The following is a 57,671-nucleotide window of genomic DNA, read 5'->3' on the forward strand; positions in this document are numbered from 1 at the left end:
GAACGAACCAATAAAAACTTAGTTGCATATGGGCATGGAATATTGACCTATACTCTAACTACTTTCGTTTAGATCAATAGGGGGATTTTGATGCCAGAGCAGAACATTGGTCAGATACTTCAAGCGTTCAATAGTATCGAATCAAAGATTCAAGATCAGAACCAAATGTTAAAAGAGCTGTCCGCTAAAGTGAACGCTCTTGAACAACAAAACAAGCACCTGGTTCAGATGGTGCACCAGCTTCAGTCACCATCTAGTCATGAACCATTGGATGTCCACAATCACGAATTTGAAGATAAAGTCACCCAGCAACTTCGTTCCATTGAAGATCAATCGAAAAAAACCATGGAAATGATAAAAGCGAATGGCGGGGCGAAAAAACGCGCCTGGCCATAAACAGCAAAGCCTACATTACGGTAGGCTTTGTTATTCGGTGCTCGCTATGACTAAAGCTTTGTCGCAATACAGCGTTCAAACAGGTGTCGGGATTCGTCCTCTTCAATATTCAGCTTGAATTGTTGAGTGAGTACTTGATGAAGTTTATTCGCAGTATCCATTACCTGCTCCGTCTGTTGGGTAGCCGAGCGAGTATGTAAAGTTTCGTTGGTCAGAACACAAACCTCATTCGCCGATTTTTGGCTCACAACCAAGTTATTTACAAACACCGCATCCGGATGCTGGTGTGAATAAAAGTGCCCGACTTGGCAATCAGCTTCACTGTAGTTTGCCAAATCAAAACGATAGAGAACAAAAAGCCCGCCTTCCTTTTCAACCACCAGCTCAAACTCTCGATTTTCGATTTCACGTATGAAATAACGATCCAACCCAGACCGTTGCCACACTTCGCCAAATTCAATCGCGGTTATTGGACAGGCAGCGCCAAAGCCAACATCGACTAGGTAGCTTTTTTGGTTGAGTTCAACCACAGTAAAACGATGCGTCCTGGGCGCTGAACGATCTTGATTGTTTAAAACTCGCGCCACAACCAAGCGAGTGGAGTAACCAAGCGATCTCAAGAACTCAAAAGCAATCTTATTGTGTTCAAAGCAGTAACCGCCCATCCCTTGGTTCACCACTTTTTCTAGCAGCTCCTCCAGTTCAAGAGGCATGGTTTTCCCAAGCACTGAATAAACGCTATTAAAACTGAAAGACGCTATGTGCCGAGTAATAAACTGGTTCAAAAATGCCAAATTCGGCTGCTCTGGTGGCACCAGTTGCAGCTCAGCAAGGTAATCATCAAATAATATCGACATCGCCGTTCCTTTATTACGAGTTATCAGTAACCGTCCACTGCATCTCAATCAACTGATGCTCACCAACAACTTCCACCTCTTTAACAAACTCAAAGCCGAGGTTTTGGTAATAAGCACGTAAGTGTTGATGAGCATGAATTTCCACAGTTTTAGCATCTACATTTTTGGCATGGTTCATCAGCGCCTTGACGAGTCGAGTGGCAATTCCCACCCCACGAAACTCTGGCATTACCGCCACACGCGCGAGCACAGCATGACCTTCACTATTCACGGTTAATCGCGCGGTAGCCACGGGAGTATTCTGCTTCACTACCAGGGCATGCGTTGACACCTCGTCTAGGCCATCGAGATCGAGGTGCGGCGGAATATTTTGCTCCACAGTAAACACGTTGTAGCGAATGGTTTGCGCCATATCGATGAGTTTGATGTCTTGCCCTATCGTTATGTCCAAATCACGTCCTCATTAATATCAAATTGGTTTCCCAGTGGTCGCTACTGGAAAAGAAGCATCATGCAATTTTTTCTAACGATTTCAAAGTGCAATCACATCATACGTGAGCGTTGTTGAAAGGTGTTTATCACCATATCCGTACATAGAATACGAATCTATATAACGCCAATAACGCGTTTTGCTGATGATTCTTACTAAGAAGGCGATAAAGAACCTAGTAACAACATAGGCTAAATGAAACGTCAAACCACGGATTTGGAAAAGCGAATGGCTTTATCCGAGACAGAAAGTAAAGAATATAGATAGGAGGTAATAAGGCAGTTCGCTAGTTCATACTATCGATTTAATGGCAATAGATAGGTGTTCAGAAACAGCGTAGAATTCCTGAACACCTCGCTCTTTTAGTGACTTAGTAGCCAACCAAATATCGACTCTTTTTGCTGCCTTTAAAAATGCGTTTCGTCAACAGCGCTAGAGAAACAGAGGCTAAAACAATAACGATTAGAGTAAATAGATAAAGAAAAATATTGTTTTCTGCACCAAAATCTTGAAGGTGGTGTGTTCTTCTATCAATTTTAAACAAAATCATTAATAACCAAGGATGTATAAAGTAAATAGCAAAACTGGTTTCAGAAATAACAGTAAGAAGCGGAATATCAAAGGTATATTTCTCTAAAATACCATATAGAAAGCAGATAACAAAAATCATCTGTATGTATTGTAAGTCAATACCGTTGTACTCAAAAAATGGCTTACCGTAGTTGCCTACATGGCCTAAATAGACTTGTATGAATGACATCGCAACGGATAGCAATAAGAACATCAAAAAGTTCTTTTTGAGGAACTCGGTAATGACACGGTTATGAATCGAAAATAATATTCCCATTAAGTAAACCGGAGTGAAATACACTAAGGAGTGAATCGCATTCGTTCCGGCTACCGGTCTTTGAACAATCACAGCAATAACCGATAAAATAACGACTAATCCTATTTGAAACTTTAGATTCTGTTTTATAAACTTCATGTGCAATGGTGCGGACGCAAACAGGAGCAACCCAAAAGGGATATACCAATACGCTATTAGGAATCGCCCCGTTAAATAATACTTAAACACCGTCATCCAGTCTGAGTCGCTTGGCGAAAAAGGAATCCCATCCCGGTACATGTGAGCTGAATCTCTCATCAATTCAAGCGGTGTAAAATATTCAACTTTAAAGGCATAAAGGTAGGCAATCGCAACGGTCGCCAATATAAGGTAAGGAATACCAATATTTTGGAATTTATTTTTAACAAACTTTTTGTAATTAAACTTCTTATAAAAAACATGATGAAACATAAAACCAGAAATAAAAACAAAAAGAGAGGAACCTCCTGTAATTAAATTTCTTATCGTTGCACTAAATAAATCATTACTAGTAAACCCCGAACTGTATACATGACCAGCTACGATAGCAATGATTGCAATTCCTCTAAAATTGCCAATTGACTTCAAAAACATCTAACACTACCTAAAATAAAAACCTCCACCGATATAATTGAATACTATCAGATATATATGGCATAGGAATGTAACAGAATCTACAGTGTAGCAGGATAGATGTCTCGCAATTAGGAATGGTTGAAGAAAAACGATATTCCTTTTTTCAAAAATAAATCAGTATAATCATTTACCATAAAATACTATTAGTTGTTTATATCATCATTGGCATATCGACAAATATATCAATTTAACCTACAGAATAATTGAGTGTTTCAACTTAACAACAATTCACATTTGTATCTCATTGACTGTTACCCTCCTCCATTATTGGCTTGTTGAAATCTGAGTACTCTAGTTCAACAAGCCTTATTTTATCGAGTGATGTTTGCTTTTTTATCGTCTAGTCACGCTCACCCATTACCAAGGAATCACACCGCCGGTGGTTAAAAACAGACCTGTTGGGCCGTCAGATCCTTCTAAAGCCGTTTTAACCGCAATCACGGCCCCCTCCTCTACACTACCCGGCGCTTGCTCGCCGCCAAGATCCGTCGCGATCCAGCCCGGGCTCACCGAATTCACACGAAATCCTTCATCACGCAATTCTTTTGCTAGTAATACCGTGAACATATTCAGTGCTGATTTTGAAGCATTGTAAGCCAGCGGCGTGGTACCATGAAACGGCCATGAAGGGTCGCCATGCATGGTCATGGAGCCAAGACCTGTCGATACATTTACAATCGAACGATGGCTGCCTTTTCTCAACAATGGCAGCATAGTTTGAGTCAGCATAATGGTTCCAAATACATTGGTTTCAAACGTTTCTCGTAGCGCTTGATGAGTGACGTTCGACGCATTGCCATAACCCACAATAACGCCTGCGTTATTGATTAAACCGTCTAAGTGACCACTTTGTTGCTCAATGAGCTCAACTGCAGCCTGATGACTCTTCGCATCGTTAAGATCTAAGTAAACCAACCGCGCATCCCCTCGCTCTTTTAGCTCTTGGGTCACCTTTTTACCCGCTTCCAAGTTACGAGCGCCAAGATAAACGGTATGCCCTTGCTCGACGAGCTCCAAAGCAATTTGTTTACCAATTCCTTTATTGGCCCCTGACACTAGATAGATGTGTTTGCTCATCGTATACACTCCTCTTCATTGCACTTTCTCGGTTTATTGCGATGAATGAGCAGTGTAGCCAGAGAGATTATTTATGATAATAGTGATAATATGGATACATTATTCGATAGGAGCCAATAATGGAATTACCCCCAATCCAAGAGCTTCATGCCTTTCAACAAGTGGCCAAACATCTCAGCTTTTCAAAAGCAGCGGAAGCGCTGAGCATTTCACCATCAACGCTAAGCCATCTGATTCGTTCGCTTGAAGAACGCTTACAGACGCGCCTGTTTAACCGCACAACTCGTAGTGTATCGTTGACCGAATCAGGTCAGAGATTTTTTACTCAAGTAAATCAAGTACTCAATCACCTCAAAGGCGCGATCAATAATTTGAGTGCCGAAAAAGACCAACCACAAGGCTTGGTTCGACTTAGCGTCAACGAAGTGGTAGCTGGTTTTGTTCTTGATAAATTGAATGCCGACTTTGCGGCCCAATATCCTGACATCGAATTGGATATCTCGGTCGACAATCACCTCATTGATATTGTGTCAGAAGGATTTGATGCAGGTATTCGCCTGAAAAACACCATCCCTCAAGATATGATCGCGGTATCAATGATGACAAACTTTAGGTTTGTCACTGTCGCGTCCAAGCACTATGTCCAAACCTACGGCGAGCCAAAAACGCCTCAAGATTTGTTACGCCATAACTGTCTCGGCTACAAATTTCAAAGTGGACGACGCTATGAATGGGAGTATAAAAACGGTAATGACATTCAAACGCTTCGTACGCGAGGCTCTATAACCACGAATAGCCCGGCTATACTTTTAAAGGCCGTAAACGATAACTTGGGTATCGCCATGATTGCTGAGCCCCTTATCCGACATGAGCTTGAATCTCAGCAGTTAGTCAGATTGCTGGAACCATGGACTATCGACTGGCCTGATTTGTACGTCTATTTTCCCAAAAATCGCAACATGCCCACCGCACTAAGAGCTGTGATTGATGCATTGAAAGCGTAATTTGCTCGCTGTTTGTCTTTTCCTCTTTGTGAGAGAGAAAGCGCAGCACAATACGCTTAACTCCGCTCATTCACAGTACATCCAGAGACACTTTGACCCGCTCAAGTGATACCATAGTGCGAAACGACTTCACGTTCGGGTTGTGATGAAATAACTCATCGCACAAAATTTGAAAACGCTCCATGTCAGGCACCAATAGCACGAGCATAAAGTCGGCTTCTCCTGTGACGTAGTAACACTGCTGAACCTCGGGGCCGGAGAAGCTTTCTTTAAGCAGCTTCATATCCTCAGCTTGCGTCTTATCAACCTGAACCTCCACCAAAATCGTGATGACCTTATCCAATTTATTAGGCGCAAGCACAGCAACATGGGCCTCTATATAGCCATCGTCTTTCAGCTTTTGGATTCTTCTTTGTACCGAGGCGGTCGACAAGTGAACTTGCTCGGCTAACTCGCGCAAAGGCACCTGACAATTTTTTTGTAGCCTTTCCAGTAGCGCATAATCGTATTTATCCAGTGGCATAGTCCAAACCTGTGAGAAAATTTCTCACCAACGCTATGAAATATGCGCACCTTTATCAAGCATCATGAAATAAAATATCGACACATTCACTCATTCATCACCGATTTATGTCGACTCAAACCAATACTTCACTTGGCGTGATTCTCAATGTCATCGCCTCTGCTCTCTTTGCTTTAATGTTTGCCTACAGTGCCTTACTGCACGATCTGGGCGGAGATGAAATCTACGGCTGGCGAATCAGTTTAACCTTCCCACTGCTCACCGTATTCATTTTGATCAATGGCTATTGGTCTCAAGTTACACGTATATTTGAGCGTATGATGTGCACACCGAGTTTTATATTCACTCGCGTCATTTCTTCGCTATTGTTGGGCTTTCAACTGTGGCTATTTATGTGGGCACCAAACAATGGCTATGGTCTTGCCGTGTCGCTAGGCTACTTTATGATGCCGATCACCATGGTGGTGGTAGGATGGTTTGCGTTCAAAGACAGAATGTCCAGATTTCAAAAGCTTGCTTGTGCTTTTGCGATCATTGGGGTGATCAACCAACTGGCGGTTTCACAAACGTTGACTTGGCCAACGCTGGCGGTCTGCCTTGGCTACCCCATTTACTTTTGGTTACGTCATAAAACCGATACCAATCATATTGGAGGTATGTGGTTCGACATGCTACTCAGTCTACCTGTGAGTTTGTATTTTATCTTCGATAACGGCTTTGTGGTTCATCGGTTGAGCATCAATTTCAACCTCATCTGGTTGGTTCTTGGTTTGGGATTAATCAGTGCACTCGCGCTCGGCTTTCAATCGCTCTCGGCGCCGCATCTTAATTTGAGCTTATTCGGTCTACTGATTTACGTTGAGCCAGTGCTGTTACTACTGGTTGCTCTATTACTTGGAGAAAGTATTATGCCCAGTGAATGGCCAACCTACATTGCAATCTGGTTGGCCGTAATGGTGTTATGTCTTGAAGGTGCTGTGAGCTTAAAACGCCAGCAACGATAATACGACGATTAGAGATTCAAGACGTCGCCAATCGAGCCTTGTCACTAAACGTCTTAAGGACATCAAGCGGTTCGTTTTCTGTTAAGAACGTAAGCAGTTCAATCATATTTGCAAACTTCGCGTCTGCACTCGCAAACGTCTTCGCCTCACAATGAGGTGAAACTAAAAACGTCGTCATATTGGCGGCTTTGCTCGCCGTTAAACCAGTCACGCTGTCTTCAATAACCAAGCACGCTTGTGGAGAGAGGTTAAGCTTCTTTGCTGCAGACAGGTAAACATCAGGCGCGGGCTTACCCTGTTTTTCATCCTCAGCACTGCACACGAGGTCAAATTTATCCCACAACTTAAGTTGGTCAAAAACGGCTTTTATCACCACATGATTGGAAGAGGTAGCTAATGCTATTTTCAGATTGAGCTGTTTAACGTAGTCAAGCGTTTGAACAACACCAGGCATGGCTTGACCAACCCTCGCGATAAGCTGACATAACTTGGTTAAAATCCGTTGCTCTAATTCAGCGGCACTGACGGACAACGCATAAGATTGGCACCAAATGCGCGCAATTTCATCAACTCGCTTTCCCATGGTCAACTGCTCGCAATCAGCCCTTGTCACCGCGATGCCATAAGATGCCAGTGACGCCATCTGAGCGTCTTGCCACAAGGGCTCGGAATCAATGATTACGCCATCCATATCAAAAATAACCGCTTTTTTACTCATACTTACCTCAAAAATAACATGTGGCGCTCAATGTGAGCGCCACACAAAACTAGGCAACCCTGGTGTTGCTAGTATCAATGACAGAGCTTTCAAATCCAGGTTGCTCGACTTTAATTAAATAGGTGAAGAAAAATGCCAGTACATACAGCGTGGTATAAGCGATAACCACGCCTATGGTGCTGAAATACGGCAAAATAATCACAGCAATAGCGGGCGCTAAGAAGTTAGAAAGCCCTGCTGAAAGGTTGTAAACAGAAATAGCTGCGCCCTTATGGTTGGGCTCTAAGGCAGGAAAGACTGCCGCCATCGGTACAAATGCCGCGACAAAAATCCCCAATGAAATGGCCGGGATCAGCGCCATATAAAAATTGTTACCGAAGTGCTGAGGAATGTAGTAAAACGCGAGACTTGATAGCGCCATGCCCACACAGCCAAACCAACGCACCACTCTCATCCAACCTAGTTTTTCTCCCATAATGCCCCAGAAGACATTGGAGAAGATGGTCGTAAAGAAGAACACCGCCCATACTTGCAGCCAGTCGGAAGTGGTAAAGCCAAGATCATCAACAAACATCATCGGCATGATTACCGCAAACCCAAACAAAGACAGCGTATTGATGATGCGAACGAAACTCGAATACAATACGTTTTTATTGGTAAACAGTAACGTGACAGCGCGGCTTAACTCGGTCAATTTCTCTTTATTACTCAAATTATGCATATGCGTTGGCGTTTTAACTTTTCGTAGCGCAACCATCGCGATGATTCCACCGACCAAACAAAAAACCAGTGACAACCAAAGCGTACCAAACTCACCGATCCACGGAATGGTAAAGCTAGGAATATAGCTGCCAGCAACACCGATGCCGATTGAATAGACGGTCCAAAACCAGCCAAGGGCCGAACTCACACCATCACTGCGTACGTTGTGGACAATGACGACAATGAATGAGTAGAGAAACAGAGGATAGGCAAAACCACGAATACCATAAAACAGCAGAATCAAAGCATAGTTGGAATGGCCTAATCCGAAGGTTAAAAACAGCACGTGGAAAACACACCACACCAAAAAACCGATTTTCATGGTTTTCTGTGGGGTAATAATTTCGGCAACGACACCAGAGATCCAAGCCGCCAACGCCGCAGCTAACCCGTATAACGTAAAGGCCATCGACGACTGAGCAGGCGTAAACCCTAGTTCCGTGATGTAGTGAGAAAGAAAAGCGAGTTCAAAGCCATCACCAGTCATAAAAATGGCGATCGCGACATAACCCCAGATGAGATTGAGTGGCAATCCAAGCCACTGTTTGCTTACGTTATCCATATATTCCTCGATTGTAGGGTAAAGGAATCCTGTACCTCACGAAGGAGGCACAGTCCGTTGTTATTGGGATGTTATTGATTTAATTTATTTTTATTGGTTTTGCGTCATGACCTCAGAGCAAGGTCATTTTGGTAAAGCGCGCGAAAAGACGCGTAGCGTTGGTTTAAAATCGTCTGCCGCGCACTATCTGGTTGATAGATGCGATGAACCTGCGGCTTTTTACACACCGCTTCAAGGTCTTTGCCAGCAGCTAAACATGCCAATCTTGCCGCTCCCAGCGCGCCACCGGTTTCACCGCCTTTGTGGGTAATGATTGGTAAGCTCAAGGTATCTGCCAATAGCTGGGCCCAGAAAGGACTTCGAGCGCCGCCCCCGACAAGTGAACACTGCTCAATGTCCGTGCCGCTTTCTATAAGCACGCGAAGTCCGTCCGCGACACCAAAGCTTACGCCTTCAATCACGGCATAACCGAGCAAAGCTCGATTCGTTGAGTGAGTCATACCATGAAACAGTCCCGTAGCCTTGGGATCATTATGCGGAGTGCGTTCTCCAGAAAGATACGGAAGAAACAGTGGCGCTGTTGATTTTTGCTCATCACTTAGCTGCTCAATTTCTTCCAAAAGCGCCACTTCAGTCATCCCGATAATTCGGCAGAACCATTGCAGGCAGCTTGCCGCGCTGAGCATCACGCTCATCTGATGCCAGCGTTTTGGTAATACATGACAAAACGCATGGACCGCCGATTCTGGTGCCGGGCGATACTGCTCATTGACGACAAACAGCACACCGGATGTGCCCAAGGAAATAAACGCATCACCAGGATTCACTGCACCTACGCCAATGGCGCTTACGGCATTGTCACCGCCGCCACCAGCCACAATGACGGACGGGCTTAATCCCCATTTCTGAGCGATATCGTCCGACAGCGTCGCCGAGATATCACATCCTTCAACAAGTTTCGGCATTTGTGCGCGAGTTAGCTGACATTTATCGAGCAACGAATCAGACCAATCACGTTTTGCTACATCGAGCCATAATGTCCCTGCAGAGTCCGACATGTCTGAAATCTTTTGCCCGGTCATTTTTAGGCGAAGGTAATCTTTCGGCAACAAAACAGTGTGAATACGCGCGAAGTTTTGCGGTTCATGTTTACGTACCCAGATCAATTTGGGCGCCGTAAAACCAGGCATCGCAAGATTGCCTGCTACACGGTGCAGTTCCGGCGCCGCAGCTTCAAGCTCAGCACATTCTTCATGGCACCGCGTGTCATTCCACAAGATAGCCGGACGAATAACCTCATCTTGCTCATCCAATAAAACCGCACCATGCATCTGCCCAGACAAACCAATCGCTTTGATCGCACTCCAATGATCGGCGCATTTTTCACGCAGAGCCTCGATTAAGTAATTGGTGGCTTCCCACCAAGCTTGAGGCGATTGTTCAGACCAATGCGCTTTGGGACGTTGAATCGTCAATGGCGCACTGTGGGTCGCGACCGTTTCTCCCTGCTCATCAATAACCAAAGCTTTGACTTCGGAAGTCCCTAAATCAATTCCTAAATACATGCTCACTCCTTAGTGGATCATCGGATAAACGGCGGCAATTTTTTCGCGAAGTAACGCTTCAAAATCAGCACGTTCGGCCAATTCGCCAAACAACGCTTTATCGCGAGCATAAACCGCGATGGGATCAGAGGAATCAAACATAGCGTGTACAGCCTTAGCATCAAGAATCCCATCTTGATATTCATAAGGCAGTACGCCTTTATGCCATTGCTGCATGAAAACGAAGAATAAAGCTGGTAGCATCGCGGTCGCTTTAGGTTCGACCCCACGTTGGTAGCATTCAATCATCGTTGGCGTGATCATCGCAGGAATTTTTGAAAAGCCGTCCGCCGCAACGCGCTGGTTGGTATCTTTAATATGCGGATTGGTAAAACGATCTAACACCACATCGCGATAAGTCGGCAAATCGATACCATTGTCCCCTAAACACGGGATCACGTCCTGAGTGACATATTCATGAGCAATATTGTAGATATAATCGGTTTGAGTACTTTCATGAATGAATGACTGCCCGACCAAGGTTCCAGCCCAAGCGATGCAGCTATGAGAAGAGTTAAGAATGCGAATCTTCGCTTCTTCATAAGGAACAACCGACGCCACCATTTCAACGCCAACGGACTCAAACTCTGGACGAACGGATTTGAAATTATCCTCAATGACCCACTGAATAAATGTTTCCCCCATGACAGGCGCTTTGTCCTCAATACCAGTTTGCGCATGAATACGTTCTGGTAGATCAGCCGCTGGTCGCGGCACGATGCGGTCAACCATGGTGTTCGGACAGGTCGTATTATCCTCCATCCAAGCCAATACTGAGTGCTTTCCGGTTAAATTGAGAAACTCAGTTAAGCCGTCTCGAAAGCGTTCGCCATTGTGACGCACATTGTCACAACATAGTAACGTCAATGCACCCGCCTTATCCGCAATACGCTGTTCTAGTATTTTAGTGATGGTGCCGTAGATGGTCTGGTGCTCACCGTTTAAATCGGCCTTGAGAACCGAATTATCCGTGTCCAATGTATGATCGGTTTTAAGGTAGTATCCGCCTTCAGTCACCGTAAATGCGATGACTTTGGTGTTGGATTTCGCGCCTTCAGCAATCAACGGTGCTAGGTCTTGCTGCCATGGCAGTAGCGTTTGAATAGATTTGATCACTTCATAGTGTCGCTCACCTGCCGGACTCACCGTTTCTAATACATATTCGCCTTCTTGCGCCTGCAGCGCAGAGACGGTTGATTCCGCATCATTACGAATATTACCGGCGGCGATATGCCAGCGCTTATCCCCTGATTCACGTAATTGGTGCATATACCATGCTTGATGAGCACGATGAAATGAGCCTAAACCGATATGTAGCCACGTATATTGGGTCGTCATGATATTGATCCTCGTTATTGTTTGATGGCGCCACTCTAAAGGATCAAAGAATCAAAAAAAGAGCCAAAGATCACAAATGAACAAAAGACCTATTAGTGGTCTTTTGTTCATTTGTGAGTAATTGATGAAACTTGAACTCACAAGCCGTTCGCGAGAAGATAGGGCTAATTACGACAGCAACAGGCAAATCGGCGTCGTCTAAATAGATTTAACAGCCTGAAAAAAAAGGAATAAATGTGGCAAGAAGTGATAACTTCAAAACCGATCAAATGGTTCGTGCAGCGTGGATGTATTACATATCGGGAAGAAATCAGAGTGAGATTGCGGCCGAGCTCGGGTTATCACGCCCGGTTGTCCAACGCTTGATTGCAGCCGCCAAAGAAGAGGGAATCGTCTCTGTGGGGCTTCACCACCCAATATCAACTTGCTTAGATTATGCAGAGCTACTCAAACAAAAATATCAGCTGGTGGAATGTAACGTGGTCCCCTCAACCAGCGACCAAGAAACGTTAGACAACGTATCATTTGGCTGCTTTCAATTGATGGCAAAATACCTAAAAGAACCGCAAAACCAAATTATTGGCATCGGATCAGGATTGACACTCAAAAAAGCCATTAACCGCATCGATTTTGATTCTTCCAATCGCCAGTGCGTCGCCTTGATCAGCGCTATGGGCGTGAATGGCCAATGTAACTATTACGATGATGTTCCTTTGATTCTCGCAGGTAAAATTCAAGCGAATTACTATCAACTTCCAACACCTCGCTACGCTATTTCTGTCGATGAACATCGTTTATGGACCAATACGCGTGTTTACAAAGAAGTGGCGTCTGTGGCCGATAAAGCCGATGTCATCTTTATCGGAATTGGCTCACTGAGTAAAGCAAGCCCAATTATTAAAGATGGCTTTATATCTGGTGACAAAGCAAATGAACTCAGCCACCAAGGCGCAATAGGCGAAATTCTCGGTCGTTTTATTGATCCGCAGGGAAAAGTCGTCGACTGCAGCATCAATACCCTCATCACCAGCTACGATATTCGTCAAAACAACTGCCCTCGAATTGGCGCGGCTTGTGGTGAAGATAAACATTTAGCGATTTTGGCCGCTCTGCGCGGAAAATGGATTAACGGTCTCGTCACTGACGAAACAACGGCACGCTGGCTCCTCACCAAATAGGCTTAATACCTTCCTCGACACCAACGCAGCTTACTACGCTGGTGTCTCTTTTCAGCCTGACTTTAGCCTTGATGAATCAATTAGTTCGTCTACGTACAATGGTCTGATGTGTTACGGCTGCATTGCGTTTTTTAAAACCATTGAGTATGGTTATGCAAAATTGTTAGCAATTCGTTGAACAATATAGATTTATCTATATCACTTCCCTACAAACGCTAATTTTTTTCGCTCAAATCATCTGAATAACCAGTCAATTTGGTGTTGTCGAAATAGACATTACTAGCGATACCTTGGCATCTCATTGTCATTCAAACCAGTGACCAGATTTGGTCATACCGTGTCATGACGATCGACGACTGACTGTTGTTAACTATGTTTTTAGCGTGAATAAAAATAACAAAATTATAACTTTCGAACTGTCGCCTATAGTTTTTATGGACGATAATTTTTGAAATGATGACTCACTGGAAAAAGCTATGACTTATTACTCACGCCGACGAGTGTTGAAGATGGTAGGAGTGGTTACGATTGCGAGTGCGACCGGACAACTTTTACCTATCCCTAGCTTAAATGCAGCAGAACAAGCTGTACCAACGCAGGGACTTGAAGAATTTACACAAGTGTCACAATGGCTTACCGCGCAAGACGCGCTCAACCCGACGGTTACCCAAGCGCTTTTAATTGCCTTCACGCAAACAGACAACACCTTTCTTAGCCGTCTCTCAAAGCTTAAAACGCTCCTTGAAGATAACCCACCGCTACTTAAACAGGATCGCTTGATGTTTGGCGATGCCAACGCCGACAGTGAAGCGCTTGCGCGAAGCATTCTTAGCAGTTGGTATAACGGCGTTGTCGGTAAAGGATTTGATGCTGTTTACGTCACGTACGTCAACAACCTCGCGAATCAACTGGTCAGTGACAAATTGGTACCGCCAAGTTTTTCTTACGGTGAAATCGGAAGCTGGGCACAACAGCCATAATCAATTTAAAAGAGTAATGTCGTTTATGAACAATAAAAATTCTGCTGATGTGGTGGTAATTGGCGCGGGTATCAATGGTTCGCTACTTGCTTCACGTCTAGCTAAAGCGGGAAAATCCGTATTAATGTTGGAGTCAGGCCCTAAGCTTGAACGAGACCAACTGGTTGAGCGCTATCGTACGTCTGCATTTAAATCAGACTTTATGTCGCCTTACCCTTATTCTCCTCAAGCACCGCACCCACGCTATACCCCAGAACCCAACGAGTATCTTGACCAAGTCGGTCCTAATGCATTTCATGCGCAATACATTCGTATGTTTGGTGGTACTAGCTGGCACTGGGCGGCGCAGCTTTGGCGTTTTCTACCCAACGATTTTCGTCAACATAGTCAGTATGGCGTCGGTAAAGATTGGCCAATTGGTTATGACGACATCGAAGACTACTACTACCAAGCGGAAGTCATTGCGGGTGTCGGTGGTTCTCCGAACAATGGCTCTCCAAGAAGTAAGCCCTTCCCGATGGAAGCCGTTCCTGCTTCATACTTACAGCAGCGCGTCACGGAAAGGCTCGCCCCCGAGTTTTCTGTGATTGATGACAGTACTGGGCGTAATAGCCGCAGCTACGATGGCCGCCCGGCATGTTGCGGCAACAACAACTGTATGCCGATTTGCCCGATTGATGCCCAGTATCATGGTGGCCTTGCTGCGCAAGAAGCAGTGAACAGTGGCGTCGAAGTAATTACCGAAGCCGTGGTTTATCAGCTTGAACACGATGATAAAGGCAACATCGTCGCAGCAAACTATTACGACTGGAACAAAGTCAGCCATCGAGTCACGGGACAAACCTTTGTTCTCGCATCGAATGCGATCGAGACACCAAAACTTCTACTCATGTCTGTCAGTGATAAATTCCCAAATGGTATCGCTAACTCACAAGATAACGTCGGTCGTCATCTGTGTGATCACCCAGCTATCGGGATTACTTTTGATGTTGATGAAGAAGTTTGGCCGGGACGCGGACCAGTAAGCCCATGTTCAATTGGCCAATTCCGTGATGGGGATTTTCGTAGCGAACACGCTCCATTTCGCATTGATATCTCAAACTCCTCTAAACTGGCCTCTGTAACCAAAGAAGTGCTCGCAGAAGGCTACTTTGGCAAGAAATTGCAAGACGAAGTTCGTTTTCGTGCCGCGCGCCGAATGAGCCTAAAAAACTGCTTGGAGCAACTGCCCGACCGCAATAACCGAGTGACGCTGAGTGACAACAAAGATGCGCTCGGTTTGCCAACACCCGCGATGTTCTGGAACGTTCTCGACACTAATGATTACGTACGTAAAGGCACCGAGAAAACCCGCGAGCATTATGATGCTATCGCGAAAAAACTGGGGGCAACCAATATCAAGCACAGTACCGAAGGTAAATTCAAAAACCGCCAACATATTACGGGAACACTCTCAATGGGCCTCGATCCCGCCACCAGCGTTACCGACCAATGGGGACGCGCCCATGACCATGAAAATCTATTCATGGTAGGGACAGGCGTTATGCCAACGGTAGGTACCTGTAACGTCACCTTGACCGCAATGGCGCTTGCGCTTCGCACCGCTGATAAAATTCTTCAGGAGACACAACATGGTTAAATACTGGAGACTCTTACTCACAACGGCAAGTCTGCTTTCTGCCAGTGTTGCTCAGGTACATGCGGCAGACCAAGATGCTCTTATCAAGCGCGGAGAATACCTGGCTATTGCGGGAGACTGCGGTGCCTGTCATACCGCTGCAGGAAAAGCGCCATTTAGTGGTGGTTATGCGATTGATAGTCCCCTTGGCACCATATACAGCACCAATATTACGCCTTCGACAACAGCTGGCATCGGTAATTACACCGAAGCGCAATTTGCGGCGGCGTTACGTGAAGGGAAACGAGGCGATGGAAGCCAACTTTACCCAGCGATGCCTTATACGGCTTATGCCAAAGTATCCGATGATGATATCTCAGCGCTATACGCGTACTTTATGCATGGTGTAGAACCGGTCGATGAAAAACCACAAGAAACCAAACTGCCATTTCCATTTAACTTGCGTTTTAGCATGGCAGCGTGGAATCTGTTGTTCCTTGATGATGAAGTCTATACGCCTGATTCAAGTCAATCTGATCAATGGAACCGAGGTGCGTACCTAGTACAAGGCTTAACCCACTGCAGTACTTGTCATACACCGCGTAATTTCTTGATGGCAGAGAAAAGCGATCAAAACCTTGAAGGTACCTCTCTCGGTACTTGGTTTGCACCAGATATTACCGCAGACACCTTACAAGGTAGCCCGTATTGGTCTCGTGATATGTTAGCCAATTATCTCGCAACTGGACACGCGAGCAATGGAGCGACAGCCGCTGGGCCGATGCTTGAGGCCATCGACAAGAGCTTCTCTCGCATGAAGCACGAGGATCTCCAAGCGATTGCGCATTATCTTCTGCCTGAAGAAGATAATGCGCCAGCAACAGACACTCATGAGCATCACCACCAAGCGCTGACTAAAGTTGTTGGTGACGATACTCCGCTTGCGCTCGCCAATCAAAGTGAAGGTGAACGTCTGTACCGCAATAACTGCGCATCATGCCACAACTTGTCGGGCCGTGGTTTAAATGGTTTACCGCCACTGCAAGACCACCCTGTTCTTAAAAAACCTAATGCGGATAACGTCGCGATGGTGATTCTAGAAGGTGTTTGGCCTGAAGAACATCAAGGCATGCTTGGTTTTGCTGATGAAATGACTGATCAACAAATTGCTGATGTGACCAATTATGTGATGGCGGATATCGGTGGTAGTGATGTTCAGATCACTACCGAGCGCGTCAAAACGCTGCGCGCCGGTGGTGAAACGTCACCACTACTTATGCTGGCCCGTATTGGAATGGTCGCTGGCGGCATTATTGTTGTTTTGCTACTACTTTGGTTACGCAGACGACGTAAGGCCTAATACATATATCACCTAACATCTCCGCCCATTGGCGGAGGTGTTCTTTGAATAACAACCCAACGCCTCTACAGAGCGAATAGATTTCCACAATCTGCATTTCCACAATCCACGCGACCTTTCTATCAAGCACAGCGGACTCACGTTCGTGCTTTTCATTCCAGGATGTTCATCTTCTCATCGTCTCTTTTTTGAACAAGCCATTGAGCCGATATATATCAGAACGAAATTTCATATCTTTTGCATTATACCGTGCTTGTCATCACACATTGAATCCGATATTTTTAGCCTGCAATTCCCACCATTCACATGGAATAATAATGAAAACAAGAACTCTCATCTCAATTAGCTTAATGGCCAGTTTGGGTTTCGCCGTGCCGTCCTTGGCGAAAACCCCTAGCAACACTCTCGTGGTTGCGCAATCTTTAGAAGATGTCACCAGTTTGGATCCGGCTCAAGGCTTTGAATTATCCTCTGTTCAAAGTTTTAACAACCTTTATCAACGTCTTGTGCAGTCAAACCCGGAAGATCCTACAGAGTTGCAGCCAACGCTTGCCGAGTCTTGGACAACAACCAAAAACAGCCTAACGTTTACCCTAAAACCACAAGCAACCTTTGCCAGCGGTAACCCGATTCGTCCTGAAGACGTTATCTATAGCTTGTCTCGTGTGGTGAAATTGAACCTAGCGCCGTCTTTTATTCTTACCCAACTTGGTTGGAACAAAGACAATGTCACTAACTTCATTACCAAAGTGTCTGACAACCAAGTGAAAATCGCGTGGGATATGGATGTTGGCCCTCAATTTGTGCTCAGCCTTCTCACCGCCCCTGTGTCTTCGATTGTCGATGAAAAAACCGTGTCTGCACACGCAAAAGACGATGATTTCGGTCACGCGTGGTTGAATATGAACTCGGCAGGCAGCGGACCATTTAAAATCAAGAAATACGTTCCACACCAGATATTAATGATGGAAGCGAATACCAGCTCACCAGCCGGTGCGCCTAACATGAAATATGTGCTGCTTAAGAACGTACCCGATGCAGCAACCCGCCAACTATTACTTGAACAGGGCGATGCAGACTTAGTCCGTAACCTGGGTACAGACCAATACTTTTCACTGCAAGACAAGCCCGGCATCAAGACACTTAATCTGCCTTATGCATCGCTATACTACTTGATGTTTAACGCAGAGAACGCCGATAACCCAGCGATTGGCAAACCGGAATTCTGGCAAGCCGCTCGCTATGCGTTCGATTACAAAGGCATTGCCGATGATCTGATGCATGGTCAATTTGCAGTGCAGCAGAACTTTTTGCCAGTGGGCTTTAATGGCGCATTGACTGACCAACCATACAGCTACGATCCACAGAAAGCGGCACAAATTCTCAAAGACGCGGGCATTGAAAACCCACACTTTAAGTTAGCGGTTTCCAATCAACCGCCTTATCTGGATATTGCTCAAGCACTACAAGCGAGCTTTGCTAAAGCGGGGATTGATGTTGAATTGATTCCTGGTGTCAGTAGCCAAATCGCCACGGATGTGAAGGCTCATAAATACCAATCAACCCTAACCGCTTGGGGGCCTGACTACTTTGACCCACACACCAACGCATCTGCGTTTGCGTACAACCCTGAAAACGGCAGCAAAACCTTAGCATGGCGTGCGAACTGGCATATTCCCGCATTAAATAAACTGACGCTACAAGCGCGCTCAGAAACAGATGCAGAGAAGCGCACAGCAACCTATCAAGAACTGCAGCGCAAAGTTCGTGAGTCGTCACCGTTTGTTGTTGGTTTGCAAAACAAGAAGCTGGTCGCCCTGCGTGATAACGTTGAAGGTTATGTTCAAGGCATTACACCAGAAATGGTGTTCTATAAAAACGTATCTAAATCAGAATAATGACACAATCTAACCCAACTTCCGGCGCTGTGCGCCGGTTTTGGACTGGCCGCCTTCAACCATTGATGAGCGGCTTTTTGTCCTTTTTACTCACCCTTTTCGGACTGTTGGTTTTTACCTTCATCTTGTCACGTGCCGCACCAATTGACCCTGCTTTGCAACTGGTTGGTGACCACGCCAGTGAAGCCACGTATCAGCAAGCACGTCACCAGCTCGGGCTCGACCAACCTCTCCCCATGCAGTTCTTAAATTATTTGGGTCAAATGCTTCAAGGCGATTTCGGGGTTTCACAAATCACTCAGCAACCGGTGGTCAATGACTTAGCTCAAGCGTTCCCTGCCACACTAGAGCTCGCTACAGTCGCGATGTTCTTTGGCGCACTGTTTGGCATTTTTCTCGCTTCATTAGCCGTTTATAAACCGGGAAGCATTCTAGACCACCTTGCGAGACTGATTTCCCTGCTCGGCTATTCGGTTCCCGTTTTCTGGCTTGGTTTACTTGGGCTATTGCTGTTTTATGCCACCTTGCATTGGTCCGCCGGACCGGGGCGTTTGGATGATATTTATACCTACACAATGGAATATAACAGCGGCTTTGTACTCTTTGATGCTGTGCGCACTGGTGACCCGGAAATTATGCTCAACGCTATTGGCCATTTATGGCTCCCGGTGGCGGTATTGGCGCTGTTATCAATGGCGTCAATTACACGCCTACTGCGCGCCGCAATGCTTGAAGAGAGCAACAAAGAGTACGTTATTCTCGCGCAGGCCAAAGGCGCAACGCGTGGACGTATTTTATTTTCTCATATTTTCCCAAATGTACTCGGTACATTGATTACGGTGCTCGCGCTGTCTTATACCAGTTTGCTTGAAGGCGCTGTACTCACTGAAACTGTGTTTGCTTGGCCAGGGCTCGGACGTTACCTGACCAGTGCTCTGTTTGCGTCTGATACCTCTGCTGTATTGGGCGCGACGTTACTTATCGGCACGTGTTTTATCACACTCAATGCCCTTGCAGATGCCCTCACCCGCTGGGTCGACCCGAGGACTCGCTAATGACAACAAGTAATAAAAACCTCTGGCCAACTTGGCTAAACACCTTCAAATTTGGGCTATTTCTGGTCGTATTGTTAGTGCTCGTTGCACTGTGCGCGCCGCTACTAACGCACTATGACCCTAATATTCAAAATATTGCGGATCGTCTGGCACCGCCTAGCCACGAACATCTACTCGGAACAGATCGCTTTGGTCGTGACCTTTTCGCTCGTGTACTTTATGGCGCACGCCCGACTCTCCTGCTGGTTTCTCTGGTCATCATCATTACCGTCCCTATTGGTTTGATCATCGGCATTTGCGCCGGGTATTTTGGTGGCTGGACTGAGCGAATTCTGATGCGCTTAACCGATATCGTTATGTCGTTGCCAAGCTTAGTTATCGCGCTGGCGTTAGTCTCAATATTAGGCCCTAGCTTAATGAATGGCGCATTGGCGTTAGCCTTTACCAGTTGGCCTTCTTTTGCACGTCAGGCTCGAACTGAAACCCTTGCGCTGCGCCGTAGCGATTACCTGGCTGCAGCAAACATGCAGGGAATCCATGGTTGGCGATTAATCATTGGCCACATTTTACCGCTGTGCCTACCCAGCGCGATCGTTCGAGCAGCCTTAAATTTAGGTGGCATCATTCTTTCAGCTGCGGGCCTTGGTTTTCTGGGCATGGGTATTCAACCGCCAGCGGCAGAATGGGGCTCGATGGTCGCCAGTGGTAGCCGAGTGATCTTCGACCAATGGTGGGTGGCAGCGGTTCCCGGCTTTGCCATTCTATTTGCGAGCTTAGCGTTTAATCTGCTGGGTGATGGTTTACGAGACAAAATGGATCCACGTCATGGCAAGTAATCAAACCTTAATCGATATAGAAAACTTAACTATCTCTCTCGATAACGGCCAACGTCTGGTGAAAAATCTGAGCTTTAAAATCGGTCATGAACGTGTTGCTTTGGTTGGAGAGTCGGGCTCAGGGAAATCACTCACAGCGAAAACACTGATGGGATTACTTCCTAACGCATGCCACGTCACGGCGGATAAACTGGAAATGCTTGAAACGCCGCTGCTTAACCTCTCCCAAAAACAATGGGGACAATTACGCGGACGAAAAGTGGCGATGGTTTTGCAAGACCCAAAATACGCACTGAATCCGGCGCGTACCATCGGAATGCAAATCGAAGAGCCGCTGGTTCTTCACCAAAAAATGAGCCGCAAGGCGCGTATCGAAAAAGTCGAAGCCATGATGATCGCCGTGGGCTTGCCGAACCCGGAGAAATTGCGCCACTCTTATCCACACCAACTTTCCGGCGGCATGGGTCAACGAGTTATGCTGGCGATTGCGCTCATCAATGACCCTGAGCTATTGATTGCCGACGAACCGACTTCCGCATTGGATCATGAGATGCGTGATCAAGTACTTGAGCTGATCTTTTCGCTGGTAAAAGAACGCAATATGGGGCTATTGCTGATAAGTCACGACTTACAGCAAGTCGCCGATTACAGTGAACGGGTCTTGGTGATGTATCAAGGTCAACTGGTCGATGAACTCAAAGCCAGTGAACTCGCTCATTCAACGCACCCCTACACTCAAACTTTGTGGTCATGTCAGCCTCACATCGATAAACGTGGAGCACCATTACCTGTATTGGATCGTGATGTATTGGAGAAACGTTATGGCACTGCTTGAACTCAATAATGTCAGTGTGACACATGTTCAGGGGCACCAACAAAACACGGTTGTCCATGATGTCAATTTCGCCGTCAATCAAGGTGAATGTTTTGGCCTAGTTGGCCCATCAGGCTGCGGAAAATCCTCACTGTTGTGGGTACTGGCGGGGTTGAACGCTCATTGGCAAGGGTCGATCCGCATGCTCGACCGAGTATTAACTCCGGGCCAAACCTTCAAAGGGGATTTGCGTCGTGAAGTACAAATGGTATTTCAAGACCCATACGCCTCGTTGCACCCAAAGCATCGACTGCGACGTACCTTGGCAGAACCACTCAAAAAACTCGGTGTTGAGGATATTAACGATCGTATTGAGCAAGGGTTCAAACAAGTCGGTTTAACCTCTGCAATGATTGACCGTTATCCTCACCAGCTTTCCGGCGGACAACGTCAGCGAGTTGCTATCGTTCGCGCTTTATTGCTAGAGCCGAAATTACTTTTACTTGATGAGCCCACATCAGCGCTTGATATGTCCGTACAGGCCGAAATACTGAACTTACTCAATGAACTTAAACGCGAACATCAACTCACGATGCTATTAGTCAGCCACGATCCAAACACCATCGACTACATGTGTGATTCCGCGGTGATGATGAAAGCGGGCCGCATAGACCAATATCGCGACTATTCTGCTTTCGCTTTACCTGTCAACATCTAACGTTAAAGTGACAGTCCTCTAAAGGGCTGTCACTACTGCATCCACCACAAACTAGACTGACTAATCTTAAACACCATCAAGCGTGCATAGTAAACCAGGGCTGCGCCTTGAGAAATTCTATCAACGCCTCACGAAACGTTTTCGCCCGCGCGGACAATGTGCGTTTTTGAGGCCAAAGCAATGAAATCTCTCGTGGAATACCGCTCCAGTCCGGGAGAACTCTTGCCAATTCACCACTTTCGATCTCCTGATACACCATACTCAGCGGTAACAGTGCAATCCCCGCTCCCGCTTTCACCAAATTTAAGGTCATCGTCATGTCATTACTAATATGACTGTGCTTTTTATTCAGTAATCGCTCTTCCTCACCATTGGTTAATCGCCATTCACTAAATAACGATGCCGCGATGCTCGGCAAACAATCTAATTGATTTAAATCATTAGGAAAACGATCAGCAACCGCTGCCGACACCACGAGCACAGGCGTAATTGTTCCCAGTTTTTTCTGGATTAACGATGAATTTTGTTGAGGCCCAGAACGAATTGCAATATCCACTTGATTGGAAATAACATCATCATTTGGATCGCTCAATAAGATATTTAGCGAAATACTGTCGTTATCTGTAACGAACTGAGACCAAAACTCATCTAATGGTCCACTGCCAATATTGGTAGGCGCCATCACCCGTAGTTCCCCTTCAAGACTATTGAGTGATTTATCTAAATTGACTAATCGTAAATCTAATTCATAAATAAAATCAGCGGTTTCTTCATAATATGCTTGGCCTGATGGTGTAAGCGTTAAACCTCGATTTGAACGATGAAATAATTCACAACGCAGTTGTTGCTCTAATTCATGAACACGCCTAGATACGGTTGCGATAGTCATTCCCAATTCGCTGGCAGCACCGGTTAAGCTACTTTGTTCCGCAGCACTGATAAATACTTTAAGATTGTCGAGCATGGCTTTTCAAATATGTAAATAAGGCTATTAATATTGACTCTACAATACAAATATGAAAATCGATAGGGTATGACCAACCTTCTCAAACAGAGCACACTAAATGAAACATAGATTTATCTTTGCCATCTTAATGTCGTTTGTATTGACGTTTTTCATGTCCGCCTGGGTGACATATTTGAATGTTGGCTTTATCCAAGGCTTTACCGATTATTGGATGTCCGCTTGGTTTCTTGCGTGGCCAGCGGCCGGCGTTATTTCGTTCATCTCTGGGCCAAGAATCCACCAATGCGCGCAGCAAATATCACAAAAACTTTAACGTGTTAGCTGTAAGCCTTGCCGCTGTAGGCAACACAAAAGAGCCGGCATATCTGGCTCTTTTGTGTCCAAGGCCATTTAATCAGTCTCAGATAATAACGGGATTAACAGGGCTTTCGCGCTTTCTATCGCAGTCACTCCCAGAATAGGCCAGCTTTGAACAATCCCTTCATGAATTAAAAGCAGTGTCGATCTTCGCTCAACCAGTTGTGTCACGGTGGCCATTTTCTCTGTCACATCTGTTTTATGCTGTTCGAGCAAATTTCGAATCGGCTCACTATGTGGGTAGGAGACTACCGCATTGTGAAATAAGCATCCTTCAGACACACTTTCATCCATCCAGCGACCAACTCGATTCAATAACTCATCGGCTATCTGTTGGCGATTACCTGATAACCCTTCAAACAAATAAGCAAGATAGCGTGAATGACGGTGTTCAAGCGCCATGATGATCATCGCTTCTTTTGAAGGACAATATTTATACAGCGTCCGCAAGCTGACATCTGCTGCGAGTCTCAATCCGTCAACACCCAACTCGGTAAAACCGTGTTCAGCAAACGCGCGTTCAAGCCCAGCTGCAATTTTTTGTTGTGTTTTATTCATGTTTGACAATGTAAAACGATCTCTCTACCATTTCAAGTAGAGTGTTCGTTTTACTTTTTGCAATTCAATCAAAAAACCATTGATGGATTGCCAATTTGGAGGAATGAATCGCCACATAACACATGACATTGAGGAGAAAAGCGATGAACATATTAACGGTATTTTCCCATCCATATCGCGATAAATACCCAGGCGCAGTAATGGATGCTTTCCATCAACCGATAGCCAACGCTGGCCACCATATCGATATCTTAGATCTTCACCGCGAAGGTTTTGACCCTCGTTTTACTGAAGCGGATCATGCCTGTTTTTGGGGTGGAGACCTACCGGCGGAGATACACAAGATGCAACAACGAGTCGCCAAAGCAGATCAACTTGCCTTCGTGTTTCCCATCTATTGGTGGAGTATGCCCGCCTTGATGAAAGGTTGGATTGAACGAGTATTTACAGGCGGCTGGGCTTATCAGTATGGAAAAGGGGTTGAAGATCGAGGCCAAGCACCGCTTGATGGATTACTGACCAACATTCCTACAACGCTGATTGGCGTTGGTGGTTCGAAGAAAACCACTTATGATAAATATCGCTATGATGACGCAATGAAAATCCAGATCGATCTTGGCATTTTTGCCTATTGTGGCGTCACTGATGTCGAAAGTCATATTATTTATGATGTTGAAGGCGAAGTGAATGCACTCAACCGCGAGCAAGGATTAAAAATGGCAAATCAAATAGGTAAAGCGTTTACCTGCGCCGAACGCCAGCCAAAGAATGTTAAACAAGCGTTTTTAAATGGAGACTTATTCCAATGATGCGGTAACGCGTGTTTTACCGTTCACCCTAGAAAATAGAATAAAACCAGTCTCGTTTACTGTTCAGTAACGGGGCTGTTTTAAGCCTTAAAAATCCTCCTAAACATAAACTATTATCCACAACAAGACGTAAAGCCTATCTATTCATCCAGTTATTTTTCTTGATGAATTTTGTCCTTATCACGAATCAAAGTTAGCGTTAGAACTCACCTTAAATTATAAAACATTAATAATTTTATAACTTTTTGCTAGATCAATCACAATGAACCTCATATTTATTTTGATATAAAAAATATGTTATCACACACCATAAAGGACTATTCATGACCAAACATTTACTTGCTGTTCTCTTGTCAGGGTTCGTTACCGCTTCTATTTCTGTACATGCTGTTTCTCAAGATCAAATCGCTATCGATTCAACAAGCAACTACGCACAATACACAACCAAACGTCAGGTAGTTGATCAACTACTAGAGGATGCAGTGGTCGCCTTCAAATCTCCTGCCCGGGTTTCGGATGCCGGATTCACTGCCAAAATGCCCACCAACATGGAAATCGTAACCAATAAGCTATTAGCGGCTTATGAACTTGAACCCTATCGCACCGACCTGTTGATTTCAGCGGCCAACGCGCAGATCTACAATAAAAATGTAGATAACGCTGTAGCCCTATTCGAACAAGCTTTATCAGCGGCTCCAGATGATGTCGACATACACTCTTATCTTGCAGTTTGGTCTCACTTTAACGGCGATGATGCTAGCTCTAACGAGCATATGGATGCTTTATCAACATTGGATCCTGGCAGAAAAGCGGATTTAGACAAAATCTTTTCTACTGTCGAGCGTGTTATCAAAACACCGTTAACAGAAACCGCATCCATTCCCGATGATGGGAATAATGCAATTGTGACCTTGGGGTATGCACTGAATCCCGATGGGTCTATGAATGATATTTTAATTCAGCGCTTAGAAACAACACTCAAGCTAGCAAAAGCACATCCTAAAACCCTTATTATCGTTACTGGTGGCGTACCTAAAAATCACAAAACCGAAGGTAAATTGATGGCGGATTGGTTGACTTCAAAAGGAATCAGCGCCAATCGCATAATAGAAGAAAACTACGCTACCAGTACCGTAGGCAATGCACTTTATAGCAGCTACGCACTGGCGAGACATCATATTTCTCATGCGACAATTATTAGTTCTGCTAGCCATGTCAGACGAGGACAAACGCTATTTGAAATAGCCAGTTGGCAGACAGGTCCACAAAACATTACCTTTGACACTGTCGCATATCCTGACAAACCACTTTCTGAGCTTAAAACTGCTTCTTCCTCAGAGTTATTAGGTATTTACCGTGATGCTTTAAGAACCTATGGGATGTGGAGTTATCGCTCATATCCATTGGAATCACGCTGAGATTAATCACCAAGTAATTGAAGCGATGAGTGGCCATCCTATGGTCACTCTCATTACCTAGTCACTGTTTCAAGTAACATGAAATATTGATGGAGGAAAAACTCGGCTAATCACGCCAACAAACCGACATTTTGTAATACGCTATGCCCGATTTCTCAAATTCTGGCCCATCAACCTCAAGCCCGAACCTTTGATAGAAACTGAGGGCTGTGGTTCGCGCATCACACCAAAAATAGTGCACGTTGAAGTGCTGCAACGTCGACATAACATGCTCCAGCACCTTTGAGCCAATACCTTGGCCCTGATATTGAGGCAAAGTCGCAAACTTTCTTAATCTCGCTTCACGACCATTAATATAAATTGACGCCACGCAGACCAACTGGTTATCGACAAAGGCACCATAGTGAGTGGCGAACTCGTCCCCTTCAACACTACAAAATGAAAGTGGCTTTTCAGGCCAAAGCACTTGATGACGAATCGGTAAAACCTCTACGGCCGTAACTTGCTGTATTTTCATCTTGCCTCAAACAGATAATGTCGGATTAAGGTAAACTTTAGAACAGCCTACCATGAGAAAACCTTTTCCTAATTTTGTCCGAATTTTAATAATTTAGCACGTACCTCAGCAAGCGCTTTCTCTGGCTCTTTCCGCTTACGCTCACGGTTAGTCATTTTGCTGACTTTGCCACTCACTCTCACCCTGCAAACGTAATCGGATCATCTATAGTTATTAGAACTTATTTACTCAATACGTTTAGTCACAAAGACAGGGCAAGGTTCTATGCGCGACATAAAAATTGGCAAACTACTTCTTGGTGGATTCATCATTCCCGTGATAGCTCTTCTTGTCATGGTTTGGATATCCATCACTCAGATGGGCACCATCAATCATCAATCGACTGTCATCTCGACTAATTGGTTACCCTCTGTACAACTGATTGAGCGTATCAATACGTTAACCGCCGACTTACGCAACCATGAGTCAGTGCATATTATTTCTACCGACAGCCAGCAGATACAAAAAGCAGATCAAGAAATACAATCGGTAAAAACGGAGGTTCAACAAACACTCTCAGAGTATGAAAAGCTGGTTTCTAGTGACCAAGAAGAGCAGCTTCTTCAGGAATTTAAACGTAAATATTCTGAGTATCTAAACATTCAAAAGAACCTATTAGAACTCTCCGAACAGAATAAAAACCAACAAGCAAAAGACTTATTCTTAGGTACTTCAAGAGAGGCTTATCAAGAATACTCCGCGGTATTGGTAAAATTATCCGACTTAAATGAAAATTCAGCAGCACAAGCCAGCAACTACGGGGACGTGCTGTATGACGAAGCCATTCAATTAATGGTTTGGGTCGTCATTGCCGTGACGATTGTCGTCATTTTCACTGGCTTTTTTATTTCCCGCCACTTAACCAGCGCCATTACGTTAATTCAAGATGCCATGACCAAGATGGCGGAAGGTAATCTTACGATTCGCATCGAAGATCTGGGCAAGAATGAATTAGGCATTCTCGCTGAGAGCTACAATAAGACCGCTGTTAAATTGTCCGATTTAACCAGCGAGTTGGTTTCCGTTGCCGACAACGTGGCATTATCTTCAGAAACCCTCGCTTCAACGATGGACCAAGCCGACACTAATTCTCAAAATATGTTATCGCAAGTCGAGCAAATTGCGACCGCACTTAACGAGATGTCGAGTACGGCTTTAGAAATGAGCCAAAATGCCGCCAATGCGGAGACCGCCGCAGGGGAAGCCATGAGCAATGTTGAAAGTGGCAATAAGTCACTAACCGAATCCAATCAAATTTCAATCAAGATTGGAGAGTCGATTAGTGAAGCCACAAACTTGGTTAACCAACTGAAAGAATACTCTACGGAGATTGGTGCTGTGATAGAGGTCATCAACAGCATATCAGAACAAACGAACTTACTGGCACTGAACGCCGCGATTGAAGCTGCCCGTGCAGGCGAAGCTGGTAGAGGTTTTGCCGTGGTCGCCGACGAAGTTCGTTCGCTAGCAGCCAAAACTCAGCAATCAACGATCGACATTAAAGAAATTATCGATAAGCTTCAAACGCAAGCAGAAAAAGCCGATCAATTTATGAACTCGAATACCAAATTGATTGATGACTCTCAACAGATTGCCAACAGCGTGCAACAAGCATTTAAAAAAATCATTGATTCCGTTACCACCATTTCCGATGTGAATACGCTGGTCGCAACAGCAGCGAGTGAGCAGTCTAGCGTCACAGAAGATATTTCGAGCAATATTTCTTTAGCCGTTGATATCGTCAATCAAAATGTATCGGGTATTGCAGAAAGTACCAAAGCGAGCAAAGCGCTTGCCAGTGAATCTGACAATCAAAAACGTCTTCTTAGCGTATTCATTGTTCGATAATGTTTACTGTACGTTAGGCTCAACCCCAGAGAAAACCAACCCATGCGGTTGGTTTTTTCATTGCCAAGCCAGCAATGTTCCAACTTCATCAGTGATATCACCCCATAGCGTCACAGCGTGCAATTAAACAAGTGACAATGTAACCGAACCGCACAACACTTTCCTTATAGAGAAGTTAAAAAGCGGTGTACACACCTCCACGTCACTTATCGATTCATGTACAATTGCTTTTATGAGATTGAATGTCGCATGCCATAGCCGTTCACTGAGCAGGCACCTTAGGAAATACCTTGCAGTTAACCCATTTTAAACACAAGACTCGTCATGGTCCGGATTACCGTCATGGTGAGCAAGTCTCGTTTATCGATATTCGAGATACATTTGGGATGGGAAGTATTCGCGTTGGTAACTGGGTCAACGCGGAAGAAAAAGCGCTCGCAGCTAATCTAATATTCGACTCTTTGGCTGACCTTGCCTACTTATTAGCTCTGCCACCGAGCGCTATTGGTCTACGTGGTACTTTGAATTTGGCGTTTGGTACTGGCGGTCGTAAAGGTGTTCAGGCTCACTATGCACCGAATCAACGTGAATTAGCGCTGGCAAAAAACGCGGGCGCAGGTGCGCTTGCTCATGAGTTTTGGCATGCCTTTGATCACTACATTGCAGACAAGGTCTTTGATATCGGTGACAGATCCGGCCCACAGAGAAAAATTTTGTTTGCCAGCGATTGCTGGTTAAAAGATGTTGACCACTCCCCTCACCCTTTAAACCAAAGATTGCTTGCCATTTTTGATGCCACTTTGCTCAATGAAAGTGGGCAAGATAAGCATGACTATGTATCACGTAGTGTCAACGCCGATAAAACTCTTGGTACGCGTTATTTTTCACAACCCACAGAAATGATGGCCCGAGCATTTGAAGCCGTCATTGAATCATGCTCAGGCATTGAAAACCGCTATTTAGTGTCAGGGACAACGCAGCCTGCAAGCATGGATTTATATCCTGATATCGCGCATCGGCATACCATTTATACTGCTTTTCAGGCTTATTTTCACCCACTTGGATCGGCATTAAGTCGTTAGTTTGACCTGTTTTCAGCGGCTCAAATGATAAAGCTCAACAGCAGTGAAACGATGAGCCCCACCAAAAAGCTCGGCGGGTGAAAACCTCGCTTCGATGATGAATCATATTCTTTTTGTGGTTCTTCCTGAAAACTTTTCTTGGCGAGTTCTTTGATATAGGTGTTTTGCATCCTTTGCTCTCTCCCTGTTGATTTAAGCTCAGGATAAAACCTCAAGCTAAGTTGAGGTCAACACGCTATCGTCTATTTTTAACACTTAACATTCAGCAGAGGTCATAGCTTGAAAAATGCGATACGCCGCTAACACGGTTTCCATCTGAGTTTCGTGCCCCTGTATAAAATCGTCACCGTATATCGTTTCGTCAGGATATTCAGTAATCAGATGCAATGGAAAGTCCGGATTATCAACACCAGATACAAAACATGGAAAGCCATTAATCATACGAAACCCCGTTTCTCCCGCGTGCTGCTCATACAGAGCAATTTGTTGGCGGTTCATCTCAATCACATCAGTACAGACTTGCAATTCACGAGTAACGGCATCAATAAACCGCTCAGCAAATTGCGGCCAATCGCCTTGATGACTATGACGAATAACCAGAAAGAAACCTTTGGGAATCGTCCACATATCAAAGCCTTGAGGCACGTACCCCGAAAATGGACGCGTCCATTCGTGACAAGGGTAACCATGTAAATTGACATGTAACTGCGCACCAGTCATGGCTGCTTGTTGGCGAATCTCTTTTTCATAAAAAGGCGCCACATGGCGATATTCAAGGTCATCGCCGAGCGCGGTGTAACGCGCGGCGTGATGCATATGTAGCGGATTGTCTTTGATAAATGCCTGATATTGAGCGTAACCGTCCGGGTTATCCAACGGTGATAAGACTAAATGTGCAGTTTCACTGGCGAGCAATCTTTTTGCCGCGCGCAGCGCGCCGACCACACCAGTCGACTCATTCGCATGCTGTCCACCTGTCACCAAGATTGGCCTATCACTACCTCGAAAGTACCTTGCATTGACGGTGTTGCCAGTCACCGTTGGCGCCTTTACGGCTTGCCCACCAAGCGCAAGTAATTCAGCGTTAACTTGTTCAACCGATATTGGCCGTGTTGCGCGCTCCAAAGCCTCCCTTTCATGAGTTTCACTGCTGATTGAATAAGGTTTTAGTTCGATGTCAATATGGTAGCGCTCATCGGTCGAGTCAGTAATCACCGGAACGATCTGACCGGGCTGACAATCTCGAGCTGTCGCGTCTTTTCCTTCCCGCCACTTAAAATACTCTTGAATCGAAAAGTACAAATCTTCATGCAGCGCCTCTTTTAAGCTAATCACTTCATGTTCATAACCAAGTGGTTCGTCTTGTACCGGAACCTTAATGTTGAGTTCCAAACGCTGAAAATAAGGCGATTGGGACGGCCATTCATGCTGCTTTATGCTTTGCATAATAGTGATGAATGTCTGCTCGTAATCACTCACAAAAGGCAGATGATGAACAACATTTTTTTGCGCATCAGTGAAAGTGATCCAAGACGTTGGTGATAACTGCTCAGTCTCCATCGCATCACATCTTAACGTATTCGGTGCAAATACCGAGTACCGCGCGGTGTTGCGCGACACATCAGTAATGACCACCTGATAGTGGTCACTTGATGTCTCGCTGGCGATGAAATTCACCTTGTTCGCCTTTATCATTGCAGCTAAAGGATAGGCTTCTAATAGAAAACGTTTAGTTGATGTAGAGGGATGGATTGGATATTCAATCGTCACACACTCAAATGGTGTGCTGGCCTCATTCAGTTTTTCTAAAAAGAAATGGACCAGTGGCTTATATGCACTATTCACCTCGGCATCGAAACCGAGATTTCGCAATTCGTGTTCAATACAATGGCGGCTTATCTTGTCGTTAAACGTCCAAATTTGGAGTTTTCCACCTGAGTATTGATTCAGTTGAAAGTGCTCAACCCATTGATTTAGCGAGGTTTCAATGGTTGTCGATAATATTCTACTCATTTAGCGGTTCTCCCCATTGGATCTAATGTGTCTCTTAGCCAATCTCCTAAAAGATTCAACCCTAAAACGGTCAATAAAATCGCCATTCCTGGAAAGAAACTCACCCACCACGCGGTTTGTATGTAGGTACGTCCATCCGCCAGCATTCCACCCCAACTCGGCGTAAGAGGATCAACGCCTAATCCGAGAAACGTTAAACTGCTTTCTAACAAAATGTTATTGGCGACGTTAAGCGTCATTAGCACAATCACTGGGCCAATTAGGTTTGGTAATAGATGTTTAAACAAGATATTGAAATTACTCACGCCAATCGCCTTTGCTGACTGAATAAATTCTCTATCTCGCAGTGAAAGAACAGAGCCCCTAACCAACCTTGCGTATTGAACCCATTGAGAAATAATCAATAAGATAATCATATTGGTTAAGCCGCCACCCACAATGGCAATGAACGTAATCGCTAACAGAATAAACGGCATCGCCAACTGTACATCGGCAAAGCGCATTACCACCGTATCCCAAAATCCTCGGTAATAACCTGCGACTAACCCCATGACGACACCAAAACCAACAGCGCCAAGAACAGAAATAAACCCAACTTGCAGTGACACAGTCCCCCCTGAAATCACCCGAGCCATTACATCACGCCCAAGAGGGTCAGTACCAAATGGAAACGAAGCGTCGGTAAACGGGGCCAGAAGCCGAGCGGTTAAGTTGATTTTATCTGCCGCGCCCTGAAAAATAACGTCAGACATTAAGACCAGAAGCATCATTCCTATGGTGAGAATAAAGCCCAAGATAAACTCTAAATTTTTATAACGGGTGAACCGTCCTTTATAAGCAGCCGTCGCCATTTCTTCACTCCGTTCTTATTCTTGGATCAATCAGGCCATAAGCCACATCAACAAGTAAGTTGACGCCAACAATCAACATCGATAACACGGTGATGACCGCTTGTAATACTGGGTAATCGCGCGCACTTACAGCGTCAAATGCTAAGGTTCCAAGTCCTGGCCAATTAAACACTTTTTCAATCACCACAATGCCACCCAGTAAGCCGCCAAACTGAAGCCCAAAGTAAGTAATCAGCGGAATTGCGCAATTTCTCAGTGCGTGCTTATACAACACCTTGGTTTCACTCAATCCTTTGGCTCGAGCTACCATAATGTATTGAGACTGAAGCGTTTCAAGCATCGCAGTGCGAACCAGACGAACATTCGTCGCTGTAAGGATCACCGCCATCGTAAACGCCGGCATAATGAAACTTTCGATACCGTCCATGCCACTTGGAGGCAGCCACTGCAAAGTGACGGAAAAAATCAGTACCAACATCAGTGCTAACCAAAAGTTGGGGAAAGACAGGCCAATCAAAGAGGTAACGCGAATAAACTGATCGATCCACCGACCTTTGGATACCGCGGCTTTAATCCCTAGCGGGATTGAAAGCAAAATAGACACAATCATTACTGCAAACGCCAGCAGGACTGTGGCAGGCAACGAGATTTTGATCAGTGAGGACACAGGGGTTCCCCCCATAAAACTGTGGCCAAAGTCTCCTGAAAACAGGCCGATGAGAAACTCCGCGTATTGCGCCCAAAACGGTTTATTCAGCCCCATCGACTCACGAATTAGCGCCAAATCGGCTTCAGTCACACTGCCTGCACCTTGCGTAAGCATCAAAGCAGGATCACCCGTCATACGAATCGCCCATGCGACCAGCACGGTAATTGACAGCAGCACGAAAACGGCTTGAACGAGTCGTTTAAGCAAAAAATTGGTCATGAAGTAGTCCTTAGATGAGAAAGTGAGCCACCCCGTTAAGCGGGTGGCTTCTTTTCATTACTCGACAGTGATCTCTGTCAGACGCAGACGGCTGTCTGGCACTGGCGTGAAATTTTTCACACGTTTATTGACCCCAAAAATGGCATTTAAGCTATAAAGTGGCATTTCCAACGCTCGGTCTGCGGTGTAGTTGGCGATAGACTTTAGAATCTCTTCACGTTTGGTTTGATCAATAATAGAACGCTGCGACTCTAACAATTTATCTAACTCAGGATCGCTGTCATACGGATTCCATTTTTCACCCGTGTGATACATAAAGTAAGCGGTATTGTCGTAATCAAGCGTCCAACCTCCCCAAGATTGCTGGAACATTTCACCAGTTTTACCTGATGGAATGATGTCATTAAGCAATACGTTGGTTTCATAAGGCTTAATCGTGGCATTCAGTCCGATAATCTGCAGATAGCTCGCCACAGCCTGCGTGACTTCATTAAACGTGGCATCATTGCCACGAATATCCAGTTGGATTTTCGTGCCTGGTTTGACCCCTGCTTGTTTAAGCAATTGCATCGCTTTATTGGGATCATACGGTAGCGGTTTTAATGTCTCATCGTTACCAAACGAAATTGCACTTTGAAAGCTAGAAATCGCCTCGGCTTGCCCACCTAAAATCGAATCAATAATCGCTTGGCGATCTACACCATAGATCAGTGCTTTTCTGACTCGCTCATCTTTGGTGATCCCACTTTTAGAGTTAAAGCGCAGCGCGTAAACCGTTGGACTTTGCGTCGTCACAACCTCAAGGTTTGGGTTTTCCTCAATGGTTGGAATCATCCCAATAGGAATGGTTGGCGGTATCACTAAATCCACTCGGCCGGACTGCAATTCAGCCACCGCGGTAGATGGCTCGGATATAAATCGATAGTTGAGCTGCGATAACTTCGGAGCCTCGCCCCAAAATCCTTGATACGGTTCCAGTTCGATAGACACTTTAGGGCTGTATGATTTGAATTTAAACGGGCCGGTACCAACAGGATGAGTATTAAAATACGCTTCACCGTGTTGTTGAATGTATTTTGGCGGAACAATCATCGCCCCATACCCCGCCAGTTTGGTTAGCAGCACAGGATCGGGCGCGTTTAAATGGAAGTCAACGGTCTGTTCGTCAATCACTTCCACATGATCAATGGCGATATAATTAGAGCGCTGTGGCCCTTTCTTTCCCTGCTCTCCCAGCAAGCGATCGAAGGTAAACTTCACCGCTGCAGCGTTAAACGGTTCTCCATTATGAAAAGTCACGTTTTCGCGTAAATGGAAGCGAATGCGCTTACCGTCATCAAGCTGCTCCCACGAGGTGGCTAAGCCAGGTTTCAGCTGTAAATCAGGGCCTCGATATGTCAGACCATCATAAAGGTTGGTCGCCACTGATGCCCAGTTAACCAGAAAGGTATCAACCGGGTCCCAACTGCCTGGATCTTGAGGTGATGAAACCGTTAAGGTACCCGCCGCCATACTCCATGATGAAATCGTCAGGCCTGCTGCTAGCCCTAGTGATTTGAGCCAGCGTGTTTTGATGTGGTTATGCATTAACATAGTCTCCATTTATGTCTGATTGTTTCGCCCCTTCCTGAGGCGTTCTGGCAACCCAGTGTCCGGGATTGATTTCAATGTGTGTTACCGCTTTGGGCTCATCCCCGACTTGGCGAACCGGGCTTGGAATATCTCCGGTTAAACGCACATGGGTTCGCTGTAACGTCGGGTCAGCAACGGGAACCGCACTCAGTAACTTTTGGGTATAAGGGTGTGTAGGCGTTTCAAGAACCTGCTGGCGATTGCCAATTTCGGCGATTTGCCCTAGGTACAGGACCGCCACTCGATGGCTGATTTTCTCAACCACGGCCATATCATGGCTGATAAATAGGTACGCAATCCCAAATTCTTCCTGAAGCTCCATGAACAGGTTGATGATCTGAGCTTGAATCGACACATCCAGCGCCGACAACGCTTCATCGGCAATTATCAACTTCGGGTTAGACGCCAGAGCGCGAGCGATACATATCCGTTGGCGCTGCCCACCGGAAAACTCATGAGGGTAACGAGCAGCGTGTTCAGGACGTAAACCAACACGCTCTAATAGCTCCGCAACTCGTTCATCAATCTGTTTACGACTGCTCAGCAAATGATGGGTTCGAATCGGCTCAGCAATCGAGTAGCCCACGGTTTTTCTTGGATCAAGAGAGGCGTATGGGTCTTGGAATATGTACTGGATATCTTGTCGTAACCGGCTTTGCTCAGCGTTTGACCTGTGCTCGATGGATCGGCCTTCAAACTCGATATTGCCACTGGTTGCTTTTTGTAACTGCTGGATAGTTCGACCAATGGTCGATTTGCCCGACCCGGACTCACCCACAAGAGCTAAGGTCTCTCCCGGATAAATATCAAAACTCACATTCTCAACGGCATGAACACGATGAGTGGTACGACCCCAGAAATTTTTCTTGGTATCAAAACGGGTGATCAGATCTTTCACGCGCAGCAAAGGCGCCATGTCATAGCGCGCGGTATCTTGCTCCTTCTCTTCGCCTACCACTTTTAACTGCTCATTTTCAAGCACCATGACAGGAAAGCGACATGGGTGACGTCTTCCCGTCATACTGCCAAGTTTTGGCACCGCATTAAGCAACGCTTGTGTATACGCGTGCTTAGGCTTCGCAAACACCTGCTGAACCTTACCTTGTTCAATTTTTCGTCCTTGCCACATGACCACCACATCATCAGCAATTTCCGCCACCACCCCCATATCATGGGTAATGAAGATCACCGCCATATCGAGCTCTTTTTGTAAATCAGCAATAATGGCAAGAATCTGCGCCTGTATGGTGACATCAAGCGCCGTGGTCGGCTCATCAGCAATAAGTATTTGGGGTTTACACGCTAACGCCATGGCGATCATGACGCGTTGTCGCATGCCACCTGATAGTTGATGCGGATAACGTTTGAGCATCTCACTGGAATCGGGTAATCGAACCATATCCAGCAGCTTTTGGCTTTCGGCTAATGCTTGTGCTTTGGTCAGCTTTTCGTGCAATAACAGAGCTTCACACAGCTGATCACCAATCGTAAATACGGGATTCAGAGACGTCATCGGTTCTTGAAAGATCATCGCGATATCTTTGCCACGAATGCCACGCATTTGCGACTGCGACAAAGAGAGCAGATCTTGTGATGGCTGTGTCGCTGACTGAAAGTGAATCTGGCCTGACTGGTATGACGCACCGGCCATATCTGCAAGGCGCATAATGGTTTGTGAAGTCACTGATTTCCCAGAACCTGACTCACCAACAATCGCGAGCGTTCTGCCCTGGTGAACATCAAAACTCAGGTTTTCAATCACGGTATTGTCACCGAATTGAACGGTGAGATCCTCAACGCGAAGAATGGGGGCATCCTGCCTGTCTGTCATCGATTTATCCTTTTGTGACAGTGAAAACCTATAACTCAGTAACCATCCCTCAGTCACTGCGAAACTGTACTAGCCAACCTAAAGTTCTATATCGATTGACTCAGTTCCATCATGTAAACTAAATTCAATGACATCAACTTATATTAAGTCATGTTCAATAAACAAATGTTATGGGTTATGAATGAAGTTCAGACAAATTGAAGCCTTTCGAAACATCATGCTTAGAGGAACAACGGCTGCCGCCGCTGCTGAAATGCATGTCACTCAACCCGCTGTAAGCCGTCTGATTAGTGACTTAGAGCACTCGATTGGCTTTCGACTTTTTGAACGTCGCAAAGGTCGCCTGTTCCCAACTCAAGAAGCCGGAGAATTCTTCCGCTCTGTCGAAGAAAGCTTCCTTGGGCTTGAGAAATTAGAGTCGGTTGCTGTGCAAATTCGTAACCAAGCCCCTCAAGAGTTAAAAATAGCCAGTACCTCAGCGATATCGAGTTCACTTCTGCCTATTGCGTTATCTGAACATGAACGCTACTTTCCCGATGAAAAAGTGGTGATTCATACTGATGGATTAGCCGAGATTGTTATGAAGCTACAAACCAACACAGTTGACTTAGCAGTCGGACTGCAACTTCCCCAACTCAGTGGTATTGAGCAGGAGTTTATCGGTAATGCCCGTTATGTTTTTGCTGCCAAGCAAGGCCACCCTTTATTGGAGAAGCAAGTCATCACCGCCGATGACCTGAAAGGCGAGTCAGTTATCACGGTGTTAGACAGTAACCCAAATTACTGGCAAAAGCTGACCACGGCTTTAGACAACGTTGAATCCGAGCTTAATCGCCGAGTGTTTATTGATACCTCACACACCGCTTATGCAATGATTGCGCAAGGCCTCGCCGTTGGCGTACTTGAACCTTTTGCTGCGAGAGCTTGGGCGAATAATGGTGTTGTCACTCGCCCGTTCGAACCGACCATTTATTATCCATACAGCATTGCGTATCCCACGAATACTCGGCACCACAAATCACTGTATCGCTTTGCAGAATCCGTGAAGCAATCGGCGAAAACAATGCCAGAATTTATGTCAAAAGACGTTGATGACCGCTAGCAGAAATAACCGCTTGTGCGCCCACCGCAGAATCATCAAATGGCATGTTCGGTATTGAAACATAACCCAATTCACGGTCTAATTTTATCTGGCAGATTCCTTACCGATTTAAACAACAATTACAACACGCTGCCCGTCATTCAAATAAGGAACGACCATGAGACAAAATCTCACTCACATTCTCTCAACCCCTCATCTTCTGATCACTGATGGGGCTGCTGGCACCCACCTTGAAGCCATGGGTTGCGACCTTAACGACGAACTTTGGACAGCAAAAGTTCTTAAAGAAAGTCCCCAACTTATCAAGCAGTTACACCGTGATTATTTTGAGGCTGGCGCCGATTTTAGCGCTTCGGTCAGCTATCAAGCGACCATCGAAGGCTATACCAAGCAAGGATTGTCGGAGTCCGAAGCGATTGCGCTGATCAAAGCATCAGCCACGTTGCTTCTTGATGCACGAGATGAGTGGTGGGAACAACAAGGAAAAGCGGATAACCGACGTTATCCGATTGCCGCTGCATCCATCGGCCCCTATGGCGCCTTTCTCGCTGATGGTTCGGAATACCGCGGCGACTATGAGTTATCGGCGCAACAGCTTCGCCAGTTTCATCAGCAACGCATTGAAATTCTGTGGGATCAAGGTGTTGACCTTATCGCTGTCGAGACGATTCCTCGTTTGGATGAAGCCTTAGTCATCGCAGAGATTGTCCAAGAACTGGGTGCGAAATGCTGGATTACATTTAGCGCACAAAATTCATCACAAATCTGCAATGGTCAAGAGATTGCCGAGTGTATCCGCGCCCTAGAACCCTTTGAGTGCGTGGTTGCCGTTGGCGTGAACTGTACTGCTCCCCAATATATCGGTGGGTTGATAGAGAACATCAAATCGCAGACTAATAAACCAATTGTTGTGTATGGCAACTTGGGTAACAGCTATGATCCGAACAGTAAAACTTGGTGTGAACATGATAAGCAAGGTGTCACCAGTTACCTAGAATACGCGCGGCAATGGAAAGCACTCGGTGCAAAAATTATTGGCGGCTGCTGTGGTACCACGCCCATGGAAATAAAGCAGATTTTCTCAAACATCGACTAAAGCATAAAAAATAGTTGGCTCCTAGAATGCGAGCAAACGTTGTTCACCCCAAGCGGAGAAAACGTACGAGCAGTCGTTACTGCTTCTAGGAGCGATAAGTTATTCGCACTGTTCATGCTGGCTATTAAGCGTGGCTAGCCAGATAAATACTCGGTCAGAGCAAAAATAAGCATATCTTATAAAGAATAAGGTATTGATTATTCCTTCAAAATCTTCATCATTCATTCGCCGTCATACTTGCAATCTCAAGCAGACAAACGACAAAACAATAAAAATTACGTGGATGTATAAAATGAAGTTAAAACCTTTCACACAACAACTTAGAACCGTATTAACCTCTTCGCTTGCCATTTTCTCTCTGTTTTCAACAGCCAATGCCACCGCAGCGGAATCAACACTTGATGGAATATTAAGTTCCGGTGAACTTAAATTCTGTTTCGAATCTGGCTATCTACCATTTGAAATGACGGACAAAAATGGCCGCTATGTGGGCTTTGATATCGATATCGCTAAGCAGATGGCACGCTCAATCGATGTTAAATTTGTTCCCGTCAATACCGCATGGGACGGTATTATTCCTGCTCTCAAAACGGGAAAATGTGACTTTATCGGCGGCATGACCATCACGCCTAAACGTAATGTCAGCGTGAATTTCGCCCAGCCATACATTGAAGTCGGTCAAACGGTGCTCATTTCACCAAAGCTGGCTGACAAAATCACCTCATATCGTGACCTTAATAACGCGCAATACACAGTCGCGACACAAATGGGCACCACTGGCGCACAGGCGGCAAAGAAGTACTTATACAACGCCAAAATCGACCTGTATGAGACATCTGCCGACGCGGCGCTGCAAATTGCCAACGGCCAAGCCGATGCCTTTGTGTATGACTTACCTTATAACTCGATGTATGAAGCGCAGCACCAAGGCAAAGTTATCCACCTTGATGAAAGTTTTACCTTTGAACCTTTGGGTTGGGCTGTACGCCAGCAAGATCCTGACTTTCTCAACTTCCTCAACAATTTTCTTCGTCAAATTAAAGGCGATGGAACCTATCAGCGCATTTATGACAAGTGGTTCAAATCGGATAAGTGGGTAGATAGCATCCAGTAATTAATCGCCCCAAGCCCATACCATCGGTGAACTTGGGGCGCTGTTGTTGAACGTGCTTTAATTGTTGATCAGAGTTTCTCTGATTAGCTCATTGTCTTGCTCGACAACCTTTTTACAGTTGAATGCACATGGTTATCAATTCCCGCCATCGCCTCGCTAATCTCTTGGTTGAAATTGTTAACCATCCATTCAATATCATCTTCGGTCATACTTGGCTGAACGTATAGCCCCTGAAAAACTTTATCATTTTTCACTGTCATATAATGATAGCGAATACCGCCTGCGCCTGACTCCATACTGAAAACACGCCCATGTTGATAAATCAATCGCTGCTTTAGCTCAAGAGCAAGTTCAGAGACCGAACGTTTAGATTCAATATGATAAAGATAACCATGTTCAATCTTTTGCCTCGCCCAGTAATCGCAGTCGTCAAAGTTAATTACGTGGCGGGAAGTAAACAAAGCAGTGCTTTGATACTGACATGGCTGAAGGTTGACTGGGGTATGTTTAAATTCCGGCTGACCCGATACTTGGTCAGTACTAGGCGCAATCAGTTCACACGGCTTTGCGCCTTTTGCTGTTATATTGTTCCAGTGAATGGGAATAAATAAATGATCGGGCTGAACATCACGAGTCACCTCAGCACGCACCTGACATAAACCATAAGTGCTGCGCACCTCTACAAGTTGTCCGTCACGCACACCATATTGGTCTGCTGTTTGTGGGTGGATTTGCACGTAAGGCTGAGATTTATGCTCTGCAAGCCTTGCAGAAAGGCCCGTTCGAGACATGGTATGCCATTGATCGCGAGTTCGCCCGCTATTTAACAACAGTGGGTATGCCTCGCTGGTTGCGCTTTGCGGCAGAGAATGACGAACTGCAATAAAGTTCGCCTTGTGGTTTGGCGTATAAAAACGCTGATCGGAGAACAGACGCTGATTGACAACCTGGGATTGAAGCGCTGTCACCGGCCATTGCTGGGGCAGCAGTTGGTTGTAATCTTGATCATCAAGATCGGTTAAGCCGATAAGCGAGAAGTCACGTTCTCCATTGAGGTTCCCCTCAACAGATAAAGCCGCGTGTTCTCGAAAAATTTCGCCTTCATGCAAGTAGTTAAACGCATGGCCAAAGCCCATCTTCTGAGCAACCTGACTGACTATCCACCAGTCAGGTTTCGCCATACCGGGGCTGGGTAAGACTCGACGTTGACGCGATATACGTCGCTCTGAGTTGGTGACTGTTCCCGACTTTTCACTCCAGCCCTGTGCTGGCAGCACAATATCGGCCATTCGCGTGGTTTCTGTATCGGCAATACAATCTGAAACGACGACAAATTCACACGTATGCAACGCCTTACGAATCTTATCGCTGTCTGGCAAACTCACCATCGGGTTGGTTGCCATTATCCAGATCGCTTTTATCTTACCTTGCGCCATGGCATCAAACATATCGACCGCTTTTAACCCAGGCCGTAATGCAAGATTCTCTGATCGCCAAAAATTTTTGACTATCGCCAGATGTTCTGGATTATCAAATTCCATGTGAGAGGCAAGCGTGTTCGCCAAGGCTCCTACTTCTCGCCCCCCCATCGCGTTTGGCTGTCCGGTGACCGAGAAAGGCCCTGTCCCTACTTTACCTAGCTTACCTTGTGCTAAGTGGCCGTTGATGATGCTATTCACCTTATCAGAACCAGTGGTCGACTGATTGACGCCCTGTGAGTAGATGGTCACGACCTTCTCAGTGGTAGCAAAGTCATGATAAAAACGCTGTAATTGTGTCTCTGACAGCCCAGTGACTAACGCCACATCCTCCTCTTGCTGCGCACTGTCTAATGCTTGTTCAGCATGATTGGTTGTGTTGCTGACAAACGCTTCATCGATGTAGTCATTGCCTGCTATATAAGACAAAAGGCCGTTAAACAAAGCCACATCCGAACCTGATTTCAAGGCGAGATGCTGATCGGCGATATCGCAGCTTTCAGTTTGACGAGGGTCAATGACAATAACGCGTTTTGATGGATTATTCTGTTTCGCACTGCGTAGTCGTTGAAATAATACGGGATGGCACCAAGCGAGATTCGAACCGACGAGAATAACCAGTTCCGCTTCTTCGATATCCTCATAACAAATAGGAACCGTGTCAGAACCAAACGCGCGCCTGTGGCCAACCACCGACGACGCCATACACAACCGTGAGTTACTGTCGATATTCGCCGTTCCGATAAAACCTTTGCAGAGCTTGTTGGCAACGTAGTAATCCTCTGTTAACAGTTGACCCGAAACATAAAAAGCCACAGAGTCGGGACCATGTTTTTCAATCAATTGAGAAAACTTATCAGCAATGATTTGAGTTGCGCTATCCCAGCTCAGCTCTATAGCTTCAGGCGCCCTGTTATCGGTGGGAGCTAGTAACCTTCCATCATGAATAACCGTGTCACCGAGTGCGATCCCTTTGGTGCAAAGCTTTCCATAATTAGACGGATGACTTTTATCCCCTCTGATCTCTAATTCGCCCGATAATTTGGTTCGAGCTTCTAAGCCACACCCCACTCCACAGTAAGCACATGTTGTCTTAATCCATCCATCATTTGACCGCATCACACCCTCTCAAAACAAACTACCTAATAAGGGGTATATTGCAATATATGATCCAATAAGGTTAATTTTAAAGTTTTGTATTTTTTATATTTAAATAACATATAGTTAAAAACAAATATACCTCTAAAGTGGTAGACTAATTAACCTCAAAAACCACAAACTTACCCACCATTTGCACCATTAGATCCACTTTTGCACCACAAAAACCCATAAATAACAAAAAAGTCAAATTTCAATCATATTTATTATTTATAAGAACTTTCATTTTAAGTGTTAAGAATATGAATAATAACAATAAATACATTTTAATTCGTACAAAACCATAATTAGGCACTACTTTTGCTAAGTGAGAAAACATTAGAAACCCTCATTTAGGAAACGGGACGATGAATGTGAGCCACACACAAAGCGAAACATTTGTACGACAAGGTACAGTCACTCTGGTTGGAGCAGGTCCTGGCGATCCTGACTTGTTAACCATAAAAGCGTTACGGGCCATTGAGCAGGCGACTTTGATCGTGTTCGATAACTTGGTTAGTGAGGCGATAAGAGCGCTGTTCCCATCTAACGCCAAAACCCTATTTGTGGGGAAATCAAAAGGACAGCACAGTGCAACTCAGGATGAAATCAATGACATTATGATCACCTATGCGCAATCCGGCCAAGACGTATGCCGTTTAAAAGGCGGGGATGCCTTCGTCTTCGGACGAGGCGGTGAAGAGATGTTGCTACTCACACAAAAAGGAATCAAGGTAAATGTGATTCCTGGAATTACCGCAGCGTCTGGATGTACAACTTACGCACAAATACCACTTACCCATCGAGGGTTAGCGCAAAGTTGTACCTACATTACCGCGCACGCAGACAAGCAATTAGCCTTAAACTGGACGGCATTAGCTCAGCTTAATCAAACCTTAGTGATCTATATGGGGCTGACCAAAACCGACATGATTGCCAGCCAGTTAGTTGAAAATGGTATGGATACCACAACGCCCGTCGCCTTTATCGAAAACGGCTGCACCCCAAAGCAGCGTATCTTTACCGGTCAACTCTCCCAACTTTCGCAGTTGAAACATCAACACCAGATTCAATCGCCCGCTTTAATTGTCATCGGTCACGTTGTCTCGGTGGCCGAACAAATGCACTGGCTCGCACAGCTTTCCAAGCGAACCGAGTCACATCACCGTATACCGAACGCCTTAAAAAGATCGGCTTAACTACGGTAGTAAAACGGACAAGTAACACCGAAGCCTTTTGACTAAATCCACTATCAGGAAGATAACCACATGAGCAAAAAAAGAATTGTCGTCGTCGGAAATGGCATGGTTGGCCACAGGTTTATCGATACATTGCTCCAAAGCGGACGTGATGATCTCGACATCATTACCTTTTCAGAAGAATCACGACTCGCCTATGACCGAGTACAACTGACCTCATATCTGACCGGAAAAACCGTGCAAGATTTGGCGATGACGGATGAATCCTATTATCAAACCAACGGCATTCGCTATATTCTCAACGAAAAAGTCACCGCACTGGATACCAACGCTAAAAAAGTAATAACCGCGTCCGGTCGTGAAGAGAGCTATGACAAATTGGTATTGGCAACAGGCTCGTTTCCCTTTGTGCCTCCTGTTCCTGGTAATGATCAAGAGCACTGTTTTGTCTACCGTACCATCGAAGATCTGGATGCAATTCAAGCGTCGAGCAAAACCAGTAAAAGCGGCGTGGTCATTGGCGGTGGTCTCCTCGGCTTAGAAGCAGCCAATGCAATTAAAAATCTCGGCTTAGAAACGCATGTTGTTGAGTTTGCGCCACGCTTGATGGCGGTTCAGCTCGAAGACGGTGGCGGCGCCCTATTACGTCGCAAGATCGAAAATATGGGTGTCTCGGTGCACACCGAAAAAGCCACCACAGAGATAGTCGCAGGAGAAAACGCTCGCTATCGAATGAACTTTGCAGATGGTTCGCATCTAGAAACCGATATGATCGTCTTCTCTGCGGGTATCCGTCCTCAAGATGAACTTGCTCGTCACTCCGATATTGAGATTGGTGAACGTGGTGGCATCGTGATCAATAACCACTGTCAAACCAACCTATCAGATGTCTATGCGATTGGTGAATGCGCGTTATGGAACAATCAGGTTTTCGGCCTGGTCGCTCCCGGTTATCAAATGGCCAAAGTCGCCGCCAGTCATCTCCTTGAAGATGAAAACCCAAGTCAATTTCTAGGGGCTGACATGAGTACCAAGCTGAAACTGCTTGGCGTCGATGTTGCCAGTATCGGTGAGGTTCATGGACAGACTGAAGGCGCCCTCTCTTACACCTACAATGACGAAATAGAGCAGGTTTACAAGCGGCTGATTATCTCTGCTGACGGCTCAAAGATTGTCGGTGCAGTATTAGTGGGAGACGCAGATGCCTATAGCACATTGCTGCAGATCAAACAAAATGACATGCCATTACCATCTAATCCGTCAGTCCTTATCCTGCCGAACGCCGCGGAAGAAGAATCGGCAGGCATGGGGATCGATGCACTTCCCGACAGCGCCATGATTTGCTCATGTTACGATGTAACAAAAGCGGACATCAAACACGCGGTCGCCACTGGCTGTACCACCATGGCGGCGCTTAAAGAAGCCACTAACGCATCAACCGGCTGTGGTGGATGCTCAGCGCTCGCAAAACAAGTGATGGATAACGAACTCCTCAGCCTAGGTGTGGAAGTCAACAACAACCTATGCGAACACTTTGCTTATTCACGCAAAGAGTTGAGCGATATCATCCGTGTTCAGCAAATAAAAACCTTTGACGAATTACTGAAAAACTATGGTAGTGGGCTGGGTTGTGCTACCTGCAAGCCAGCGGTTGGATCAATCCTAGCTTCGTTCTGGAATGATTACATCCTCAATAGCGAACACACCGAGCTTCAAGACACCAACGATATTTACCTGGGTAACATGCAAAAAGACGGCACATATTCTGTTGTTCCTCGGATTGCTGGCGGTGAAATCACCCCAGACAAATTGATTGTGCTCGGAGAAGTCGCCAAGGAATTCAACTTATACACCAAAATTACTGGTGGTCAGCGTGTCGACTTGTTCGGTGCCCAGCTCAACGATTTGCCGACTATCTGGAAAAAACTGGTCGATGCCGGATTCGAAACCGGTCACGCCTACGGAAAGTCCGTGCGTACCGTTAAGTCTTGCGTAGGAAACTCATGGTGTCGTTATGGTGTGGGTGACAGTGTTCGTTTGGCGGTCGACTTAGAAAATCGCTACAAGGGCCTACGCTCTCCTCACAAAATTAAGTTTGCTGTATCTGGATGCACACGGGAATGCGCAGAAGCACAGTCAAAAGACATTGGGGTTATCGCGACCGAAAATGGCTGGAACTTATACGTTTGCGGTAACGGAGGCATGCGCCCGCGCCATGCCGACCTATTTGCTTCGGATTTGAATGAAGCAACGCTGACTCAATATATCGACCGAATTCTAATGTTTTATATCCGTACCGCAGACCGCCTGCAACGTACCTCGGTATGGCTAGAAAACCTAGAAGGCGGACTGGATTATCTAAAGCAAGTTGTAATTGAAGACAAGCTCGACCTGTGTTCCGAATTAGAAGCCGATATGGCAGCGAATATAGCCAAATATCAATGTGAGTGGAAAACCACCTTAGCGTCACCAGAGCAACTGAAACGTTTTAACCATTTTATTAATAGTGACCAACGAGATGACGGCTTGAAGTTTGTTTCATTGCGAGAGCAACGCTTTCCCAAACCACAACAAACCGATGTTATCGACATTGTTGAAGTGTCTTAACGGTGCTGAAAAGGTATCGAAGGAACCCATTTAAATTTAAGGAGAGTCAATATGAACCACTGGCACACCATCTGTTCTGTCAACGATCTGGTCCCCAATACGGGCGTTTGTGCTTTGGTCGCGGATCAGCAAGTGGCGATTTTCAACTGTACACGCACCGGCTTGCTGTATGCGATTTCTAATCGCGACCCAATCAGTAACGCGAACATTCTATCACGCGGAATCATCGGCTCTGTCGACAATAAACCCTATGTGGCTTCGCCTCTGTATAAACAGCACTTCAATCTCGAAACGGGAGAGTGCCTAGAAGACTCAAGCTACCAAGTTAACGTCTACGCGGTCCGTGAACATCATGGTCAGGTCCAAGTGCGAGTAGCCAACGCTGTTGCAGCTTAAACCCAATACAAAAAAACGGGTGAAAACCCTCTAACAAACCCACACCAATACGCTTTCGCATTGTTGTGCCAGATAAACTCAGTAAAAAGGATTTACGAATGGAAAACACCAAATTCTCGCTGTTTTCATTTAATGGCAAAATGAAAATATTGCACATGAGTTGGATTGCTTTTTTTATCACCTTTGTTGTTTGGTTTAACTTCGCGCCGCTGCTGCAAATGGTCAAAGAGACATTGGGACTCAGCACGCAAGAAGTCAAAACGCTATTGATACTCAATGTTGCGCTAACTATACCTGCGCGGGTTGTCATCGGCATGCTAACCGACAAGTACGGGCCAAGGCTGGTTTATTCTGCACTCTTAGCCATCTGTTCAATTCCATGTTTTATGTTTGCGTTTGCCGATTCGTTCATACAAGCTGCTATCGCTCGGTTTCTACTCGGTTTTATCGGTGCTGGCTTTGTCATTGGTATCCGATTAGTCTCTGAATGGTTTCCGCATAATCAGCTAGGCACAGCCGAAGGCATCTATGGTGGTTGGGGTAATTTTGGTTCAGCAGCAGCAGCTTTCACGCTGCCAACGCTCGCCTTGCTAGTTGGCGGCGATGCAGGATGGCGCTATGCTATCGCGATCACTGGGCTAATGAGCCTAGTATTCTCTATTGTATTTTATCGCAACGTCTCTGACACGCCAAAAGGCTCAACCTACTTTAAACCGAAACATCTGACCGCGATGGAGGTAACATCTAAAGGTGATTTTTTCTTCCTATTACTGATGAAAATCCCTATGTACGCCGTGCTTGCCTTGCTTGCTTGGAAACTGTCCCCTAGCGGTATCGCGATGCTACCTAACATGGCCGTTAACGCGATTTACGGCGGTCTTATCGCGCTCTATCTGCTCGAAGTCACTCAGGTGTGGAAAGTCAATAAAACAGTGTTTAAACAGCCTATCGCAGAGATCCACCAATATAAATTTAAACAGGTTGCGGTATTAAATGTTCTCTACTTTGCCACCTTTGGCTCTGAATTGGCTGTCGTGTCGATGCTGCCACTATTTTTCTCAGAAACATTTGAATTATCGCCAGTCCTCGCAGGGATGGTCGCATCCGCCTACGCGTTCATGAACCTTATGTCACGGCCAGGTGGAGGCTGGATTTCGGATCGTTTTGGGCGAAAACCAACATTGTTGATCTTAACGGCGGGACTGGCTGTAGGGTATTTCCTGATGGGACAAGTTGGAAGTGAATGGCCTATCTGGCTGGCGGTACTCACAGCCATGGCATGTTCTTTTTTTGTACAAGCTGGAGAAGGTGCCGTTTTCGCAACAGTGCCACTGATTAAGCGCCGTATGACTGGACAAATCGCCGGTATGACTGGAGCTTACGGCAACGTGGGGGCAGTGACTTACTTAACCATTTTATCCTTCGTTGATTATCAAACATTCTTCTACGTAATCGCGGGTACGGCAGTGGTTGGTTTCATCGCATTAATGGTTATGGAAGAGCCAAACGGCAAAATCGCTGAAGTAAACGAAGATGGGAGTGTTACTCTGATTGACGTCTCACACTAAAACCAACGTTGGCATGAACACGTTTATATAACGCAAATGCAAACTATATACGGGGAGCGACCTAATTCGTTATTGACTGAATTAGGTCGTTTAACTCAAACAGGGAATACTCTAAAAGGTTTCTATGCCATTTCGAATACAGAAACAGTCCAGATTAACAATCGCGCATACTGGTCAATCCTTAAAGGGGGAGAGAAATCAAAACCAAGACGCGATTTTAGTGAAGGTGCCTGAACAGCAAGAGACCCTGACTCACAAGGGAATTGTTGCTTGTATCGCTGATGGCGTCAGTTGCAGTGAGCATAGTCAAAAAGCCAGCCATACGGCAGTCGTTCAATTTATCAACGACTACTACGCAACCCCAAATAGCTGGAGTACAAAACATGCGGCTAGCCAAATCTTAACTTCACTTAATCATTGGCTTTATGCTCAAGGCACCAAAAATGGGTTGTCCCATAACGCCTTAGTGACTACCTTCAGTTGCATCATTTTAAAGTCCAACACAGCACACCTGTTTCATGTTGGTGATACTCGTATCCATCTCTTACGCAAAGGAAAATTTCGACAACTAACCACCGATCATCAACGCATTAACTTTGGAAAAAATGCTTATCTGACCCGAGCTTTAGGCATGGATCGCAACGTAGAAGTTGACTATCAGACGCTTTCTCTACAAAAAGGCGATCGCTTTCTCCTTACTTCTGATGGCGTACATGATTTCATCGACGTCAGTACGCTTTCACAATTCGCCAATCCGTCGCTCAACATCAGTCACGGTGATCGCTGTTTGGCAATATGTCACCAAGCTCTGAAAAATGGTAGCCAAGACAACGTCAGCTGCCTGCTCCTTGACGTCATCCATTTACCGCCGCATTCAGCACTAGAGCATCAAGAACGCATCTTAGCGAGAATCATTCCCCCAGCAATGAAAGTCGGCAACCAAATTGACAATTTACGTATAGACAACGTGTTGTATGAAGGAACTAGAAGCCATGTATACCTTGTACGCGAGCAGAACACTGGTAAAAAGATGATTCTCAAAGCCCCTTCGTTACAATACAGTGAAGATCGTGAATACTTGACTCACTTTTCCAACGAGGGTTGGATTGGTACTCAGATAAACAGCGATCGGGTAATGAAAGTGTACCCAACGCCAAGTGAGTCTAAATTCATCTATCAACTGTATGAATACATTGAAGGTTCAACACTACGCCAATGGATGTACGATCACCCTAATCCCGACCTACAAAGTGTTCGTGTGATCATTGACTCACTCATCAAAGCGTTGCGTGTTTTTCAAAGAGCCGATATGGTACACCGAGATATAAAGCCCGAAAATGTCATGATTACTCACTCTGGCGAAATAAAAATTATTGATTTTGGCGCGGTGCAAGCTGCCGGATTAGAGGAACTGCAGCCAAAAAGTGTTAACGAGATACCACTTGGGGCGGTTAACTATACTGCGCCTGAGTACATACAAACTGGCAACGCCACAACAAGCTCCGACCTATTCTCCGTGGCGGTTATTTGCTACGAGATGTTGACAGGCCAGTTACCTTATCGTCAGGTCATAGGACAGAATCTGCAATCCGCTAGACATACCAAATGGCAATATCGCCCTGTTAACCAATTTCGTAGCGATATTCCACATTGGATAGATCTGACATTAAGAAAAGCCACTCATTATTTACCACAAAGACGCTATCCAGCCCTTAGTGAATTTGTTGCCGACCTTTATACCCCTAATCAATCACTGCAATATGAAGCCAAAAAATCTCCTTTGATACAACGTCACCCAATGCTGTTTTGGAAATTCACAACATTACTTATTACTGTTATCGCTGTACTGGAATTGATGTATATCGTAAACACCCTTTAATGCTGCTTGGAAATCAAATGAGAGTTAGCCTGATGCCTAAATGACCAACACATGTGACTCGCCATTACCATTTATCTATGCGTGTGGTTCAAAATAATCCTTGACCTTTACCTTAGGGAAAGCTTTACCCTAAGGGCAATTCTAATTTGAACTTTTCATCATGCGTTTAAACCTCATTTCCACAACTTGGATAACGATCTTGGTATTAGCCGCCGTGCTTATGTCAGGCTTTACTTCCAGTTCAACAATGATGAACAACGCAATGCCACACAGCGGCCACGCAACCGCTTTAAACTGCCCAAGTCTTCAAAATAGCCCGTCGTCAACTCATCACAACATGGCTATGAGTCATTCAATCGATGTGAATGGACAATGTGAAGTCGTCACTGATGTGATGCACGATTGCTGCGACGCTACCTGCGCGACTTCAGTGGCCATTTTCATTACGCCCAGCATGTTGATGACTATCAGCGCGTCACGGGCTTTATTGGCTCTCCCACCTTCAGGTGATGTGATTCACCAAACCAAAAGCCTCTATCGGCCTCCAATCGCTTAACTCCATCTCATTCATTTAGGTTCCGTGCATCTGTACGGAGGAATTATCGTGCGCGTTATGCGCTCAGTGATGGATTAAAAAAGTGAAGTTAAAACAATACCTTTTAGTACTACCTGTTAGTACCGCGGTATTGGTAGCCACACCATTATACGCCAGCAAACCACTGACAAGTGGGCCGGTGACAGATGTGGTCACGCCAACGACCGAAAAAACGCTTTCTCAACTTATTGAGGCAGCATTATCAAGCGATGGAATACGCCGCCAATACTACGCACAAGCGCAAGCGATGCGTGAAACAGGTAAAGCCACTGCCACCTTAGTGGATCCTAAACTCAGGTTTGGGATCACTGGGTTACCTACCGATAGCTTTACCTTTGACGAAGACCCAATGACCAATATTTCTGTTGGGCTGATGCAGCAATTTAATCGAGGAGAGACATCCGAGCTTACCGAACGACAAGCAACGCTTCAGGCTAACACAATGGCTGTAAACGTCACTGCTAGAGAGCTTGAAATCATCAACGCAATGACGAAAATTTGGCTTGAATTAGGGTACCAACAAGTCGCCAACCAATTGCTTGTTGAAAATCGTATATTAATGACTGAGCTAGAAAGCTTTATTCAAACCAACTACTCGATTGGTAAAAGCGACACTCAAGATTTAATTAATGCTCAGCTTCAGGTCGCTAAGCTGGATGAAAAAATTCAGGCAAATCAACAAACTCAGCAGCGCCTTCGCGCTCAGTTGTCAGAATGGCTAGGATCCGATTGGCTTACTAATACTAAACAGCTCCATGCGTCAAACCAGCTTAACTGGCGTGACTTGCAAACTATTGAAGGGGCAATCACGGGGAATAGCTATTACTCACAGTTGAAACAAACACCGTCAGTACAAATAGCGGATGCTTCGATTGATGTTCGTCGAACTCAGGTCGCTCTTGCCCGAGAAGCTTACACCCCTCAGTTTGGGTTCGAAGTGATGTATGCCTATCGACAATCAAACAATATGCGAGGCGAACCAGCATCAGACTTGGTCAGTGCCTATATCACCATGGATATTCCTCTATTCACCGGAAACAGACAAGACAGGAATCTGGCTGCGGCCCAATATCAAGTTGGAGCCGCTCAGTCGCAAAAAGACACCTTGCTCAGTCAAATGAACGCCAAAGTTAATGCCCTATTGGTTGACAAAAATAACCTTACTCAACGCCTTGAACGCTTTGAGTCGACCCTGCTACATCAGGCTGATTTACGTGTAAAAGCGACGGAGCGAGGTTATCAAAACAACACAACTCAATTTAATGATGTGATTTTAGCGAGTCGTGATGAGCTTGCGTTAAAGCTGGAGTACCAGCGTCTTATCACCGATCTCAATCTGGTTAATAACAATCTCTCCGCATTACTCAATAGCTACGGCTATCAGGTAGATAAACCAGATATCACTCTTGAGTCAGAGCACAAATAACAAGGCAGAATCATGAAAAAAATCCATGTAACAACAATCGCGCTTGTTATTGGCGCAGCGCTAGGATTTAGTGTGAACACATTCCTACCACATACAGAAATGGCCACTCACCCAGCTCAAATACAGCAAGCTCAGGTAAGTGACGAACCGCTTTACTGGGTTGCCCCAATGGACCCAAACTACCAACGGGATAAACCGGGTAAATCTCCGATGGGGATGGATTTGATCCCAGTTTTCGCAGAAGACGGTGCGAAAGAGACCAAACCAGGCACAGTTACCATTGATCCAGCGGTAGAAAATAATCTCGGCGTAAAAGTGCTTAAAGCACAATTAGCACCGCTCGCTCCAAATATCGAAACTGTCGGTTACATCGCCTTTGATGAAAGCCAACTTTGGCAAACCAACGTCCGAGTGGCTGGTTGGGTTGAGAAACTCAATGTCAATGCTGTGGGGGATAAAGTCAGTAAAGGCGACGTGCTTTTCACTCTGTACTCGCCGGAGTTAGTCAAAGCTCAGGAAGAGCTCCTTAACGCCTACCGCACAGGCCGGAATGGACTCGTCAAAGGAGCAACAGAAAGACTGATCACTCTGGGTGTTGACCGTCAACAAATTCAAGCCATTATCAAACGCGGTACAGCGACTCAAACCATCGACATCAAAGCTAAATCAGATGGCATCATTGCAAGCTTAAATGTACGTGAAGGTGGCTACTTATCACCAGCACAAGCTGTCATCAGCGCCGGTCCAATAGACAATGTTTGGGTTGATGCCGAAGTGTTTGAGCGTCAGTCTCACTGGGTCAAAGCGGGCAGCAAAGCTCAGATGACACTGGATGCCATTCCGGGTAAAGAGTGGCAAGGTGAAATTGATTACGTCTACCCGATCCTCGACCCACAGACACGTACTTTGCGTCTGCGACTCAAGTTTCCAAATCCGCAGGGCGAGCTAAAACCCAATATGTTCGCCAATATTTCACTGCAACCGGTGACGGAGGAGTCTGTACTGACGATTCCTAAATCGGCGGTGATTCGCACCGGAGGTATGACGCGCGTCGTGCTAGCAGAAGGTAACGGCAAATATCGTTCAGCGCGCATTCAGGTTGGAAGGGAAGCTGGCGATCGAATTGAAGTTCTTCAGGGGTTAACGGAACAAAGCAAAGTGGCTTCCTCCGCCCATTTTTTACTCGATTCGGAATCGAGCCAAACAGCAGATTTAGCCCGTATCAATGGGGTTCGAGTAAACGCAGACGACAGCATATTTGCTAGTGAAGTGTGGGTTGAAGGCGATATCACCATGCTGATGGAAGACTTCGGCATGATTACGCTAAAACACTTACCAGTATCGGAATGGAACTGGGAAGCGGGTGAAATGAACTTTACCCTTGGTCCAGATGTAACATTATCCGGTTTGAAGGAGGGCAATCGCGTTCGGTTTCTAGTTCAGAAACATAACGATGATTTTTCTCTGAAGACTATTGAACGTATCGGAGGCAAGCAATGATTAATGCCATTATTCGCTGGTCTCTGAGCAATCGATTTATCGTTTTACTGGCGACAATCGTGCTAGTCAGTGCTGGTCTATACAGTGTCAAGCATACTCCCGTTGACGCTATTCCTGATCTGTCAGATGTTCAGGTTATTATCAAAACCAGCTATCCGGGACAGGCTCCGCAGGTCGTCGAGGATCAAGTCACTTACCCTTTAACGACAGCGATGTTAGCCGTACCCGGAGCCGAGACTGTTCGCGGCTATTCGTTCTTTGGTGATTCCTACGTTTATATCATTTTCAATGACAAAACCGATATGTACTGGGCGCGTTCACGAGTCTTAGAGTATCTCAGTCAGGTAGCGCCTAAGTTACCTGCGAATGCCAAACCGACTCTTGGCCCCGATGCAACGGGTGTGGGTTGGGTATTCAGTTATGTACTGCAGGATAAAACCGGACAACACGATTTGGCACAACTGCGTAGCCTGCAGGACTGGTTCCTCAAATACGAACTGCAAACGGTGGATGGCGTATCCGAAGTCGCCACAGTCGGCGGGATGGTGAAGCAATATCAGATCCAAATCGATCCGGCAAAACTGCGCGCTTACAACCTGACGCTTCAACAAGTCAACATGGCGATCCAAAACGGCAATCAGGAAACGGGCGCGTCGGTGATTGAAGTGGCCGAAGCTGAACATATGGTTCGAACTACAGGCTATTTGACCAACATTGAAGACATTGAGTCTCTACCACTTAAAGTGACGAATAAAGGCACTCCGCTGTTACTTGGCGATATTGCAGATATCAATCTGGGCCCGCAAATGCGCCGGGGCATTTCAGAGCTCAACGGAGAAGGTGAAGCGGTTGGTGGCGTGATTGTGATGCGCTTTGGTGAAAACGCCAGTCAGGTTATCGACAACGTTAAAACCAAACTGGAAGAGCTACAACGCGGTTTACCTGAAGGCGTAGAAATCGTTCCAACTTACGACCGCTCTACCCTAATCAACGCCGCGGTTGATAACTTATGGAAAAAGCTGGCGGAAGAGTTCATTGTGGTTGCGATTGTGTGTGCACTGTTCCTGTTCCACATTCGTTCATCACTGGTGATTGCCTTAAGCCTACCTGTAGGTATTTTGTCAGCGTTTATCATCATGCACTGGCAAGGCATCAACGCCAATATCATGTCGCTGGGTGGCATCGCGATTGCCATAGGAGCCATGGTCGACGGTGCCATTGTAATGATCGAAAATGTGCATAAGCACATTGAACGGACTCCGCTGACTGATAAAAACCGCTGGCAAGTGATTGGTGACGCGGCTCAAGAAGTGGGGCCTCCCCTATTCTTCTCACTGCTGATCATCACGTTAAGCTTTGTACCCGTGTTTGCTTTGGAAGGCCAAGAAGGGAAAATGTTCTCGCCGCTGGCGTTTACTAAGACCTATGCCATGGCAGCATCCGCGGGCTTAGCGATTACCTTAGTTCCTGTACTCATGGGTTATTTCATTCGCGGGAAAATTCTGCCTGAACATAAAAACCCCGTAAACAAAGGACTCGTCGCGCTCTATCGTCCAATACTGGATGTGAGCCTCAGATACCCAAGATCAATACTTGTTTTGGCTATCGCTCTTATGGCCTCAGCGTACTACCCAACCAGTCAACTCGGTAGCGAATTTATCCCACCGTTGGATGAAGGCGATTTAATGTACATGCCAACCACTTATCCCGGCATTTCTATCGGTAAAGCTCGTGAGTTGCTGCAACAAACCAACAAGCTAATCAAAACCGTTCCTGAAGTGAAAACCGTATGGGGCAAAGTGGGACGTGCTGAAACTGCAACCGATCCTGCACCTCTCACCATGATCGAATCCGTCATTCAGCTCAAACCCCGCGAAGAATGGCGCGAAGGTGTCACCAGCGAATCTCTGCGTAGAGAGTTTGATCGTTTAATCCAGTTCCCGGGACTAACAAACGCGTGGGTCATGCCAATCAAAACCCGTATCGATATGTTGGCAACCGGTATTAAAACGCCGATTGGTATCAAAATCGTGGGGCCTGAGCTGAAAACCATTGAACGTATTGGCTCTCAGTTGGAACCAATTCTCAACCAGATCGAAGGCACTGCATCTGTCTACGCTGAACGCGTGGCAGGTGGACGTTATGTTACCGTCGATATTAAGCGTAAAGCTGCTGCCAGGTACGGACTGAATATCAAAGATGTTCAACAAGTGGTTTCAACCGCGGTGGGTGGTATGAATGTCGGTGAAACCATTGAAGGGCTAGAACGCTACCCGGTTAATGTTCGCTACCCACAAGACTATCGCGATTCGGTAGTGAAATTGCAGAACTTGCCGTTAGTCACACCAAACGGTGCCCGCATTGCACTGGCTGATGTGGCCGATATTCGTTACGAAGACGGCCCGCCAATGATCAAGACTGAGAATGCTCGTCCTAACGGCTGGGTGTTTGTCGATATCGACGGCAGAGATCTCGGCTCTTATGTCACTGAAGCGCGAAAAAGAGTGGCTGATGAACTCAAGCTGCCTGCCGGATACTCGTTAGCATGGTCTGGGCAATACGAATATATGGAGCGCGCGAAAGCACGCCTGAGCGTGGTGATTCCCATCACCCTGACCATTATTACTTTGCTTCTCTACTTCAGCTTCCGTCGTCTCGGTGAAGTATTGATCATCATGGCAACGCTGCCTTTGGCGATGGTGGGCGGCCTGTGGCTAATGTATTCGCTCAACTACAACTTATCCATTGCGGTTGGAGTCGGCTTTATCGCGCTCTCCGGTGTTGCGGTGGAGATAGGCGTGATCATGCTGGTTTATCTTAATCAGGCATGGCACCACACCAAACTCACAGCTCAGGAAAACAGCGTTCCGATTACTAAAGATGATTTAACAGATGCTATTCGTGAAGGCGCGGGGCTGCGCGTTCGCCCTGTCATGATGACGGTTATTACCGTCATCATTGGCCTTGTCCCAATCATGTACGGGCATGGCACTGGCTCACAAATTATGCAACGCATCGCCGCTCCTATGATTGGCGGCATGGCGTCAGCCTTACTACTCACTTTGCTCGTTATACCGGCAATCTTCAAGCTGTGGAAACAGCGTGAAACTAAATAGATACTTAGATTTATTGAGGATACAACCATGAAAAAACTTACTTTAGCTATCGCGTTAACCATCAGTTCTTCTGTTGCTATTGCAGCAACGAATAACACCATGGATCACGGCAACATGAAAGACATGGATGGAATGTCAGCTGTGGGAATGCCAGCTATAGGGGCCAAACCTGACAAAGTTGTGCACGTAATACTTTCCGACAACATGAAGATTACTTTCAAAAAAGAGGTAAAAATCGAGCCTAATGAGGTAGTTCAATTTGTCGTGATGAACACGGGAAAAATGGATCATGAATTCACAATTGGCTCGCAATCT

At 45.8% G+C, this 57,671-nt stretch carries 47 protein-coding genes and 1 pseudogene (1 of these 48 only partly in view); 30 read left to right on the top strand and 18 right to left on the bottom strand.

The window, feature by feature from the left end; translation table 11 throughout:
* Positions 1-90: 90 nt before the first annotated feature.
* On the top strand, positions 91-396 hold the full coding sequence (locus ACFFUV_RS18780; RefSeq protein WP_390195828.1) for a hypothetical protein: 306 nt from the start codon (positions 91-93) through the stop codon (positions 394-396).
* Positions 397-446: 50 nt separating this feature from the next.
* On the opposite strand, the gene ACFFUV_RS18785 is transcribed toward ACFFUV_RS18780, so the two are convergent.
* The 4 genes from ACFFUV_RS18785 to ACFFUV_RS18800 form a co-directional block, all read right to left on the bottom strand.
* The gene (locus ACFFUV_RS18785; protein ID WP_390195831.1) at positions 447-1,253 is read right to left on the bottom strand and encodes an arylamine N-acetyltransferase family protein; all 807 of its coding nucleotides are present in this window, start codon (positions 1,251-1,253) and stop codon (positions 447-449) included.
* Positions 1,254-1,266: 13 nt separating this feature from the next.
* Positions 1,267-1,704: a GNAT family N-acetyltransferase gene (locus ACFFUV_RS18790; protein WP_390195833.1), complete on the bottom strand. Its 438-nt coding sequence runs from the start codon at positions 1,702-1,704 to the stop codon at positions 1,267-1,269.
* 409 nt (positions 1,705-2,113) lie between these two features.
* Positions 2,114-3,202, bottom strand: a complete 1,089-nt coding sequence (locus ACFFUV_RS18795; protein ID WP_390195836.1) for an acyltransferase family protein — start codon at positions 3,200-3,202, stop codon at positions 2,114-2,116.
* A gap of 399 nt (positions 3,203-3,601) precedes the next feature.
* Positions 3,602-4,321: an SDR family oxidoreductase gene (locus ACFFUV_RS18800; protein ID WP_390195838.1), complete on the bottom strand. Its 720-nt coding sequence runs from the start codon at positions 4,319-4,321 to the stop codon at positions 3,602-3,604.
* A gap of 119 nt (positions 4,322-4,440) precedes the next feature.
* On the opposite strand from ACFFUV_RS18800, the gene ACFFUV_RS18805 reads away from it, so the two are divergent.
* Entirely contained in the window at positions 4,441-5,325 is an 885-nt protein-coding gene (locus ACFFUV_RS18805) for a LysR family transcriptional regulator (RefSeq protein WP_390195841.1), read from the top strand.
* Positions 5,326-5,395: 70 nt separating this feature from the next.
* Here ACFFUV_RS18805 and ACFFUV_RS18810 read toward each other — a convergent pair whose 3' ends face one another.
* Entirely contained in the window at positions 5,396-5,848 is a 453-nt protein-coding gene (locus tag ACFFUV_RS18810; RefSeq protein ID WP_390195844.1) for an Lrp/AsnC family transcriptional regulator, read from the bottom strand.
* Between the two features lie 107 nt (positions 5,849-5,955).
* On the opposite strand from ACFFUV_RS18810, the gene rarD reads away from it, so the two are divergent.
* Positions 5,956-6,852, top strand: a complete 897-nt coding sequence (gene rarD / locus ACFFUV_RS18815) for an EamA family transporter RarD (RefSeq protein WP_390195846.1) — start codon at positions 5,956-5,958, stop codon at positions 6,850-6,852.
* 16 nt (positions 6,853-6,868) lie between these two features.
* Here rarD and hxpB read toward each other — a convergent pair whose 3' ends face one another.
* The 4 genes from hxpB to dalD form a co-directional block, all read right to left on the bottom strand.
* Positions 6,869-7,570: a hexitol phosphatase HxpB gene (gene hxpB / locus ACFFUV_RS18820; RefSeq protein ID WP_390195849.1), complete on the bottom strand. Its 702-nt coding sequence runs from the start codon at positions 7,568-7,570 to the stop codon at positions 6,869-6,871.
* A 49-nt stretch (positions 7,571-7,619) separates the two neighbouring features.
* On the bottom strand, positions 7,620-8,894 hold the full coding sequence (locus ACFFUV_RS18825; protein WP_390195851.1) for an MFS transporter: 1,275 nt from the start codon (positions 8,892-8,894) through the stop codon (positions 7,620-7,622).
* 104 nt (positions 8,895-8,998) lie between these two features.
* Entirely contained in the window at positions 8,999-10,459 is a 1,461-nt protein-coding gene (gene xylB, locus ACFFUV_RS18830; RefSeq protein WP_390195853.1) for a xylulokinase, read from the bottom strand.
* Positions 10,460-10,468: 9 nt separating this feature from the next.
* Complete coding sequence (dalD, locus tag ACFFUV_RS18835; RefSeq protein ID WP_390195855.1) at positions 10,469-11,836, bottom strand: D-arabinitol 4-dehydrogenase; 1,368 nt, start codon at positions 11,834-11,836, stop codon at positions 10,469-10,471.
* Positions 11,837-12,072: 236 nt separating this feature from the next.
* Here dalD and ACFFUV_RS18840 point away from each other — a divergent pair, with 236 nt between their 5' ends.
* From ACFFUV_RS18840 to ACFFUV_RS18880, 9 genes are all read left to right on the top strand, one after another.
* Positions 12,073-13,014, top strand: coding sequence for a sugar-binding transcriptional regulator (locus ACFFUV_RS18840; RefSeq protein ID WP_390195858.1), 942 nt, complete (start codon positions 12,073-12,075; stop codon positions 13,012-13,014).
* A 476-nt stretch (positions 13,015-13,490) separates the two neighbouring features.
* Entirely contained in the window at positions 13,491-13,994 is a 504-nt protein-coding gene (locus ACFFUV_RS18845; RefSeq protein ID WP_390195860.1) for a sugar dehydrogenase complex small subunit, read from the top strand.
* Between the two features lie 25 nt (positions 13,995-14,019).
* On the top strand, positions 14,020-15,633 hold the full coding sequence (locus tag ACFFUV_RS18850) for a GMC family oxidoreductase (protein WP_390195862.1): 1,614 nt from the start codon (positions 14,020-14,022) through the stop codon (positions 15,631-15,633).
* On the top strand, positions 15,626-16,972 hold the full coding sequence (locus ACFFUV_RS18855; RefSeq protein ID WP_390195865.1) for a cytochrome c: 1,347 nt from the start codon (positions 15,626-15,628) through the stop codon (positions 16,970-16,972). The genes ACFFUV_RS18850 and ACFFUV_RS18855 overlap by 8 nt, the downstream gene beginning before the upstream one ends.
* A 317-nt stretch (positions 16,973-17,289) precedes the next feature.
* On the top strand, positions 17,290-18,870 hold the full coding sequence (locus ACFFUV_RS18860; RefSeq protein ID WP_390195868.1) for an ABC transporter substrate-binding protein: 1,581 nt from the start codon (positions 17,290-17,292) through the stop codon (positions 18,868-18,870).
* The gene (locus tag ACFFUV_RS18865; RefSeq protein WP_390195871.1) at positions 18,870-19,925 is read left to right on the top strand and encodes an ABC transporter permease; all 1,056 of its coding nucleotides are present in this window, start codon (positions 18,870-18,872) and stop codon (positions 19,923-19,925) included. Before ACFFUV_RS18860 ends, ACFFUV_RS18865 begins: the two co-directional genes overlap by 1 nt.
* Positions 19,925-20,761 (top strand): ABC transporter permease, encoded by an 837-nt coding sequence (locus ACFFUV_RS18870; RefSeq protein WP_390195875.1) that lies wholly within the window; start codon positions 19,925-19,927, stop codon positions 20,759-20,761. The genes ACFFUV_RS18865 and ACFFUV_RS18870 overlap by 1 nt, the downstream gene beginning before the upstream one ends.
* Positions 20,751-21,596, top strand: coding sequence for an ABC transporter ATP-binding protein (locus tag ACFFUV_RS18875; protein WP_390195878.1), 846 nt, complete (start codon positions 20,751-20,753; stop codon positions 21,594-21,596). The genes ACFFUV_RS18870 and ACFFUV_RS18875 overlap by 11 nt, the downstream gene beginning before the upstream one ends.
* Positions 21,583-22,293, top strand: a complete 711-nt coding sequence (locus ACFFUV_RS18880; protein WP_390195881.1) for an ABC transporter ATP-binding protein — start codon at positions 21,583-21,585, stop codon at positions 22,291-22,293. The genes ACFFUV_RS18875 and ACFFUV_RS18880 overlap by 14 nt, the downstream gene beginning before the upstream one ends.
* Positions 22,294-22,369: 76 nt before the next feature.
* On the opposite strand, the gene ACFFUV_RS18885 is transcribed toward ACFFUV_RS18880, so the two are convergent.
* A complete protein-coding gene (locus ACFFUV_RS18885) occupies positions 22,370-23,257 on the bottom strand; it encodes a LysR family transcriptional regulator (RefSeq protein WP_390195884.1) in 888 nt (295 codons plus the stop codon).
* Positions 23,258-23,357: 100 nt separating this feature from the next.
* On the opposite strand from ACFFUV_RS18885, the gene ACFFUV_RS18890 reads away from it, so the two are divergent.
* The gene (locus ACFFUV_RS18890; RefSeq protein WP_390195886.1) at positions 23,358-23,573 is read left to right on the top strand and encodes a DUF2798 domain-containing protein; all 216 of its coding nucleotides are present in this window, start codon (positions 23,358-23,360) and stop codon (positions 23,571-23,573) included.
* Positions 23,574-23,650: 77 nt separating this feature from the next.
* Here the strand turns inward: ACFFUV_RS18890 and ACFFUV_RS18895 are convergent, their stop codons facing one another.
* On the bottom strand, positions 23,651-24,175 hold the full coding sequence (locus tag ACFFUV_RS18895) for a TetR/AcrR family transcriptional regulator (RefSeq protein WP_390195889.1): 525 nt from the start codon (positions 24,173-24,175) through the stop codon (positions 23,651-23,653).
* Between the two features lie 143 nt (positions 24,176-24,318).
* On the opposite strand from ACFFUV_RS18895, the gene ACFFUV_RS18900 reads away from it, so the two are divergent.
* Positions 24,319-24,984: an NAD(P)H-dependent oxidoreductase gene (locus ACFFUV_RS18900; protein ID WP_390195892.1), complete on the top strand. Its 666-nt coding sequence runs from the start codon at positions 24,319-24,321 to the stop codon at positions 24,982-24,984.
* Between the two features lie 323 nt (positions 24,985-25,307).
* Positions 25,308-26,402 carry an ElyC/SanA/YdcF family protein gene (locus ACFFUV_RS18905; RefSeq protein ID WP_390195895.1) on the top strand — a complete coding sequence of 365 codons (1,095 nt, stop codon included), beginning with the start codon at positions 25,308-25,310 and terminating at the stop codon, positions 26,400-26,402.
* A 106-nt stretch (positions 26,403-26,508) separates the two neighbouring features.
* On the opposite strand, the gene ACFFUV_RS18910 is transcribed toward ACFFUV_RS18905, so the two are convergent.
* Entirely contained in the window at positions 26,509-26,919 is a 411-nt protein-coding gene (locus ACFFUV_RS18910) for a GNAT family N-acetyltransferase (RefSeq protein WP_390195898.1), read from the bottom strand.
* 282 nt (positions 26,920-27,201) lie between these two features.
* On the opposite strand from ACFFUV_RS18910, the pseudogene ACFFUV_RS18915 reads away from it, so the two are divergent.
* Together ACFFUV_RS18915 and ACFFUV_RS18920 are read left to right on the top strand one after the other, a co-directional pair.
* A pseudogene (locus tag ACFFUV_RS18915) lies at positions 27,202-28,806 on the top strand (methyl-accepting chemotaxis protein); the annotation flags it as partial.
* Between the two features lie 290 nt (positions 28,807-29,096).
* On the top strand, positions 29,097-29,888 hold the full coding sequence (locus ACFFUV_RS18920) for a CLCA_X family protein (RefSeq protein WP_390195903.1): 792 nt from the start codon (positions 29,097-29,099) through the stop codon (positions 29,886-29,888).
* A 255-nt stretch (positions 29,889-30,143) separates the two neighbouring features.
* On the opposite strand, the gene ACFFUV_RS18925 is transcribed toward ACFFUV_RS18920, so the two are convergent.
* The 5 genes from ACFFUV_RS18925 to ACFFUV_RS18945 are packed head-to-tail and all read right to left on the bottom strand — an operon-like array spanning position 30,144 to position 37,143.
* On the bottom strand, positions 30,144-31,901 hold the full coding sequence (locus ACFFUV_RS18925; protein WP_390195907.1) for a M14 family metallopeptidase: 1,758 nt from the start codon (positions 31,899-31,901) through the stop codon (positions 30,144-30,146).
* Positions 31,898-32,752, bottom strand: a complete 855-nt coding sequence (locus ACFFUV_RS18930) for an ABC transporter permease (protein ID WP_390195912.1) — start codon at positions 32,750-32,752, stop codon at positions 31,898-31,900. The genes ACFFUV_RS18925 and ACFFUV_RS18930 overlap by 4 nt, the downstream gene beginning before the upstream one ends.
* A gap of 4 nt (positions 32,753-32,756) precedes the next feature.
* Positions 32,757-33,680 carry an ABC transporter permease gene (locus tag ACFFUV_RS18935; protein WP_390195915.1) on the bottom strand — a complete coding sequence of 308 codons (924 nt, stop codon included), beginning with the start codon at positions 33,678-33,680 and terminating at the stop codon, positions 32,757-32,759.
* A 57-nt stretch (positions 33,681-33,737) separates the two neighbouring features.
* Complete coding sequence (locus ACFFUV_RS18940) at positions 33,738-35,267, bottom strand: ABC transporter substrate-binding protein (protein ID WP_390195918.1); 1,530 nt, start codon at positions 35,265-35,267, stop codon at positions 33,738-33,740.
* Positions 35,260-37,143 (bottom strand): ABC transporter ATP-binding protein, encoded by a 1,884-nt coding sequence (locus ACFFUV_RS18945; RefSeq protein WP_390195921.1) that lies wholly within the window; start codon positions 37,141-37,143, stop codon positions 35,260-35,262. The genes ACFFUV_RS18940 and ACFFUV_RS18945 overlap by 8 nt, the downstream gene beginning before the upstream one ends.
* A 181-nt stretch (positions 37,144-37,324) precedes the next feature.
* On the opposite strand from ACFFUV_RS18945, the gene ACFFUV_RS18950 reads away from it, so the two are divergent.
* From ACFFUV_RS18950 to ACFFUV_RS18960, 3 genes are all read left to right on the top strand, one after another.
* The gene (locus tag ACFFUV_RS18950; protein ID WP_390195924.1) at positions 37,325-38,245 is read left to right on the top strand and encodes a LysR substrate-binding domain-containing protein; all 921 of its coding nucleotides are present in this window, start codon (positions 37,325-37,327) and stop codon (positions 38,243-38,245) included.
* A 157-nt stretch (positions 38,246-38,402) separates the two neighbouring features.
* Positions 38,403-39,341: a homocysteine S-methyltransferase gene (gene mmuM, locus ACFFUV_RS18955; RefSeq protein ID WP_390195927.1), complete on the top strand. Its 939-nt coding sequence runs from the start codon at positions 38,403-38,405 to the stop codon at positions 39,339-39,341.
* Between the two features lie 292 nt (positions 39,342-39,633).
* Positions 39,634-40,455 (top strand): transporter substrate-binding domain-containing protein, encoded by an 822-nt coding sequence (locus tag ACFFUV_RS18960; RefSeq protein ID WP_390195930.1) that lies wholly within the window; start codon positions 39,634-39,636, stop codon positions 40,453-40,455.
* A gap of 83 nt (positions 40,456-40,538) precedes the next feature.
* On the opposite strand, the gene ACFFUV_RS18965 is transcribed toward ACFFUV_RS18960, so the two are convergent.
* Positions 40,539-43,052 (bottom strand): molybdopterin oxidoreductase family protein, encoded by a 2,514-nt coding sequence (locus ACFFUV_RS18965; RefSeq protein ID WP_390195933.1) that lies wholly within the window; start codon positions 43,050-43,052, stop codon positions 40,539-40,541.
* 386 nt (positions 43,053-43,438) lie between these two features.
* On the opposite strand from ACFFUV_RS18965, the gene cobA reads away from it, so the two are divergent.
* The 10 genes from cobA to copI form a co-directional block, all read left to right on the top strand.
* Entirely contained in the window at positions 43,439-44,269 is an 831-nt protein-coding gene (cobA, locus tag ACFFUV_RS18970) for a uroporphyrinogen-III C-methyltransferase (RefSeq protein WP_390195936.1), read from the top strand.
* A gap of 69 nt (positions 44,270-44,338) precedes the next feature.
* Complete coding sequence (nirB, locus tag ACFFUV_RS18975) at positions 44,339-46,876, top strand: nitrite reductase large subunit NirB (protein ID WP_390195939.1); 2,538 nt, start codon at positions 44,339-44,341, stop codon at positions 46,874-46,876.
* 51 nt (positions 46,877-46,927) lie between these two features.
* Complete coding sequence (nirD, locus tag ACFFUV_RS18980) at positions 46,928-47,272, top strand: nitrite reductase small subunit NirD (RefSeq protein WP_390195942.1); 345 nt, start codon at positions 46,928-46,930, stop codon at positions 47,270-47,272.
* A 98-nt stretch (positions 47,273-47,370) separates the two neighbouring features.
* Positions 47,371-48,840, top strand: coding sequence for a NarK family nitrate/nitrite MFS transporter (locus ACFFUV_RS18985; protein ID WP_390195945.1), 1,470 nt, complete (start codon positions 47,371-47,373; stop codon positions 48,838-48,840).
* Positions 48,841-48,964: 124 nt separating this feature from the next.
* Entirely contained in the window at positions 48,965-50,719 is a 1,755-nt protein-coding gene (locus tag ACFFUV_RS18990; protein ID WP_390195948.1) for a bifunctional protein-serine/threonine kinase/phosphatase, read from the top strand.
* 160 nt (positions 50,720-50,879) lie between these two features.
* A complete protein-coding gene (locus tag ACFFUV_RS18995; RefSeq protein ID WP_390195951.1) occupies positions 50,880-51,275 on the top strand; it encodes a hypothetical protein in 396 nt (131 codons plus the stop codon).
* Positions 51,276-51,357: 82 nt separating this feature from the next.
* The gene (locus tag ACFFUV_RS19000) at positions 51,358-52,740 is read left to right on the top strand and encodes a TolC family protein (RefSeq protein WP_390195954.1); all 1,383 of its coding nucleotides are present in this window, start codon (positions 51,358-51,360) and stop codon (positions 52,738-52,740) included.
* A 12-nt stretch (positions 52,741-52,752) separates the two neighbouring features.
* Complete coding sequence (locus ACFFUV_RS19005) at positions 52,753-54,240, top strand: efflux RND transporter periplasmic adaptor subunit (RefSeq protein ID WP_390195956.1); 1,488 nt, start codon at positions 52,753-52,755, stop codon at positions 54,238-54,240.
* On the top strand, positions 54,237-57,356 hold the full coding sequence (locus ACFFUV_RS19010; RefSeq protein ID WP_390195960.1) for an efflux RND transporter permease subunit: 3,120 nt from the start codon (positions 54,237-54,239) through the stop codon (positions 57,354-57,356). The genes ACFFUV_RS19005 and ACFFUV_RS19010 overlap by 4 nt, the downstream gene beginning before the upstream one ends.
* A gap of 27 nt (positions 57,357-57,383) precedes the next feature.
* Positions 57,384-57,671, top strand: partial view of a copper-resistant cuproprotein CopI gene (gene copI / locus ACFFUV_RS19015; protein WP_390195965.1) — the 5' portion only. The gene runs 195 nt beyond the window's last position; only the first 288 of its 483 coding nucleotides appear in the window; its start codon is at positions 57,384-57,386; the stop codon falls past the right edge of the window.

It is taken from the genome of Vibrio olivae (genome assembly GCF_042428525.1).
GTDB classification, from domain to species: domain Bacteria; phylum Pseudomonadota; class Gammaproteobacteria; order Enterobacterales; family Vibrionaceae; genus Vibrio; species Vibrio olivae.

Coding starts and splice junctions, on each gene's coding strand:
- cobA (WP_390195936.1), top strand. CDS start 43,439: ATGAATGTGAGCCACACACAAAGCGAAACATTTGTACGACAAGGTACA.
- nirB (WP_390195939.1), top strand. CDS start 44,339: ATGAGCAAAAAAAGAATTGTCGTCGTCGGAAATGGCATGGTTGGCCAC.
- ACFFUV_RS18990 (WP_390195948.1), top strand. CDS start 48,965: ATGCCATTTCGAATACAGAAACAGTCCAGATTAACAATCGCGCATACT.
- mmuM (WP_390195927.1), top strand. CDS start 38,403: ATGAGACAAAATCTCACTCACATTCTCTCAACCCCTCATCTTCTGATC.
- ACFFUV_RS18880 (WP_390195881.1), top strand. CDS start 21,583: ATGGCACTGCTTGAACTCAATAATGTCAGTGTGACACATGTTCAGGGG.
- ACFFUV_RS18945 (WP_390195921.1), bottom strand. CDS start 37,143: ATGACAGACAGGCAGGATGCCCCCATTCTTCGCGTTGAGGATCTCACC.
- ACFFUV_RS18875 (WP_390195878.1), top strand. CDS start 20,751: ATGGCAAGTAATCAAACCTTAATCGATATAGAAAACTTAACTATCTCT.
- ACFFUV_RS18950 (WP_390195924.1), top strand. CDS start 37,325: ATGAAGTTCAGACAAATTGAAGCCTTTCGAAACATCATGCTTAGAGGA.
- ACFFUV_RS18780 (WP_390195828.1), top strand. CDS start 91: ATGCCAGAGCAGAACATTGGTCAGATACTTCAAGCGTTCAATAGTATC.
- nirD (WP_390195942.1), top strand. CDS start 46,928: ATGAACCACTGGCACACCATCTGTTCTGTCAACGATCTGGTCCCCAAT.
- ACFFUV_RS18800 (WP_390195838.1), bottom strand. CDS start 4,321: ATGAGCAAACACATCTATCTAGTGTCAGGGGCCAATAAAGGAATTGGT.
- ACFFUV_RS18930 (WP_390195912.1), bottom strand. CDS start 32,752: ATGGCGACGGCTGCTTATAAAGGACGGTTCACCCGTTATAAAAATTTA.
- dalD (WP_390195855.1), bottom strand. CDS start 11,836: ATGACGACCCAATATACGTGGCTACATATCGGTTTAGGCTCATTTCAT.
- ACFFUV_RS18870 (WP_390195875.1), top strand. CDS start 19,925: ATGACAACAAGTAATAAAAACCTCTGGCCAACTTGGCTAAACACCTTC.
- ACFFUV_RS18860 (WP_390195868.1), top strand. CDS start 17,290: ATGAAAACAAGAACTCTCATCTCAATTAGCTTAATGGCCAGTTTGGGT.
- ACFFUV_RS19010 (WP_390195960.1), top strand. CDS start 54,237: ATGATTAATGCCATTATTCGCTGGTCTCTGAGCAATCGATTTATCGTT.
- ACFFUV_RS18925 (WP_390195907.1), bottom strand. CDS start 31,901: ATGAGTAGAATATTATCGACAACCATTGAAACCTCGCTAAATCAATGG.
- ACFFUV_RS18940 (WP_390195918.1), bottom strand. CDS start 35,267: ATGCATAACCACATCAAAACACGCTGGCTCAAATCACTAGGGCTAGCA.
- ACFFUV_RS18910 (WP_390195898.1), bottom strand. CDS start 26,919: ATGAAAATACAGCAAGTTACGGCCGTAGAGGTTTTACCGATTCGTCAT.
- ACFFUV_RS18850 (WP_390195862.1), top strand. CDS start 14,020: ATGAACAATAAAAATTCTGCTGATGTGGTGGTAATTGGCGCGGGTATC.
- ACFFUV_RS18895 (WP_390195889.1), bottom strand. CDS start 24,175: ATGAATAAAACACAACAAAAAATTGCAGCTGGGCTTGAACGCGCGTTT.
- ACFFUV_RS18845 (WP_390195860.1), top strand. CDS start 13,491: ATGACTTATTACTCACGCCGACGAGTGTTGAAGATGGTAGGAGTGGTT.
- ACFFUV_RS18900 (WP_390195892.1), top strand. CDS start 24,319: ATGAACATATTAACGGTATTTTCCCATCCATATCGCGATAAATACCCA.
- ACFFUV_RS19005 (WP_390195956.1), top strand. CDS start 52,753: ATGAAAAAAATCCATGTAACAACAATCGCGCTTGTTATTGGCGCAGCG.
- ACFFUV_RS18805 (WP_390195841.1), top strand. CDS start 4,441: ATGGAATTACCCCCAATCCAAGAGCTTCATGCCTTTCAACAAGTGGCC.
- ACFFUV_RS18865 (WP_390195871.1), top strand. CDS start 18,870: ATGACACAATCTAACCCAACTTCCGGCGCTGTGCGCCGGTTTTGGACT.
- rarD (WP_390195846.1), top strand. CDS start 5,956: ATGTCGACTCAAACCAATACTTCACTTGGCGTGATTCTCAATGTCATC.
- ACFFUV_RS18825 (WP_390195851.1), bottom strand. CDS start 8,894: ATGGATAACGTAAGCAAACAGTGGCTTGGATTGCCACTCAATCTCATC.
- ACFFUV_RS18965 (WP_390195933.1), bottom strand. CDS start 43,052: ATGCGGTCAAATGATGGATGGATTAAGACAACATGTGCTTACTGTGGA.
- ACFFUV_RS18810 (WP_390195844.1), bottom strand. CDS start 5,848: ATGCCACTGGATAAATACGATTATGCGCTACTGGAAAGGCTACAAAAA.
- ACFFUV_RS18855 (WP_390195865.1), top strand. CDS start 15,626: ATGGTTAAATACTGGAGACTCTTACTCACAACGGCAAGTCTGCTTTCT.
- ACFFUV_RS18985 (WP_390195945.1), top strand. CDS start 47,371: ATGGAAAACACCAAATTCTCGCTGTTTTCATTTAATGGCAAAATGAAA.
- ACFFUV_RS18960 (WP_390195930.1), top strand. CDS start 39,634: ATGAAGTTAAAACCTTTCACACAACAACTTAGAACCGTATTAACCTCT.
- ACFFUV_RS18885 (WP_390195884.1), bottom strand. CDS start 23,257: ATGCTCGACAATCTTAAAGTATTTATCAGTGCTGCGGAACAAAGTAGC.
- ACFFUV_RS18795 (WP_390195836.1), bottom strand. CDS start 3,202: ATGTTTTTGAAGTCAATTGGCAATTTTAGAGGAATTGCAATCATTGCT.
- ACFFUV_RS18995 (WP_390195951.1), top strand. CDS start 50,880: ATGCGTTTAAACCTCATTTCCACAACTTGGATAACGATCTTGGTATTA.
- ACFFUV_RS18905 (WP_390195895.1), top strand. CDS start 25,308: ATGACCAAACATTTACTTGCTGTTCTCTTGTCAGGGTTCGTTACCGCT.
- hxpB (WP_390195849.1), bottom strand. CDS start 7,570: ATGAGTAAAAAAGCGGTTATTTTTGATATGGATGGCGTAATCATTGAT.
- ACFFUV_RS18890 (WP_390195886.1), top strand. CDS start 23,358: ATGAAACATAGATTTATCTTTGCCATCTTAATGTCGTTTGTATTGACG.
- xylB (WP_390195853.1), bottom strand. CDS start 10,459: ATGTATTTAGGAATTGATTTAGGGACTTCCGAAGTCAAAGCTTTGGTT.
- ACFFUV_RS18935 (WP_390195915.1), bottom strand. CDS start 33,680: ATGACCAATTTTTTGCTTAAACGACTCGTTCAAGCCGTTTTCGTGCTG.
- ACFFUV_RS18785 (WP_390195831.1), bottom strand. CDS start 1,253: ATGTCGATATTATTTGATGATTACCTTGCTGAGCTGCAACTGGTGCCA.